Annotated in this window: 54 protein-coding genes and 1 pseudogene (1 of these 55 running past the window's edge); 28 read left to right on the forward strand and 27 right to left on the reverse strand. The window is 69.0% G+C overall.

Annotated features, from left to right (window positions below):
• The coding region (locus OD750_RS07650; RefSeq protein ID WP_272841853.1) for a hypothetical protein at positions 1-298 on the reverse strand (298 nt) is incomplete at its 3' end.
• A gap of 157 nt (positions 299-455) precedes the next feature.
• Between OD750_RS07650 and OD750_RS07655 the strand changes: the two genes are divergently transcribed.
• Positions 456-2,003, forward strand: a complete 1,548-nt coding sequence (locus OD750_RS07655; RefSeq protein ID WP_263542099.1) for an ankyrin repeat domain-containing protein — start codon at positions 456-458, stop codon at positions 2,001-2,003.
• A gap of 54 nt (positions 2,004-2,057) precedes the next feature.
• Positions 2,058-2,450: a VOC family protein gene (locus OD750_RS07660; protein ID WP_263542098.1), complete on the forward strand. Its 393-nt coding sequence runs from the start codon at positions 2,058-2,060 to the stop codon at positions 2,448-2,450.
• 9 nt (positions 2,451-2,459) lie between these two features.
• Here the strand turns inward: OD750_RS07660 and OD750_RS07665 are convergent, their stop codons facing one another.
• The 7 genes from OD750_RS07665 to OD750_RS07695 all read right to left on the reverse strand — a co-directional run bounded on the left by OD750_RS07665 (position 2,460) and on the right by OD750_RS07695 (position 14,856).
• On the reverse strand, positions 2,460-3,038 hold the full coding sequence (locus OD750_RS07665; RefSeq protein WP_263542097.1) for a DUF1579 domain-containing protein: 579 nt from the start codon (positions 3,036-3,038) through the stop codon (positions 2,460-2,462).
• A 143-nt stretch (positions 3,039-3,181) separates the two neighbouring features.
• Positions 3,182-4,264: a DUF4132 domain-containing protein gene (locus OD750_RS07670; protein ID WP_263542096.1), complete on the reverse strand. Its 1,083-nt coding sequence runs from the start codon at positions 4,262-4,264 to the stop codon at positions 3,182-3,184.
• Positions 4,255-5,307, reverse strand: coding sequence for a hypothetical protein (locus tag OD750_RS07675; RefSeq protein WP_272841854.1), 1,053 nt, complete (start codon positions 5,305-5,307; stop codon positions 4,255-4,257). The genes OD750_RS07670 and OD750_RS07675 overlap by 10 nt, the downstream gene beginning before the upstream one ends.
• A gap of 122 nt (positions 5,308-5,429) precedes the next feature.
• Entirely contained in the window at positions 5,430-8,240 is a 2,811-nt protein-coding gene (locus OD750_RS07680; RefSeq protein WP_263542093.1) for a winged helix-turn-helix domain-containing protein, read from the reverse strand.
• 371 nt (positions 8,241-8,611) lie between these two features.
• Positions 8,612-10,768, reverse strand: coding sequence for a M20/M25/M40 family metallo-hydrolase (locus OD750_RS07685; protein ID WP_263542092.1), 2,157 nt, complete (start codon positions 10,766-10,768; stop codon positions 8,612-8,614).
• A 166-nt stretch (positions 10,769-10,934) separates the two neighbouring features.
• On the reverse strand, positions 10,935-14,243 hold the full coding sequence (locus tag OD750_RS07690; protein WP_263542091.1) for a PKD domain-containing protein: 3,309 nt from the start codon (positions 14,241-14,243) through the stop codon (positions 10,935-10,937).
• Between the two features lie 400 nt (positions 14,244-14,643).
• Complete coding sequence (locus OD750_RS07695; RefSeq protein ID WP_263542090.1) at positions 14,644-14,856, reverse strand: SymE family type I addiction module toxin; 213 nt, start codon at positions 14,854-14,856, stop codon at positions 14,644-14,646.
• A 711-nt stretch (positions 14,857-15,567) separates the two neighbouring features.
• On the opposite strand from OD750_RS07695, the gene OD750_RS07700 reads away from it, so the two are divergent.
• Positions 15,568-16,398, forward strand: coding sequence for a DODA-type extradiol aromatic ring-opening family dioxygenase (locus OD750_RS07700; protein WP_263542089.1), 831 nt, complete (start codon positions 15,568-15,570; stop codon positions 16,396-16,398).
• 94 nt (positions 16,399-16,492) lie between these two features.
• Entirely contained in the window at positions 16,493-17,983 is a 1,491-nt protein-coding gene (locus tag OD750_RS07705) for a ComEA family DNA-binding protein (RefSeq protein WP_263542088.1), read from the forward strand.
• 8 nt (positions 17,984-17,991) lie between these two features.
• Here OD750_RS07705 and OD750_RS07710 read toward each other — a convergent pair whose 3' ends face one another.
• On the reverse strand, positions 17,992-18,324 hold the full coding sequence (locus OD750_RS07710) for a low molecular weight protein tyrosine phosphatase family protein (RefSeq protein WP_263542118.1): 333 nt from the start codon (positions 18,322-18,324) through the stop codon (positions 17,992-17,994).
• Positions 18,325-18,375: 51 nt separating this feature from the next.
• Here OD750_RS07710 and OD750_RS07715 point away from each other — a divergent pair, with 51 nt between their 5' ends.
• The 7 genes from OD750_RS07715 to OD750_RS07745 all read left to right on the forward strand — a co-directional run bounded on the left by OD750_RS07715 (position 18,376) and on the right by OD750_RS07745 (position 22,963).
• Positions 18,376-19,161 (forward strand): hypothetical protein, encoded by a 786-nt coding sequence (locus OD750_RS07715; RefSeq protein WP_263542087.1) that lies wholly within the window; start codon positions 18,376-18,378, stop codon positions 19,159-19,161.
• Positions 19,162-19,330: 169 nt separating this feature from the next.
• On the forward strand, positions 19,331-19,753 hold the full coding sequence (locus OD750_RS07720; RefSeq protein WP_263542086.1) for a YciI family protein: 423 nt from the start codon (positions 19,331-19,333) through the stop codon (positions 19,751-19,753).
• A 23-nt stretch (positions 19,754-19,776) separates the two neighbouring features.
• Entirely contained in the window at positions 19,777-20,157 is a 381-nt protein-coding gene (locus tag OD750_RS07725; protein ID WP_263542085.1) for a YciI family protein, read from the forward strand.
• Positions 20,154-20,681, forward strand: a complete 528-nt coding sequence (locus OD750_RS07730) for an SRPBCC family protein (protein ID WP_263542084.1) — start codon at positions 20,154-20,156, stop codon at positions 20,679-20,681. The genes OD750_RS07725 and OD750_RS07730 overlap by 4 nt, the downstream gene beginning before the upstream one ends.
• A 62-nt stretch (positions 20,682-20,743) precedes the next feature.
• Entirely contained in the window at positions 20,744-21,178 is a 435-nt protein-coding gene (locus OD750_RS07735) for a VOC family protein (RefSeq protein ID WP_263542083.1), read from the forward strand.
• An 18-nt stretch (positions 21,179-21,196) separates the two neighbouring features.
• Positions 21,197-21,619, forward strand: a complete 423-nt coding sequence (locus tag OD750_RS07740) for a YciI family protein (protein ID WP_263542082.1) — start codon at positions 21,197-21,199, stop codon at positions 21,617-21,619.
• Between the two features lie 75 nt (positions 21,620-21,694).
• Positions 21,695-22,963, forward strand: a complete 1,269-nt coding sequence (locus OD750_RS07745) for an RNA polymerase sigma factor (protein WP_263542117.1) — start codon at positions 21,695-21,697, stop codon at positions 22,961-22,963.
• A gap of 176 nt (positions 22,964-23,139) precedes the next feature.
• Here OD750_RS07745 and OD750_RS07750 read toward each other — a convergent pair whose 3' ends face one another.
• Positions 23,140-24,585 (reverse strand): DHA2 family efflux MFS transporter permease subunit, encoded by a 1,446-nt coding sequence (locus OD750_RS07750; RefSeq protein WP_263542081.1) that lies wholly within the window; start codon positions 24,583-24,585, stop codon positions 23,140-23,142.
• A gap of 22 nt (positions 24,586-24,607) precedes the next feature.
• Positions 24,608-25,207: a YceI family protein gene (locus OD750_RS07755; RefSeq protein WP_263542080.1), complete on the reverse strand. Its 600-nt coding sequence runs from the start codon at positions 25,205-25,207 to the stop codon at positions 24,608-24,610.
• Between the two features lie 103 nt (positions 25,208-25,310).
• On the opposite strand from OD750_RS07755, the gene OD750_RS07760 reads away from it, so the two are divergent.
• From OD750_RS07760 to OD750_RS07775, 4 genes are all read left to right on the forward strand, one after another.
• Complete coding sequence (locus OD750_RS07760; protein ID WP_263542079.1) at positions 25,311-25,988, forward strand: winged helix-turn-helix transcriptional regulator; 678 nt, start codon at positions 25,311-25,313, stop codon at positions 25,986-25,988.
• A gap of 264 nt (positions 25,989-26,252) precedes the next feature.
• Complete coding sequence (locus tag OD750_RS07765; protein ID WP_263542078.1) at positions 26,253-26,717, forward strand: hypothetical protein; 465 nt, start codon at positions 26,253-26,255, stop codon at positions 26,715-26,717.
• A gap of 2 nt (positions 26,718-26,719) precedes the next feature.
• Complete coding sequence (locus OD750_RS07770; RefSeq protein ID WP_263542077.1) at positions 26,720-27,715, forward strand: hypothetical protein; 996 nt, start codon at positions 26,720-26,722, stop codon at positions 27,713-27,715.
• Between the two features lie 41 nt (positions 27,716-27,756).
• Entirely contained in the window at positions 27,757-28,122 is a 366-nt protein-coding gene (locus tag OD750_RS07775; RefSeq protein WP_263542076.1) for a hypothetical protein, read from the forward strand.
• A 21-nt stretch (positions 28,123-28,143) separates the two neighbouring features.
• Here OD750_RS07775 and OD750_RS07780 read toward each other — a convergent pair whose 3' ends face one another.
• Positions 28,144-28,494 carry a DUF6717 family protein gene (locus tag OD750_RS07780; protein ID WP_263542075.1) on the reverse strand — a complete coding sequence of 117 codons (351 nt, stop codon included), beginning with the start codon at positions 28,492-28,494 and terminating at the stop codon, positions 28,144-28,146.
• Between the two features lie 50 nt (positions 28,495-28,544).
• A pseudogene (locus OD750_RS07785) lies at positions 28,545-30,110 on the reverse strand (ABC-F family ATP-binding cassette domain-containing protein); the annotation flags it as partial.
• A 161-nt stretch (positions 30,111-30,271) separates the two neighbouring features.
• On the opposite strand from OD750_RS07785, the gene OD750_RS07790 reads away from it, so the two are divergent.
• From OD750_RS07790 to OD750_RS07810, 5 genes are all read left to right on the forward strand, one after another.
• On the forward strand, positions 30,272-30,565 hold the full coding sequence (locus tag OD750_RS07790) for a type II toxin-antitoxin system TacA family antitoxin (protein ID WP_263542074.1): 294 nt from the start codon (positions 30,272-30,274) through the stop codon (positions 30,563-30,565).
• A complete protein-coding gene (locus tag OD750_RS07795; protein ID WP_263542073.1) occupies positions 30,562-31,029 on the forward strand; it encodes a GNAT family N-acetyltransferase in 468 nt (155 codons plus the stop codon). Before OD750_RS07790 ends, OD750_RS07795 begins: the two co-directional genes overlap by 4 nt.
• Before the next feature lie 36 nt (positions 31,030-31,065).
• Entirely contained in the window at positions 31,066-33,378 is a 2,313-nt protein-coding gene (locus OD750_RS07800) for a winged helix-turn-helix domain-containing protein (protein ID WP_263542072.1), read from the forward strand.
• 93 nt (positions 33,379-33,471) lie between these two features.
• The gene (locus OD750_RS07805; RefSeq protein WP_263542071.1) at positions 33,472-34,602 is read left to right on the forward strand and encodes a DUF3466 family protein; all 1,131 of its coding nucleotides are present in this window, start codon (positions 33,472-33,474) and stop codon (positions 34,600-34,602) included.
• A gap of 319 nt (positions 34,603-34,921) precedes the next feature.
• A complete protein-coding gene (locus OD750_RS07810; protein WP_263542070.1) occupies positions 34,922-38,437 on the forward strand; it encodes a DUF7507 domain-containing protein in 3,516 nt (1,171 codons plus the stop codon).
• A gap of 155 nt (positions 38,438-38,592) precedes the next feature.
• On the opposite strand, the gene OD750_RS07815 is transcribed toward OD750_RS07810, so the two are convergent.
• The gene (locus tag OD750_RS07815; protein ID WP_263542069.1) at positions 38,593-39,495 is read right to left on the reverse strand and encodes a LysR family transcriptional regulator; all 903 of its coding nucleotides are present in this window, start codon (positions 39,493-39,495) and stop codon (positions 38,593-38,595) included.
• Positions 39,496-39,608: 113 nt separating this feature from the next.
• On the opposite strand from OD750_RS07815, the gene OD750_RS07820 reads away from it, so the two are divergent.
• Together OD750_RS07820 and OD750_RS07825 are read left to right on the forward strand one after the other, a co-directional pair.
• Positions 39,609-40,793, forward strand: coding sequence for an MFS transporter (locus tag OD750_RS07820; protein WP_263542068.1), 1,185 nt, complete (start codon positions 39,609-39,611; stop codon positions 40,791-40,793).
• Positions 40,794-40,820: 27 nt separating this feature from the next.
• Entirely contained in the window at positions 40,821-41,888 is a 1,068-nt protein-coding gene (locus OD750_RS07825; RefSeq protein WP_263542067.1) for an SDR family oxidoreductase, read from the forward strand.
• Between the two features lie 3 nt (positions 41,889-41,891).
• Here OD750_RS07825 and OD750_RS07830 read toward each other — a convergent pair whose 3' ends face one another.
• The 4 genes from OD750_RS07830 to OD750_RS07845 form a co-directional block, all read right to left on the reverse strand.
• On the reverse strand, positions 41,892-42,308 hold the full coding sequence (locus OD750_RS07830) for a hypothetical protein (RefSeq protein WP_263542066.1): 417 nt from the start codon (positions 42,306-42,308) through the stop codon (positions 41,892-41,894).
• A 71-nt stretch (positions 42,309-42,379) separates the two neighbouring features.
• Entirely contained in the window at positions 42,380-43,219 is an 840-nt protein-coding gene (locus OD750_RS07835) for an NAD(P)H-binding protein (protein ID WP_263542065.1), read from the reverse strand.
• A 122-nt stretch (positions 43,220-43,341) separates the two neighbouring features.
• Entirely contained in the window at positions 43,342-43,671 is a 330-nt protein-coding gene (locus OD750_RS07840; protein WP_263542064.1) for a DMT family transporter, read from the reverse strand.
• Between the two features lie 11 nt (positions 43,672-43,682).
• Positions 43,683-44,312 carry an FMN-dependent NADH-azoreductase gene (locus OD750_RS07845; RefSeq protein ID WP_263542063.1) on the reverse strand — a complete coding sequence of 210 codons (630 nt, stop codon included), beginning with the start codon at positions 44,310-44,312 and terminating at the stop codon, positions 43,683-43,685.
• Between the two features lie 86 nt (positions 44,313-44,398).
• Here OD750_RS07845 and OD750_RS07850 point away from each other — a divergent pair, with 86 nt between their 5' ends.
• The 3 genes from OD750_RS07850 to OD750_RS07860 are packed head-to-tail and all read left to right on the forward strand — an operon-like array spanning position 44,399 to position 46,259.
• Complete coding sequence (locus tag OD750_RS07850) at positions 44,399-45,328, forward strand: LysR family transcriptional regulator (RefSeq protein WP_263542062.1); 930 nt, start codon at positions 44,399-44,401, stop codon at positions 45,326-45,328.
• Positions 45,325-45,849: a GNAT family N-acetyltransferase gene (locus OD750_RS07855; RefSeq protein WP_263542061.1), complete on the forward strand. Its 525-nt coding sequence runs from the start codon at positions 45,325-45,327 to the stop codon at positions 45,847-45,849. The genes OD750_RS07850 and OD750_RS07855 overlap by 4 nt, the downstream gene beginning before the upstream one ends.
• Before the next feature lie 20 nt (positions 45,850-45,869).
• Positions 45,870-46,259 carry a nuclear transport factor 2 family protein gene (locus tag OD750_RS07860; protein ID WP_263542060.1) on the forward strand — a complete coding sequence of 130 codons (390 nt, stop codon included), beginning with the start codon at positions 45,870-45,872 and terminating at the stop codon, positions 46,257-46,259.
• Here OD750_RS07860 and OD750_RS07865 read toward each other — a convergent pair.
• The 5 genes from OD750_RS07865 to glnA all read right to left on the reverse strand — a co-directional run bounded on the left by OD750_RS07865 (position 46,243) and on the right by glnA (position 51,385).
• Positions 46,243-47,061, reverse strand: a complete 819-nt coding sequence (locus OD750_RS07865) for a DUF817 domain-containing protein (protein ID WP_263542059.1) — start codon at positions 47,059-47,061, stop codon at positions 46,243-46,245. The genes OD750_RS07860 and OD750_RS07865 overlap by 17 nt on opposite strands.
• A 54-nt stretch (positions 47,062-47,115) precedes the next feature.
• The gene (gene amt / locus OD750_RS07870; RefSeq protein WP_263542058.1) at positions 47,116-48,525 is read right to left on the reverse strand and encodes an ammonium transporter; all 1,410 of its coding nucleotides are present in this window, start codon (positions 48,523-48,525) and stop codon (positions 47,116-47,118) included.
• 12 nt (positions 48,526-48,537) lie between these two features.
• Complete coding sequence (locus tag OD750_RS07875; RefSeq protein WP_263542057.1) at positions 48,538-48,876, reverse strand: P-II family nitrogen regulator; 339 nt, start codon at positions 48,874-48,876, stop codon at positions 48,538-48,540.
• A 15-nt stretch (positions 48,877-48,891) separates the two neighbouring features.
• Complete coding sequence (locus OD750_RS07880) at positions 48,892-49,653, reverse strand: TorF family putative porin (RefSeq protein WP_263542056.1); 762 nt, start codon at positions 49,651-49,653, stop codon at positions 48,892-48,894.
• Between the two features lie 322 nt (positions 49,654-49,975).
• The gene (gene glnA, locus OD750_RS07885) at positions 49,976-51,385 is read right to left on the reverse strand and encodes a type I glutamate--ammonia ligase (RefSeq protein ID WP_263542055.1); all 1,410 of its coding nucleotides are present in this window, start codon (positions 51,383-51,385) and stop codon (positions 49,976-49,978) included.
• A 278-nt stretch (positions 51,386-51,663) separates the two neighbouring features.
• Between glnA and OD750_RS07890 the strand changes: the two genes are divergently transcribed.
• The gene (locus tag OD750_RS07890) at positions 51,664-53,088 is read left to right on the forward strand and encodes a DUF11 domain-containing protein (RefSeq protein ID WP_263542054.1); all 1,425 of its coding nucleotides are present in this window, start codon (positions 51,664-51,666) and stop codon (positions 53,086-53,088) included.
• Positions 53,089-53,133: 45 nt separating this feature from the next.
• On the opposite strand, the gene OD750_RS07895 is transcribed toward OD750_RS07890, so the two are convergent.
• From OD750_RS07895 to OD750_RS07910, 4 genes are all read right to left on the reverse strand, one after another.
• Entirely contained in the window at positions 53,134-53,571 is a 438-nt protein-coding gene (locus OD750_RS07895; RefSeq protein WP_272841862.1) for a TA system VapC family ribonuclease toxin, read from the reverse strand.
• Positions 53,555-53,830, reverse strand: coding sequence for a hypothetical protein (locus tag OD750_RS07900; protein WP_263542052.1), 276 nt, complete (start codon positions 53,828-53,830; stop codon positions 53,555-53,557). Before OD750_RS07900 ends, OD750_RS07895 begins: the two co-directional genes overlap by 17 nt.
• Positions 53,831-54,041: 211 nt before the next feature.
• Positions 54,042-54,725 carry a phytanoyl-CoA dioxygenase family protein gene (locus OD750_RS07905; RefSeq protein WP_263542051.1) on the reverse strand — a complete coding sequence of 228 codons (684 nt, stop codon included), beginning with the start codon at positions 54,723-54,725 and terminating at the stop codon, positions 54,042-54,044.
• Complete coding sequence (locus OD750_RS07910) at positions 54,722-55,060, reverse strand: hypothetical protein (RefSeq protein ID WP_263542050.1); 339 nt, start codon at positions 55,058-55,060, stop codon at positions 54,722-54,724. The genes OD750_RS07905 and OD750_RS07910 overlap by 4 nt, the downstream gene beginning before the upstream one ends.
• Before the next feature lie 126 nt (positions 55,061-55,186).
• Here OD750_RS07910 and OD750_RS07915 point away from each other — a divergent pair, with 126 nt between their 5' ends.
• Together OD750_RS07915 and OD750_RS07920 are read left to right on the forward strand one after the other, a co-directional pair.
• Positions 55,187-55,540, forward strand: coding sequence for a helix-turn-helix transcriptional regulator (locus tag OD750_RS07915; protein ID WP_272841864.1), 354 nt, complete (start codon positions 55,187-55,189; stop codon positions 55,538-55,540).
• Positions 55,537-56,213 carry the 5' portion of a type II toxin-antitoxin system HipA family toxin gene (locus tag OD750_RS07920; RefSeq protein ID WP_263542048.1) on the forward strand. 610 nt of this gene lie beyond the right edge of the window, so the window shows 677 of its 1,287 coding nt (coding positions 1-677); it begins with the start codon at positions 55,537-55,539; its stop codon lies off the right edge, out of view. Before OD750_RS07915 ends, OD750_RS07920 begins: the two co-directional genes overlap by 4 nt.

A 56,213-nucleotide genomic window follows, 5' to 3' on the forward strand; every position in this document is an offset into this window, starting at 1 on the left:
GTTTGGCACCGCCGCCGGTGTCGCGTTTCATGCCAGGCTTGCGTTCGTGGCCGGTGCCGACATCGTCCTGCCTCGCGACGGTCGTGCCCGCATCGCGCAGGGCCTGCGCGACGAGCGATTGAGAAACGTTGGAGGAGACCGCGAAACCCGACCAGAGCGCGGCGGCCAGTGCGACCGCGAGCGGCGACAACGAAGACTTCATGCGACTTTCCCTTGCGACGAACGACGACAATCGACGCGCCCGTTCGCGCCGACAGGTTGCGTAGCGGAAGTTCGACCGCGAATCGATCAGTGCCACGTGTTCCCGGTGCGGGCGTTCCTGCTACGCTAGCCGTGGCGTCGCAAGCCGCCTCCGGGTCCGCGGAAAGGGTTCAACCCACTTGTCTGTCATACAAAACACCGACCTTTGTGCAGCCGGGCTTGCGGACCTTCGGCACTCATGCATGGAGGTTGTCGTGAAAGACCTGCCGCAGCGCCCGCATCTGGGCCATCTGAAGAAACAGGCGAAAGAACTGCTGGCCGCGTATCGCGAACGCGATGCCGCCGCGCTCGCGCGGCTGCGCGCCGCGCTGCCCGCAGCCGGCGGACGCGATGACGACGCGATCGTCGCGATGGACCTGCGCCTCGCCGACGCGCAGTCGTGTCTCGCGCGCGAGTACGGGTTCGCGTCGTGGACGCAGCTCAAGGACTACGTCGAGGCGCAATCGGCGCAGGACGACGCGCAGCGCCTCGAGCAGTGGCGCACGTGGACGTTCGGCGCCGGCTATCACGGCGCGAAGCCGCAGCTCGCCGCGCGGCTGCTGCGCGAGCATCCGCGGCTCGTCGCCGGCGACGCGGCGCTCGCCTGCGCGGTCGGCGACGTCGCGACCGTGCGCGCGCATATCGCCAAAGATCCACAATGGACCAAAGCGCGCGGCGGCGCGTCGATGTCCCCGCTCGTGAGCGCCTGCTTTTCCGGATTGATCCGCCTGCCGGAATTCGCGCGGGGCATCCGCGACTGTGCCGCGCTGCTGCTCGACGCCGGCGCCGATCCGAACGACCGGACGGTGGACCCCGCGTTTCCCGACGATCCGCTGTCCGCGCTCTACGGCGCCGCGGGCCGCAATCACGACGCGGCGCTGACGCGCCTGTTGCTCGACGCCGGCGCCGATCCGAACGACAACGAATCGCTGTATCACGCGGTCGAAGCCGACGACGACACGTGCGCACGCCTGCTGCTCGAAGCCGGCGCGCGCGTGAGCGGTTGCAACGCGCTGTATCGCGCGCTCGACTTCGAACGCCCGTCGACGCTGCGCCTGCTGCTGGCGCACGGCGGCGACGCGAACGAAGGCGGCCCGATCGGCAGTCCGCTGCTGCATGCGATCCGCCGCCGGCGTTCGGTCGATGTCGTGCGCATCCTGCTCGACGCCGGTGCCGATCCGAACGCGCGCAACGCGCACGGCGTCGACGCGTATCGTTTCGCGCGATGCATGGGCCTGCCGGAAGTCGCCGCGCTGCTGCGCGAGGCCGGCGCCGAGAGTGCGGAGGACGACGACGATCGCTTCCTCGCTGCCTGCGCGAACGCCGACCGCGCGGCCGTGCGCGCGATGCTCGACGCCGATCCGAAGCGCATCGCAACACTCTCGCAAGCGCAGCTTCGCCTGTTGCCGGAACTCGCCGCGAACGGCTGCGCAGACGCGGTGCGCACGATGGTCGAGGCCGGCTGGCCGGTCGCGACGCCGGGCGGCGACTGGCGCGCGAGCGCGCTCAACCACGCGGTGTTTCGCGGCGACGCGTCGCTCGCGGCGTTTCTCCTCGCGCACGGCGCGCGCTACGACGAACGCCACGGCTACGGCGACAACGTGTACGGTACGCTGAGCTTCGCGTCGAACGCGCAGCCGGTCGACGGCGGCGACTGGCTCGGCTGCGCGCGCGCGCTGATCGAAGGCGGCGCGCCGCTGCCGGACGCGGACTACACTTTTTCGGAAGATGTCGCAGAGTACTTTTCGGAACTTCGCCACTGACCCGCGGCGGCGGCGAGGCTCGCGCCTCGCCGCCGCACCTGACTGGATCCCGCCATGATCGATGCTGCACTCAACGGCGCCGTCGTCTTCGCCAAGAACGTCGACCGCCTGACCGCGTTCTACCGCGACGCGATGTCGCTCGCCGTCACGCACGAAGAGCCCGGCCTCGCCGTGCTCGAAGGCAACGGCGTGCAACTGGTGCTGCACGCGATACCGCCGCATATCGCCGACACGTTCGAGATCGCCGACCCGCCGGTCGCACGCGAGGACACGGCCATCAAGCTGTTCTTCCGCGTCGCCGATTTCGATGCCGCACGCACGGCGGCGGCGGCGCACGGCGGACGCTTCGACCCGCCCGAAAGGGAATGGGGCGCGCGCGGGTTTCGCGCGTGCGAGGGCGTCGATCCCGAGGGCAACGTCGTGCAGATCCGCACGCCTGCGGATTGACGCTACGCTTTAGCGTTCGGCGCGTTGAAAATCCGACGTCCAGTTCACTTCCCACGTCTTGCCGCCGTCGCCGGAGTACGCCTGCTCCCAGCGCGCCGATGCAGGCGTGATGCGCGACCAGGTCGTCCTGACGCGCACCGGTTTGCCGCGCAGCGTGTCGTCGGCCCAGAACGTGCCGACGCCGCCGGCGAACGCGCCCCTGATCGGCGGATCGAGGTTGCCGGCCGGGTTGCGGCCGTCGAGCCACCAGCTCGACCATTGCCCGGTCTGCGGGTCGTACGCGCGCAGGCTGGCGCCGCGGTAGGCGCCGTCGGGCAGATTGAACACGTTGTCGCCGACGTTGCCCCAGCCGTCCATCAGCTTGCGGACCGAGATCGTGCCGTCGAACTCGACCCAGTCGTCGCTGTTCGCGAGGCGTTCCCTGAGCTTGCGATGACTGACGCGCCAGTCGCCGACGAGGAAGTCGAAATCGTGCAGCCCCGCGAGGTTCGCGGGTTTCGCCGGCGGCGGCGCATCCTGCGTGGCGGCGGCGTTCGATGCGGCGAGTGCGAACAGCAGCGCGGTCGTCGTTGCGGTCAGGGCGTGCATGTGTGCTCCGGCATCGTCGTGTCGCGGCGATTGTCGGCGGCGTGCGACAGCGGACCTACGACCGCTTCATGCGGCGCGCGCGAGACCACTGTGCCAAGTTCCGCGATGCCGCGAGCCGCGCCGCGCACGCCGGTGTCGAAAAATTACCGACGCGCGAGCAGCGCGCCGACCGCGTCGGCAATCCGCTGCAGCAGCACTTCGTCGTACGGCAGCCAAGGCACGGCGGCGAGCTTGCCGCGCTTCGCCGGCAGTTCGAGTTCGACCGGCGCGCCGTCGTCGGTGACGCGCGCGGTCGAAAGGTGCACGGCATGGCTGCCGACGCGCACATGCCGCTCGTCGACCGCGACGCGTCCCGCGTCGATCTCGTGCGCCAGCGCGAGCGTCAGCGCGCGCCGACGCATCTGCGCCATTTCGCCGAGCGGCAGCGTGCCGAGCCGGTCGACGCGTGCGCGACGCTCGGTTCTCGGGTGCGACGGCCGCGCCGACGACGACGGCGATTCGTCGTCGATCGCGAACGCGCTGACGCTCACGAGCAGGTCGACCGCGCGGCAGGCTTCGGAAAACACGACCGCGTCGAGGTCGGCCAGCGTCGTGCGCTGCGCGCGACCGTCGCGATAGCGCGTGAAATGCAGGTCGATCGTGTCGCAATGCGCGTCGATGCCGGGATACAGCCCGTATTCCATTTCGAGATCGACGCGCACGTCACCGAACCAGCGCTCGATCAGCCGATCGTTGCCGGCGATCGTCCAGCTCTCGCGGCGCGCGACGCCCAGCAGCGGCCGCGTCGCCACGGTGTGGCCGGCGAACGTCGCGGTGCGGTTCGCCGCGCGCTCGTCGTCGGCCGGCCGATAGTGTTCGCGAAACGCCTGCCGGAACGGCTGCCGCAGCCGCGCCGCGACGATGTGCGCCTGCCACGCCGCGCGTTCGTCGTCGCTCGCCGTCACGGGATGCCACAGCCGGATGCGATCGCCGGCCGCCAGTTCGAGAGCGCCGCCCGCGGCATCGTGCAGCGCTTCGCCGTCGAGCATGAAGCTGCGCGGCACCGCTTCGCCCGACTGCGCCTGCCACACGAGCGTGCGCGCGAGCGCGGCGCCGCCGGGCGCGTGCGCCAGACGCGTGCGCCATTCGTCCGGCGTCAGGGCGAGGCCCTGCCAGTACGTGCTTTCGAGAAACTTCGCGAGTAGCGCCTGCTGCGCCTTGTCGGGCTCGGCCACGGTCAGCCGCAAGGCCACTTCCGGACGCGCGCCGAGTTTTTTTCGGCCGGCCGCAGATGGCGTTCGAGTTTCTTTTCGACGCCGGCGTGGCGGATCTCTTTGAGCGTATCGCGCAGCGCGCGCACGCTTTCGGGCGTCGGCGTACCGGCGATCGTTTCGCCGAGGCGGATCGCGAGCGACTGCGACGGCACGGTTTTCGCGGCGGTCGGCGCGAGGCAGGCCAGCCGCAGCAGGCGCGGACACACCTGCGCGTACCACGCCTCGTCGCGTAGCGCCGCGACCTCGGCCGCGCGCGCGAGCACCGGCGTGTCGTCGGTCGTGAACGCCTTGTCGGACTGGTACGGCACGCGGCCGGCGTGGATGTCTTCGAGCTGCGCCAGCGCCTTGGCGAGCGCCCTGCGCGAGAATTCGACGTAGGCCGGCTCGTGCGCGAGCGGCCGGCCGAAGTATTCGCTCGCGCTTTCGATCCAGTAGTGCACTTCTATCGCCGTGCGCAGTCGCGCGAGCGTGCACGGCGCGACGTGTTCGAGCGCGTCGAATTCGTCGAGCACGTACGGCGCATGCGCGTAGCGTTCGCGCACGGTGCGGCGCAGGCCGTCGACGCAGGCCGGACCGGCGATGCGCGCGAGCAGCAGCAGGTTGTAGCGCGCGTCGGCGTCGAAGACGTCGCCGAGCCGCGGAAGGCGCTGCCCGACGATGTCGTTGAGCGTCGCGCGCAGTTGCGCCGACGGTTCTTCGGCGAGCTGGCACACGTACGCCTCGATCGGCGCGCCGGGCAGCGCGACGAGTTCGCGCAGCACCGCATCGGAGAATTTCGGCAGCATCCGCCGCTGCGCCAGCTGCCGTCGGATCGCGACCGCCGCCTCCCGCGCCGCGCCGCTCGCGCCGCCGTCGAACCGGTGCGCGCGGTGCACGGCCGGCCACAGATCGCCGATCTGCCGCGGATCGAGGCCGTCGATGTCGATCGGCGGACCGACGAAGCGCGCGTGGTCGGTCGCGTCGGTCAGACGCGCAAGGATCTGCGCGCAGCGCGCATTCGGGTCGTTCGTGCTCATGCGGCCGTGCCGTCGTCGATGCAATCTTCCCATCCTAGCGCGACGGCGCGCCCCGACGCGCAAGCGCGTCGACGACTGTCCGGTGCTACCGCTACCCGGCGTGCGCTTCGGCCGACGCCGCGCTAAGGGTCCTTTGCGTGCGCATTGGCCAGCGCCGCGCCCGACGCATGCGCCGCCGGGTTCATCCAGATGTCCGATGCGCCGCGCATGCCGCTTTCGGCGAGCAGCTGCGCATGGCGACGGTCGGAGCAGCCGCCGGCGAGCGTGCCCGGGTCCATGACGCTGTGCACGAGCAGTTCGGCGAGCACGTCGCCGCGGTCGAGCGCGTCGGCGTGCAGCGATTCGAGTTCGCGCGCGGCGCCTTGCGCGTCGCCGCGCGCCCGCGCGATCAGCGCGTCGATCGTGCGGATGCGCCGGCGCTCGTACCAGTCGTCGTCCGGCACGAGCGCGGCGGCCGTCGCGGCGTCGCGCTTCGCCTCGTCGGTGCGGCCGAGCGCGAGCGCGATCTCGGCGCGCGTGACGCGCGCGTTCGCGACGAGCAGGCGGTACTGCGCGCGCGTGACTTCGGGCAATACGTCGTCGACGAGTTCGCGTGCGGCGTCGAGTTCGCCGACGCGCGCGAGCAGCGGCGCGATTTCGATCGCGAGGTTCCAGCGGTGCTGGCGGTTGGCGAGGTCGCGCACTTGCTTGCGCATCGGCATGAGCAGGCGCCGCGCTTCGCCGAGATCGCCGGCGTGGATCGCGAGTTCCGCGCTCGCGATGTCGGCCAGCTGGTCGAGCACCGGCTGGCCCGACGCACGGCATTCGCGAATGTCGTTGCGCGACGCCGACGTGCGGCCCTGCATCAGATGGATCGATCCGCGCAGGCAGCCGTTCGCGAGCGCGATCTGCGGCAGGTTGTCGCCGGCGCGCAGCGCGCGTTCGGCATCCGCGAGCGTCGCGAGCGCGGCGTCGTAGTGTCCGCGCAGGTAGTCCAGGCGCGCCGCGTTCAACCCCACCGAGTACGCGGCGCGGCCCTGCAGCGGTTCGGCTCGCAGCCTCGCGAGGCGACGGTCGACGGCGGCGAAGTCGAGCCGCAGCGTGTCTTCGTGCAGCAGATGCAGATCGATCACGCGCCGCTCGTACGCACGGCCCGACGATTCGGCCACCGCCGCGGCCTGCGCGAACCGTTCGCGCGCGCGGTCGGTGTCGCCGGTCTCGTCGAGGTACAGCGCGGTGCGGCGCAGCGCTTCGATTTCCACGCCGGGGTTGCCGGCGAGCCGCGCCTCGGCGAGCAGTTCGTCGAGCCGGCGCGGCGCGTCGTTGCCGCGCGGCCCGTACAGGTCGGCGTAGACCCGCGTGCGCAGCGCGCCGAGCTTGTCGCCGGCGGCGTCGAACGCGCGCACGGCGGCGTCGAACAGCGCGGCGTCGAGCGGCCGGCCGTTGTCGGCCTGCGCCTCGACGTACAGCAGCGTCGCCTGCGCGCGCTCGCGTTCCCAGCCGAGTTTTGCCGCGACGTCGATGGCCGCCTGCGCGGATTTCGCCGCGCGCGCCATGTCGCGGTTTGCGATTTCCACGTCGGCGCGCTGCATCAGCCAGCGCAGCGCCGGCGCAGGCTGCGCGGGCGGTTCGCCGGCGAGGAGCTGCGCCGCGTCGCGCGTGCGACCCAGTCGCTTGAGCGCGGACGCCTGGCCCAGCCGGTACGCCACGTCGCCGCCGGCGTGTGCCAGCGCCGCGAACGCGCGCGCGGCGGCCGCGTCGTCGTGCAGGATCAGCGAACGCTGCGCGTCGACCGGCGCGCGCAGCGGTCGAGGCAGCGCGTCGATCCACGCCGCGGCGCGCGTGAGTTCCGCTTGCGCAGCGCCCTGCTGGCCGAGTTCGTCGAGCGTCTGCGCGAGCCGCACCCGCGCGTAGCCGAACGCCGGCGCCTTGTCGACGACGGTCGTGTAGGCGCGTGCCGCATCGCTCCAGCGATGGCGCTGCTCGGCCACCCAGCCCTGCGCGAATTCGGCCGCGGTCGCAGCGTCCAGCGCGAGCGCCGGATACGATGCCGCGTCCTGCGACGGCACGACCGCCGCGAGCACGTCGCGGCCGACGGCGTCGAGCGTTGCGACCAGCGCATCGGCGGAGCTGGCCCGCATCACGTCGGGCGGCGGGCTCGATCCGCGAAAGCGCGCCGACACGCGCCACGGCACGTCGCCGCCGGGCGCCATTTCGACGCCGAGCACGATCGCAAGCTCGCCGCAGTCGCGGCAGGCGTCGGTCGCCGCGGCGACCGTGAGTTCGGGAAAACTGCGCAGCTGCCATTCGAGCCACGCCTGCAGGAGCGGCGTCGCCCAGCGCGCGTCGTCCGGCAACTCGGCCCCGGTCGCGGCGATCAGCGCCACGCGCCGGTGCGTGCTCGCGACGGAATCCGCGCGCAGCAACGCCGCGCCGCCGAGCGCGACGGTCGCAGCGATCGCCGCGGCGGCCCAGAGCAGCGGACGCCGTCGCGCCGTGTGCGCGGCGATCGCCGGTACCGGCGCCACCTCGCAGGCCGCCGCGACCGCCGCGGGATCGGGCAGGATGGCAGCGACGGATTCGGATTCCGCGGGTGCTTCGGGCGGACAGACGACCGCATGCGCCGACGCGGGCGGATCGAACACGTAGCCCTGCTTCGGCACGGTGCGTATCCACTGTTTCGCGGTGCGGCCGAATGCGCGGCGCATCAGCCAGATACAGTTCGTCAGACTCGCGTCTTCGACGACCGCGCCGCACCACACCTTGCGAAAGATCGTCTCGCGCGTCTGCAGCACGCCGGGCTCGCGCAGGAACAGCAGCAGCAGGCCGAAGCAGCGCGGATTGAGTTCGTACGACGAATCGCCGCGCCGCACGGTGCGATAGCGCAAATCGATTTCGATATCGCCCAGGCGCAGACGCTGGACGTCCGACGGCCAGTGAGGCTGCTCAGCCATACATCCCTCCGCAGTGAGGCTCGCGCGGCCATCATGGCCCCACACCCTCCCCCGCCCCCCGGCAGGCGAACGCTACGCTTCCTGTCGTTCAAGCAAGCAAAAGCGTACAGAACGCCGTCGTATAGCGCAGTCGCCTCGCGGACACAAGTAGCAGCGTACGGAGTTGTGTCGGCCGTCGCGAACGCGGTGCGCCGGCCATTACTTTTCTCTATGTGTAAATCGATCCAACTATAGGTTTTCCTTGTCGTACCGATCGATCGGTACGCATGCGTACGGAAGGTCGGGAGCACAAAACGAGACGGCGGCCGGTTCGACCGGCCGCCGTCCATACACCGCGGGTAACGGAAGGCCATCTTCCCCGCCGACGACCTTTATGGCGTAAAGCTGCCGGTGAGACTCACGCCGGAAAACGACGAGTAGGCCCGCAGCAGCACGTGGTACGTGCCCGCCTGCACCGGCGAGATCGTGCAGGTTTCCGCGTTCGTCGAACCGTTCGAACGGCAGGTGTACGTCGACGTGGTCGGCGCGGCGCCGAACCGCACGTACAGGTCGGCGTCGCCCGTGCCGCCCGACGTGACGAACCTGAGATTCGTCGCGCCGGCCGGAACGACGAGCGTGTAGCTCGCGAACGCACCGGTGGCCGCGGCGAGCCCCGTCGCCGGCACGCCGTTCTGCAGCACGTTGCCGCCGCCCGACGTCGAATAGCTGCCGGTCAGGCTCATGCCCGAGAACGCGGCGTACGCCTTGATCAGCACGTGATAGGTGCCGGCTTGCGCGGCGGCGATCGCGCAGGTCTCGGCGTTGGTGCCGCCGTCGGACTTGCAGTCGTACGACGTCGTCGTCGGCGCCGAACCGAATTTGACGTAGAGATCGGCGTCGCCGGTACCGCCGGCGGTGGCGAACCTGAGGTTCGCCGCGCCGGCCGGCACGGTCATCGTGTAAGCGAGCGTCGCGCCGGCGGCGGCCGACAGCCCCGCGACGGGCACGCCGTTCTGCAGCACGTTCGACGACGGCGGCGCCGTCACGGTCACCGTGCTCGTCTTCGCGTTCGTCGCGCCCGCGTTGTCGGTCACGGTCAGCGTGACGTTATAGGTGCCGACGGATGCGTACGTGCGCGTCGGATTCGTCGCCGCCGACGTGCCGCCGTCGCCGAAGGTCCATGCCCGCGACGCGATGGTGCCGTCGCTGTCGGTCGAACTGTCGGTGAACGTTGCCGCGAGGCCGTTCGTCGCGACGCCGAAGTTCGCGACCGGCGGCACGTTGACCGGCGGCGTGCCGCCTTGCGTCTTGCCGAGTTCGCCGAGAAACGCGAGGCCCAGCTGCGCGAACTTCACGCTGTTCTGCGCCGAGTCGCCCATGTTCGCGAGCGTGTCGTTGGCCGAATGGATGTACGGGTTGTAGCCGGTCGCGGTGCCGGCTTCGAACATCATCGCCGACGGAAAACCCGCGCTCGTCCACGACGCGTGATCGGAGCAGCCGTAGCCGCAGGTGTACGTGCCGCGCGTGATGCCGAGCGGCGCGAGGTACGTGTCGAACAGGTTCGTCAGGAACGTCTTCATCGCCTCGTTCGAGTAGTCGGTGACGAGCTGCATGTCCTCGACGTTGCCGGCCTTGTAGTTCGTCATGTCCATCTGCAGCACGCCGGCGACGTTGGTGCCGGCGGTCTTGAACGACTGCGCGATCGCGTTCGAACCGCGCAGTCCGACTTCCTCGGCCGCGTACGCCATGAACTTCACCGTGCGCTTGGGCTTCCAGTTGCCGGCGAGCGCGATGCGGATGACTTCTGTCAGCGTCGCCACACCGGAGGCGTCGTCGTCCGCGCCCGGCGCGGTCTGCGTCGTGCTGCCGCCGCCGGAGCCGTTGATCGAATCCAGGTGCGCGCCGAGCACGACGACCTCGTTCGCAAGCTCGGTGCCCTGCACCGTCAGGATCACCGACGGCTGCGTCGAGCAGTTCGCGCAGCCGGTGTACAGCTCGGCCGTCACGTCGGTGCGCGCACCCGCGAGACCGGCCCACGTCGACCGGATCCACTCCGCCGCCGTCCTGCCGTCGGCGCTCGTGTAGTAGCGGTTGCGATAGCTCGACAGGTGCGCGATCGTCGCTCGGATGTTCGCGCCGCTCGCCGTCGGCAGCCACGGGTTGACGGTCGCGCCGTTGTCGATCGTGTACGTCGCCGTCGGCAGCACCGCGGTGATCGCCGCCGCGCGGTCGGCCGCGACGAACGCGTCGGCCTCGCCGCGCGTGGCGAACGCGAAGTAGCCGCCGCAGCGGTTCTCCTTCGCGTGGATGCTTTCGGCGATTTGTGCCAATTGGTATTCCTTGACTTCGGCGACGACGAGCGCCGTGCCGACGCTGTCGCGCCGCGCGACGCCGTTGCGCGCGAACGCGCCGAGCGTGCGGAAGGTGTCCTGCGAGGTGACGATGTATACCGACTCGCCGGGATCGCGCGCGTTCGACGCGACCGCCGGTGCGGCGAGCGTGCACGCCGCGATCGTCGCGGCAAGAATGCCGCCGTTCAGCAGTTTCATGGGATGGCTCCGGTCAGCGGGCCGGCGCGCGCACGGGCGCGCAGCGGCGCCACGATGCGGACGTCGACCGGTGAAACAGGCGGTGGCGCAAGTTTTCCTGCGCCGGGAATGACGACCCCGGCCTGAGCCGGGGTCGTCGTGTCGCTTTGGTCCGATCGTCAGGCGATCAGAACGTGATGCTCCAGCTGTTGATGTAGCCCGTGTCCTGCGACGCGTTGTCGTTGACGCGCAGATTCCACGTGCCGTTCAGCGCTTCGCTCGACAGGTTCAACGTGACCGTCTTGTTGATGTTGTCGGTGCCCGAGCCGGTGCGGTTGTGGATGTTGTACAGCGTGCCGTCCGGCGCCACGAGATCGACCTTCAGATCGCCGATGTACGTATGGACGATCGCGACCGTGACCGACGCGTTGGTCGGCGCGTTGCCGGTGCGGCCCGACACCGTGATCGGGCTGTCGACCGTCGCGTTGTCGTTGATCGGATAGTCGGTCGTGTTCGTGTACGTCTGCGTGCCGCTGCCCGGCGGCGTGAAGCTGCCGGTGAGGGAGAGGCCCGAGTACGCCGCATAGGCGTGCACCATCACGTAGTACGTGCCGGCCTGGGCCGTCGCGATGTTGCACGTTTCGGCATTCGTGCTGCCTTCGGACTTGCAGTCGTTGACCGTGGTCGTCGGCGCCGAGCCGAACTTCACGTACAGGTCGGCGTCGCCCGAGCCGCCGGTCGTGACGAACTTGAGGTTCGTCGCGCCGGCCGGAACGACGAGCGTGTACACCTTGTCGACGTTGATCGCGGCCGACAGGCCCGTCACCGCCACGCCGTTCGTGAGCACGTTGCCCGACGGCGCGGTGACCGTTACCGAACTCGTCTTGGTGTTCGTCGCGCCGCCGTTGTCGGTGACGGTCAGCGTCACGGTGTACGTGCCGGCCGCGGCGTACGTGCGGCTCGGGTTCGTCGCGGTCGACGTGCCGCCGTCGCCGAAGTTCCAGCTGCGCGACGCGATCGTGCCGTCGGTGTCGGTGGAGCTGTCGGTGAAGTTCGCGGTGAGGTCGCTCGTCGTGAACGTGAAGTTCGCCGTCGGCGGAACGTTGGTGCCGCTCGACACGGTGACCTGCGACGACTTCGTGTTCGTGCCGCCGGCGTTGTCGGTAACCGTGAGCGTGACGGTGTACGAACCGGCCGTCGCGTACGTGCGGCTCGGATTCGCCGCGGTCGAGGTGCCGCCGTCGCCGAAGTTCCACGCGCGCGAGGCGATCGTGCCGTCGCTGTCGGTCGACGTGTCGGTGAAGTTCGCGGTGAGGCCGCTCGTGGTGAACGTGAAGTTCGCGACCGGCGGAACGTTGGTGCCGCCGCCGCTGCACGCCGGACGCGTGCCGCAGGCGATGCCGTGCGCGTTGAACGCGTCCCAGATGCGGCAGGCGTTCGGCGTGCCGTCGGCGAGGTTGCCGTTGTCGTCGTCGGCCGCGAGATACACGGTGTACCAGTTGTTCGAACCGCAGCCGTCGACCGACGCGGCCGTGTTGCACTTGCCGCCGGAAGCGACGCGATAGGCGCTCTTGGACGGCGTCAGGCTGCCGTACCAGATTTTGTCCATCTGTGCATAACCGGCGGTCGCGCCGTACTGCGCGACCAGCGCCTGCGCGAGATCCCAGTTGGCCGAGCTGGCGATATAACTTTCGCAATGGCCTTCATAGCCCATCGGACCCTGATACGGCTGGATGCCGTTGGCGAGGTACGGGCAGGCGAAGCGGTCGCAGTTCGCGCCGGCGTTGTCGGTGATCGTCGACGGCTTGGCGATCGTCGCCGCGCCGTGCGTGCTGAACGCGTTCAGGTCGCGCACGCCGGTGCAGGTGGACGCGCAGTTCGCGCAGCCGTTCGGGCCGGTGAAGAAGCCGTTGCCGATGCACGCGCTCTTGGTTTCGAGAAACGCGAAGCTGTCGCCGACCGCTTCGCCGGTGCCGTTTTCCGACGCCGATCCGCCCGAGTTCGTGTCCATGCCATGGCCCCACTCGTGCAGGAACACGGCCGGCAGTTCGCCGGTGTTCGAGCACGAAGTGGAACCGGACGAACCGGACTTGAAGAAGTTCAGCGTGCTGCCGTCCCAGTACGCGTTGCAGACGTCGTTGATGTTCATGTTCGCGGTGACCTTGCCCGCGATCCACGAATTGCTCGGCAGGAACGTCGCCGCCTTGCGGTTGATCTTCGTCAGGTAGTAGAAGCCGTTGCGCGACGAGCGCGTGTTGCCGGCGCCGCCCGGCGCGGTGGTCGAACCGCAGTCGGTACCGGTGTCGGTGCCGAGGTGCAGGTTGCCGTCGGTCGAATTCGCCAGCGAAATCGAACCGCACGCGTCGCTCATGCGGAAGTATTTGCCGTCGAGCGTGACCGTGGCCGAGCCGCTCGAATAGTCGTAGATGCCGAGCGCGTCGGTCACCTTGGCGCCGCCGTTCGTCACCGCCGCGAACGGCATCGGCACGATCGTTTCGGGACCGGTGTTGATCGACGTGAACACGCCGCCGTCGACCGTGGCGTTGACGGTGAGCGTCAGGTCGCGCACTTCGATCACGCGATTGGTCTTGGCGTCGACCATCATCTGATACGTCGCCTTGTCGCCGGCGACGCGAAACACGAAGCGCCAGGCCAGGCGATGCGAATAGCCCTGGCCGTCCGCGCCGCGGAAGCCTTCGCCGGCGCCCGAAAGATCGGCCGCGTACGGCAGCAGCAGCAGTTCGCCGCGGTCGACGAGCGTCACGCCGCGCACCGGCGTCGAGATGCCGAGTTCGCCGTAGGCGACTTCGAACGCCTTGTCGCGCGCCGACACCGGGAACGTGTCGACGTCGACCGGCGCGACGAGATTGCTGCCGAACTGCACGATGTTGCCGTTGGACACGCGGAAGAACAGGTTGGCGCCTTGCACGCGCACGCCGTTCTTCGACTGCGCGAACTCGATGAACCAGTGTGTATTGTCCTTGCCGTAGCCGACGCTCGACGTCGTATCGAGCTGAAACTCGAGGCCGTCGGTCTTGAGCAGGTCGCGGTTCGCCGCGACGAAGTCGAGGAGGCGCGCCTCGACGACCGCAAGATCGATCGTCTCGCCGGCCGCGAGGCCCATCTTGCCGAGATCGAGCTTGTTGCCGCGGCCGGGCACGACCGGCACACCGGAACCCTGCACGAGATTCGGGCGGTCGCCGCGGCGGTCCCAGCGCATTTCCCAGGTGCCGGGATTGCGCTTGAGGAAATCGGCGGCTGCCGGGCGCGACATCGTTTCGCGCAGTTGCTCGGTCGCTTCCAGCGCCGGGTGGACGTCGAGTTCCGGCGCGAGAAACGCGCGCCGCAGCACGGGTTTCGAAATGCCGGCATCGGGCTGGATCGCGAACGCCGAAGACGCGGCCGCGGCGAGACCGAGCAGCAGGTATTGCAGGGTGCGAGCAGAGGACCTACGCGCGGGACGCGCGGTTGTCCGGCCGAACAGGGAACGATTCATGAACTTCTCCCTCCAAGAAGGTTTCGTGAGATCGACAGTGCCAAAGCCGCCTTCGGGGGATGAACCGCATTGCCGTCGTCATGCGAGCTGCGGCGACGTGAGACCGACCCGGGGCGCAAGCTGAAGCCGATCGAGCGTCGATGGCGCCACCGTGAAAAACCACGCAGAAAACATCACCGATGTATCTTTCGTTTCAACTTTTTGATTCGTAAGTCTTATTGTTCGCGCCCCGCGTGGCGGCGATGCCGGGCGACCGCTCTGGCGGCTGTTCGTACCGGTGCCGGAGCGCCATTCGTAGACAGCCAGGATTCCGATGGCCGCTCAAACTCGCCGCCGTCGGCCGACACGGCGACGGCGACAGGCGGAAGCCTCGACGGGCGAGGCTTCCGCGATGTGGACGCTAGGCGCGGATGATGACGAGGCGGCCGGCGGTGACGCGGATGGTCACGATGTCGCCGGGCAGGAAACCGGCGTTGATCAGCCAGATGCCACGCAGGCGGATGTTGGGAACCTCGCGTGGCAGGTGTGCGTAGTCGACGGCTGAGTAGTAGGCCGTACCGACGCGGATTTGCTTTGTGGAAGACTCGGCCGGCTTATCATTGCGCTTACCCATGATCCACTCCTTTCCAAGTGGGTTGTGGTCAGCGAACGGCGTGGCGCTAACCGCGCCGTTCGCGCTATGCCCTTGAGCGATTGGTCGCTGTGGGCGACCTCTCAGAGCACCGCGCGCAGGCACGTCAAGGATTCGGTTTCATCGAACTTGCGCAGTCCTTGACGTGCCGAGCACGGTGCTAGGCTGTGACGACCGCAGCGAGTAGTTGTATTGCGCTACACGCTGCGAGCTTCGCTGCTTTGCTCGTCATCCCAGCGCAAGCTGGGATCCAGCCGTCGCTGCTGTTCTCGACGTCTAAATGCTGGATTCCAGCTTGCGCTGGAATGACGAGCGGAGAAGGACCTTCGCTTGTTGGTTGTCGCCAGTATTTCGTCCAATCCACCAGCGCCCGAACGCGCAAGGAAGAACGCAATGGACACTTGGAACGAACGCAACGAACGCCAGCGAAGCGTCTCGGAGAGGATAGGCACCTTGTGGGACGAAGGCATCGCGAGCGGATGGGTCGGCGAATTGACCGCCGACGACATCAAACGGAAGGCTCGCGCGCTGCAACTTGGGGGAACGTCCGGCGGCGTCCGAGAGCCCTAACCTGATTGCAGCGTTTCCGCAGCGGCAACATTCCATTTCCCCCGCGGCGGCTTATGCCGCGGGGAAAACGGCGCAATCTCCGAACCTTCGGCGCCCCGCGCGCCCCGCCGTCGAGATCGCCGCATGTCCACGCTCCCCACCGTTTTCGTTCCGCACGGCGCCGGCCCGTGCTTTTTCATGGACTGGCAGCCCGCCGGCACCTGGGATCGCATGGGCGGCTTTCTGCGCGGCCTCGTCGACGTCGTCAGCACGCGACCGCGCGCGCTCGTCGTCGTGTCGGCGCATTGGGAGGAGTCCGCGTTCACCGTCAACGCGCAGGCCGCGCCGGATCTTTTGTACGACTACGGCGGCTTTCCCGAACACACGTACCGCCTCGCCTGGCCCGCGCCCGGCGCACCCGATCTCGCGGCGCGCATTCGCGCGCTGCTCGCCGACGCGGGCATCGCATCGCGCGAGGAACACCGGCGCGGACTCGACCACGGCGTCTTTATTCCGCTCAAGCTCGCGTTTCCCGACGCCGACGTGCCGGTCGTGCAGCTGTCGCTCAGGACCGGCCTCGACCCGGCCGCGCACCTCGCGCTCGGCCGAGCGCTCGCGCCGCTGCGCGACGAAGGCGTGCTGATCGTCGGCAGCGGCATGACGTTCCACAACATGCGCCGCTTCAAGATGAGCGGTGCCGGCATCGACGCCGATTCGCAGCGCTTCGACGCATGGCTCGCCGAAACGATCGCGCTGCCGCGCGCCGAACGCGAAGCGCGCCTCGTCGACTGGTCGCGCGCGCCCGGCGGCCGCGAGTCGCATCCGCGCGAGGAACACCTGCTGCCGCTGCACGTCGTGGCCGGCGCCGCGGGCGACGATGCAGGCGCGCGTGTGCTCGACGACGTCGTGCTCGGCAGCGCACAGTCGGCTTTTCTTTTCGGTGCTCGCGCTCACTCAAACGTTAAAAAAGCGTAAGCTGCGACTGTCGACCGGCGACGAGCCGGTGCGGCAGACGCGTCGGTTCGGTACGAACGCCGGGACGCGGTCCTTCGGACGCAATGGAATGACCATGTTTTCTTCAAGACTGCTGACGCTGGTCCTGGCGCTGTCGTGCGGTTTTTCGCAGGCCGCCGAACTCGGCGTGCTCGCGCCCGTCGTCGTCGACGGCCAGGCGCAATCGAAACCGTCGCCGGACGGCAAGCCCGCGCCGATCGTCACGCGTCTGCGCGGCGGCGAGCTGTTCGCCAAGCTGCAGCGCGAAGCGAAGGACGGCTTCACCGCGTCGATGCTCGCGCTCGACGAAGCGGCGCAGCTGGCTTCCGGCATCGCCGAACCGCATGCGACGTGGCTGTATCTGTCGCTCGAAGACGGCGGCTACGCCCGCTCGGGCTTCTGGCTCAAGACCGGCGACGACGAACGCTACGTCGCCGAACCGTTCGTCGACCTCGTCGTCGACGACGAAACGATCGCCGACGGCACGTTCGAGGAAATCTTCGCGCACGAACTCGGCCACGTGATGCTGCGCCGGCTCGTGCCGCGCTTTCCGCTCGGTTACTCGCGCACGCCGCATTCGGCGTTCGCGATCACCGACCCGCCGACCGCGTTCGACGAAGGCTTTGCGATCCATTTCCAGGGCCTATCGCGCGCGTACACCCGCAACGAGCGCCTGCGCCGCGAAGACCGCGGGTTCGACGGCCGGCCGTTCGTCGGCACGTGGCTGTCGAATCTCGATCGCGCCGCGCGCATCGACGGCATGCGCCGCAACCTGTTCGTGCACGCGCAGCTGCCGCTCGCCGGCGAGTCCGACGCGATCGCCGCGCGCGAGTACAGCACGCTGTTCGATACCGCAAAGTATAAAAGCGGCGACCAGATGATGGCGTCCGAGGGCGTCGTCGCCACCGTGTTCTACCGCTGGCTCGTACCCGGCGACGCGAGCAATACCGCGCTCGCCGAGCGCTACGGCCGCGTGTTCGAGGCGCTCGGCGTGCTCGGCCGCGGCGAGCTGCCGCCCGACACGCCGATCCTCGTGCGCCTCTTGCGCAGCTACGCGGGCCTGCATCCGGAGAACGGCGGCGACGCGCTGCGCCTGTTCGTCGAAACGACGTTCGCGAGCACGATCGACCCCGCCGTCGCGCGCGAGGCCGAGGCGCTCGCGGCGCGCGGACGCGTCGGCGACCACGAGGCGTTCGTCGCGCAGCTCAGGCCGGCGCGCGAGAACCTGGCTCGCGTCGTCGAGGAAACCGTGCGCATTCCCGCGCGGCTCGATGCCGCGCTGTCGACACCGATCTGGCTGTACGCGGAACTGCCGCCGAAAACGCCGGAAGGCAAGCCGACGCCGCTCGCGGTGAATCTCAACACGACCGAACGCGAACCGTTGGCCGCGCTGCCCGGCGTCGGCGACGCGCTCGCGGCGAAGATCGTCGCCGAACGCCGCGCCAAAGGGCCCTACGCGAACCTGACGAACCTTTCCGAACGCGTGAAGCTCAGCGGCAAGGCGGCCGCGGCCGTCGCCGAACTCAACGAAGCGGCGCAGAAGGCCGGTACGTACGAGCGGCGCTGAGCGACGCTTCAACCGCGCGGCAGATGCCGCGGTACGACGGCCTCGAGGATGCGGACGAGACCCGGGTCCATGTAGTCGAACTCGTCGGGAATCTCCAGGCACACGACGCGCTTGCCGGCTAGGTGCCTGCGAAACTTGCCCGAGAGTTTCGAGCGATGCCGGCGCTCCATCACGAAGATCAGCTGCGCCCATTCGAGAAGCTCCGGCGTCACCGGATTGTCGGCGCCTTTGTTGAGCCCCGCCGACGCGGTTTCGATACCCGGCCAGTTCGCGAACACCTGCTCCGCGGTCGGGCTGCGCAGGCGGTTCTGGCTGCAGATGAAAAGCACGTTCATGACGATGGCAATGTCGTAGCGGCTCGGCGATAGTTGCCGCATTCCGGGGGAATCGCAATGGATCGGATCACGTCGACGACACTCGCGCTGTTCGTGGTGCTGTGCGGGCTCGGCATCCGCCAGTGCGCGATCGGCGTCTACGGCACGCACCTGCCGATGGACGTCAAGGATCTCACCCCGATCGAACCGCAGCTCGCGAAGCTCAAGCCCGGCGAACGCGAACTCGTCGTCGGCTATTTGAAGCGCAGCAACGGCGACGTGCTGCCGGCGAAGTTCACCGATCCCGACAATCCGTTTACCGCGCGCACGTTCGGCGAAGCCATCCGCCTGCAGCGCGCGTGGCTCGTGCGCGACGCCGAACGGCAGGCGAAGGCCGACGCGCTCGCCGCGCAGCGCGACGCGGCGATGCAGCCGCTGCGCGCGGCGGTCGACGTGCGGCTCGTGCGCCGGCAGATCCTGACGCACGACGAGATCTACGGCGTGGCGCAGCCGACGACGAACGCGCGCGGCCAGACCGTCAAGCACGCGTTCAATACCAACGAAGCGCTCGTCGTGACCTGGCGCCTGCGCAATACCTCGCGGCGCACGATCGATTCGGCGTCGGGCTCGGTCTGGCTGCGCGACGCGGCCGGCCAGCGCGCCAACAGCTGCTGGATCGACCACCGCGATCCGCTGCCGCCCGACGAATCCGTCGAGGTTCGCTGCGGCAACACCGCCAAAGGCGTCGGCGACGCCGACCGCGCATTCGTCGCGACCTCGGCCGGCGAGTTCGTCCTCGTCTGGGAACCGCGCAAGGTCACGTTCGCCGGCGGCGAGACGCTCGACGCCGAGCGCCGACCGTAGAAATATTTGCTAGTTCAGCGACTTAGCTCGCCGCAAAAAAACTTCGATTTTTTCGCGTCGCGTGTCGATTCGGCGCGCGCTCGTTCGACGTTGTCTATGAGCGCCGGCGAGAAGGTCCGGAACGGACCGATCCCGCGGCTCCCCACCCCATCACAACGAGGACAAGAACATGCGTTTCATGGTGATCGTAAAAGCCGACCGGAGCACCGAAGCGGGCGTGATGCCGAGCGAAGAGCTGCTGCGCGACATGGGCAACTACAACGAAGAACTCGTCAAGGCCGGCATCATGAAGGCCGGCGAAGGCCTGAAGCCCACGAAGTTCGGCGCCCGCGTCTACTTCTCGGGCGACAAGCGCACCGTCGTCGACGGCCCGTTCGCCGAGACGAAGGAAATCGTCGCCGGCTACTGGCTGTGGGAATGCGCCTCGCTCGCCGAAGCGATCGACTGGGCGAAGCGCTGCCCGAATCCGACCGGCGAAGAATCGCAGCTCGAAATCCGCCCGCTGTTCGAGGCCGACGACTTCGGCGCCGAGTTCACGCCGGAGCTGCGCGAACAGGAAGACCGTCTGCGCGCGCAGCTCGAACAGCAGTAAGCCCGCGAAGAATCGAGGCCGCCATGCGCTATCTCGTGCTGTTCACGCCCGACCCCGCCGCGACCGCCGCACAGGACGACCCGGCGTCGCTCGAACAAATGGACATGTTGACGAAGGACAATCGGGACGCCGGACGCCTGCTCGCGACCGGCGGCCTCGGCAGCAACGCGACGCGCGTGCGGCGCTCGGGCGGCGCCGTCGACGTCGTCGACGGACCGTTCGCCGAAACCAAGGAAGTGGTCGCCGGCTTCGCGCTCGTCGAGGTCGCAACGCCCGAGGAAGCGCTCGCGATGGCGCATGAATTTCTCGCGATCGCCGGCGACGGAACCGCCGTGATGCATCCCGTATTCGACGACGTCTGCGGTACCGCTTCGACCCGGAACAACAAGGAGACTCTTTCGTGATCAAGACCGTCATCATCGTACTCGTCGTCGTCATCGCCGCGATCCTGATCTACGCCGCGACGAAACCCGACGCGTTCGTCATCCAGCGCTCGCTCGGCATCAAGGCGCCGCCGGAACGTATCTTCGCGTTGATCAACGATTTCAAGGCGTGGCCGCAGTGGTCGCCGTACGAGAAGCGCGACCCGGCGATGCAGCGCACGCTCGGCGGCTCGGAACGGGGCAAGGGCGCGACCTACGCCTGGGAAGGCAACAAGGACGTCGGCCAGGGCCGCATGGAAATCACCGAGTCGACCGAGCCTTCGCGCATCGCGATCAAGCTCGATTTCATCAAGCCGTTCGAGGCGCACAACACCGCCGAGTTCACGCTCGTGCCGAGCGGCGACACGACGATCGTCACCTGGGCGATGCGCGGCGAATGGCCCTACATCAGCAAGGTGATGGGCGTGTTCGTGAACATGGATCGCCTCATCGGCACGGACTTCGAGGCCGGCCTCGCGAGCTTGAAGACGCTCGCGGAGAAGTGATCCGCCGGCTTTCGACACACCGCAACACATTCTCCACAACCCCGCAATACAAGGAATCCGCCATGAAATTCGTTCCGTATCTTTCGTTCGACGGCAATACCGAAGAAGCGTTCGCGTTCTACGGCAAGGTGCTCGGCGGCCAGACGACCGCGCTGCTGCGCTTCGGCGATACGCCCGGCTGCGACGGCATGCCTGCCGCCGACAAGAACAAGGTGATGCACGCGCGCTTCGAGGTCGGCGACCAGGTGCTGCTCGCGACCGACGCGACGCCGGACCATCCGTATCAGAGCAACCGCGGCATGCAGCTGACGATCCAGGTCAAGGAGCCGGCCGAAGCCGAGCGCGTGTTCGCCGCGCTCGCCGAAGGCGCGCAGAGCGTGATCATGCCGATCGCCGAAACGTTCTGGTCGGTGCGCTTCGGCATGCTCGTCGACCGCTACGGCACGCCGTGGATGATCAACTGCGAGCAGATGCCGGCCGGCGCGGAAGGCTGCTGAATCACCGGAGGCCGTGCCATGCGCTTCATGCTGCTGATGATTCCCAAGGGCTACGAGACCGCGGCGCCCGGCACGGCGCCCGACGCGCAGGCGGTTGCCGCGATGATGAAATTCAACGAATCGCTGCAAAAGGCCGGCGTGCTGCTCGCGCTGGACGGACTGCACCCGCCGTCGATGGGCGCGCGCGTGACGTTCGAGAACGGTAAGGCCCGGGTCACGGACGGCCCGTTCGCCGAAGCCAAGGAAGTGCTCGGCGGCTACTGGATGCTGCAGGTCAAGTCGCGCGACGAGGCGATCGCCTGGGCGATGCGCTGCCCGGGCTCGCCGCACGAGACGATCGAAGTGCGGCAGGTGCAGGAACTCGCCGATTTTCCGGCCGACGTGCAGGCGGCCGCGAGCGGGTTCGCCGAAATGCAGGCGCGAGCCGGACGCGGCGCGTAGAAGATCAGTGGTACATCGCAAGGAATGCACAATCCGGCTTGCGCTGCGCGGGTGATGATGATGTGATCGGTGGCTGTGACAGCCACCGACACCCATCGCGCGATCGACGCCGTCTGGCGCATCGAATCGCCCCGACTGATCGCCGGCCTCGCGCGCATGGTGCGCGACGTCGGCCTCGCCGAAGAACTGGCGCAGGACGCGCTCGTCGCGGCACTCGAACAATGGCCCGAGTCGGGCGTCCCGGACAATCCGGGCGCCTGGCTCATGACGACCGCGAAGCATCGCGCGATCGACCGGCTACGCCGCAGCAAACTGTCCGAACGCAAGTTCGAGGAACTCGGCTACGAGATCGACATTCAGCAGGCGTCGAGCGACGCCGACCGCGACGAGGCGCTCGACGATCCGATCGGCGACGATCTGCTGCGGCTCGTGTTCACCGCCTGTCATCCGGTGCTGTCGACCGAGGCGCGCGTGGCGCTGACGCTGCGGCTGCTCGGCGGCCTCACCACCGACGAGATCGCCCGCGCGTTCCTCGTGCCCGAACCGACGGTCGCGCAGCGCATCGTGCGCGCCAAGCGCACGCTCGCCGACGCGCAGGTGCCGTTCGAAGTGCCGCGCGGGCAGGAACTGACCGACCGCCTCGCCTCCGTGCTCGCGGTGATCTATCTCGTGTTCAACGAAGGCTATTCGGCGACGGCCGGCGACGACTGGATGCGCCCGGGCCTGTGCGACGACGCGCTGCGCCTGGGCCGCATCCTCGCCGAGCTGATGCCGAAGGAGCCCGAGGTGCACGGACTCGTCGCGCTGATGGAAATCCAGGCGTCGCGGGCGCGTGCGCGCGTCGACGCGAGCGGCAAGCCGATCGTGCTGCTGGAACAGAACCGTGCGCTGTGGGATCAGCTTCTGATCCGCCGCGGCCTCGCCGCGCTCGAGCGCGCCGAAAAGCTCGGCACGGCGCTCGGCCCGTACGCGCTGCAGGCGGAAATTGCCGCGTGCCATGCGCGCGCGACGCGGGCCGCGGAAACGAACTGGGCGCGCATCGCCGCGCTGTACGCGGCGCTCGGGCAGATGACGCCGTCGCCGATCGTCGAGCTGAACCGCGCGGTTGCCGTGGCGATGGCGTTCGGGCCGCAGGCCGGACTCGATCTCGTCGACACGATCGCCGGCGAACGCGCGCTGGAAAATTACCATCTGCTGCCGAGCGTGCGCGGCGATTTTCTGAAGAAGCTCGGCCGCTACGCCGAGGCGCGCGAGGAATTCGAACGCGCGGCGACGATGACGCGCAACGAGCGCGAGAAGGAACTGCTGCTCGAGCGGGCGCGGGAGTGCGCCGAGGCGGCGTAATCTCCCTCTCCCCCAAGCTCGCTTGGGGGAGAGGGCCGGGGTGAGGGGGCGACGCGTCGCACTGCGTCGAGTACGACGAAGACCCCGGCGCTGGCCCCCTCACCCAACCCTCTCCCCCAAACGCTGCGCGTTTAGGGGAGAGGGCTTTATTCAACGCATTCGCGCGCTCGACCGAGTCAATGCATCGCCGCCGCCTCGCCCGTCGCCGCCTTCGGCCGCAGCATCACCGCGCCGATCAGCGCCGCCGTCGCCGCGAACAGCGCGCCGACGAGAAACGCCGCGTGATACCCGGCGTTGAGCGCCGCGAGCTGATCCGTGCCGGCCGCGAGCTGCGCACTCGTGCGCGACGCCGCGAGGCTCGCCAGAATCGCAAGGCCCAGCGCGCCGCCCATCATGAACGCCGTATTGACCACGCCCGATGCGAGGCCCGCCTCGCTCGGCGCCACGTCGTTCATCGCCGCGAGCAGCAGCGGATTGAGCGCCACGCCCGCACCGAAGCCGAGCAGCAGCATGCCGGGCAACACGTCGACGACGAAGGTGCCGTCGACCGGCGCGCGCGCGAACAGCGCAAGCCCGAGCGCGGCGAGCGCAAGGCCGCCCGCGAGCGGGATGCGAATGCCGAAGCGCATGACGATCTTCGCCGACAGGCCCAGCGACAGCGCGGCCATGATCAGGTTCGACGGCAGGAACGCAAGGCCCACCTGCATCGGCGTGTACTTGAGCACGAGTTGCAGATACAGCGCCGACAGGAAGAACCACGCGAACATGCCGGCGGCCCACAGGACGCCGATGACGTTCGCGGTCGACACGTTGCGCAGGCGGAACATCGCGAGCGGCATCAGCGGCGCGTGCACGCGCGCCTCGATGACGAGAAACGCCACGAGCAGCGCGAGCGCGGCGCCGAGCAGGCCCAGCGTCTGCGTCGACGTCCAGCCCGCCTCGTTGCCGTTGACGATCGCGTAGACCGCGAAGATCAGCGACGTCGTGACCGTCACGGCGCCGGCGACATCGAGATGCTTGCCGGTGGCCGGGCCGCGCGCGAGCGGCAAGAGCTTGAGCGACAGCGCGATGACACCGATGCCGATCGGGATGTTGACGAGAAAGATCCAGTGCCAGTCGAGCGTGCTGGTCAGCAGGCCGCCGAGCAGCACGCCGACGCTGCCGCCGCCGGCGCAGACGAAGCTGTACACGCCCATCGCCTTGGCGCGGTCGCCGTCCTCGGTGAAGAGATTCATGATCAGCGACAGCGCGACCGACGTGACGACCGCGCCGCCGAGCCCCTGCACGCCGCGCGCGGCGACGAGAAAGGCCTGCGTGGTCGCGAGGCCGCACGCGAGCGACGCGAGCGTGAACAGCGCGATGCCGATCAGAAACAGGCGGCGATGGCCGTACAGATCGCCGAGCCGGCCTCCGAGCAGCAGGAAGCCGCCGAACGTCAGCAGGTATGCGTTGACGACCCAGGCGAGCGTCGTTTCGGTGAAGCCGAGATCGGTGCGGATCGACGGCAGCGCGACGTTCACGATCGTCGTGTCGAGCACGATCATCAGCACGCCGAGGCAGAGCACGACGAGCGCGGCCCAGCGGCCGTCGCGGTGCGGCGGCGCCGCGGTTGCGGTGGTCATCGGACGGTTTCCGGCGGAAGGGTTACAGCGACGGCTGCGACGGATCGGTCTTTTCGGCGACCGCTTCGATCGAGATGCGCAGCGTGACGGTCATGTCGAAACCGTAGTCCTTGCCGGCGGTGACGCCGAACTCGTCGCGCTTGAAGGTCGCGAACGCGTCGGCGCCGCAGGCCTGGCGCTGGTAGTACGGATGCTTGTCGATGCACTTGAAGCGCTTGATCTCGAGCGCGAGCGGCTTCGTCGTGCCGTGCAGCGTCAGCTCGCCGTCGACGCGCGTTGGCGCGCCGTCCTTGAAGCCGGCGAGCTTGCCCTTGTACACGGCCTCGGGAAACTTGCCGGTGTCGAGATACTTCGGCTCGACCATTTCGGCGTTGAGCTTGTCGTGGCCGAAATCGATGCTCGCGACGTCGACGTGCGCCTCGACCGTGCCGCTGCCGGCCGCCTGGTCGAGCACGATCTTGCCGCTCGTCTTGTTGAACTTGCCGCGCCAGATCGACAGGCCCATGTGGTCGGCCTCGAAGCTCGGGTAAGTGTGGTGCGGTTCGATGTCGAACTTCACCGGCGCGGCGGTCGCGGCACCGGCCGCAAGCGCGAATACCGGGGTCAGCAGGAGGGCTTTCATGGGCGGGCGTCCTGTGCGGAGATAGACGGTTGCACGCTAGCACCGGTTAGTCCTAAATTGCAACGAAAGCGGAAAACCGTTACCTGAAGACTACAAGGGCGCGATGACAGGCAAACGCAGCTACGACGACGGATACGCCGGCGCGCACGCGCTCGACCTCGTCGGCGAGCGCTGGGCGCTGCTCGTCGTGCGCGAGCTGCTGCTCGGCCCGAAACGGTTCACCGACCTGCGTGCGGGCCTGCCCGGCATCAGCGCGAACGTGCTGTCGCAGCGCCTGATCGAACTGGAGCAGGCGTCGGTCGTGCAGCGCCGCCGGCTGCCGCCGCCGTTCAGCGCCTGGGTGTACGAACTGACCGCCTGGGGCAAGGAACTCGACGCCGTCGTGCGCGAACTCGACCGCTGGGGCGCGCGCTCGCCGACGCTGCCGCGCGACGCGCCGCTCGGCACCGATTCGATCGTGCTGAGCCTGGCGGCGACGTTCGACGCCGCCGCGGCGGCCGATTTCGCCGCCACGGTCGAGCTGCGTTTCGGCCTGGAAACGTTTCGCGCGACGATCGCCGGCGGCGCGATCGCGATCGCCCGCGGCGCCGCGGCGGCGCCCGACGTCACGATCGAATCGACACCCGCGCAGCTCGCGGCGATCGTCTACGACGGCGCGAGCGCCGCCCGCGCGCTGCGCGACGGCAGCGTGCGCGTCGCCGGCGACAAGGCCGCGTTCAAGCGCTTCCTGTCGCTGTTTGCGCGGCCTTCGCCCGCCGCGGCGACCTGGCCGGGCGCATAGCCGGCGAATTCCGGATTCTCTCCCGCATCTCGCGCATTCGGCGCGATGTTCGTTTTTGCGCTAGTCCACGTTTGGACTAGTGGCCTGCAACAGACAAATCGGAAGAGGGATCGCGAAGGACGCATCGTGCGGGACGCCGCTGCGGAGCGAGGTCGATAGCACCCGCTATCGGCCGAGCGTGCAGCAAGTCCTGCGCGGCCAGGACGAGCGAGCTGCTTTCGATTTGTCTGTTGCAGGCCGCCAGACACAACCAGGGAGAAGGTCATGCGACGAATGACGCTGGTCGCGGCGTGCCTTGCGCTGTCCGCCGGAGCGGGCGCGCAGTCGGGCGAGTACCGCGGCGCCGAGATCGTGCCGCGCTGGAACGACGACGGCGAACTCATCCTCGAAGTGAACAGCTGGACGAAGCTGCCGGTATCGCTCGACAACATCGAGGTCGAGGTGCGGCTCGCCGGCGGCGAGCCTTGCCGCTACACGCACGCCGGCACGCTGAACCTCAAGCCCACCGACACGATGTACGTCACGCTCGCGACCGCCGACGCGATGCAACGATGCCGCACGGCGCAGCGGCCGACGATCGCGCGCGCGGCCCGGCTGCGCTTCTCGCGGCTCGCCGTCGCGGCCGGCGCCGCGGCGCCGGCCGACGTCGTCGCGATCAAGGCCGATCTCACGGTGGCGCGGGATCGCGCCGTCAGCCGCTCGCAGTGGCGCGTCGACACGGAGGAGTGACGATGAAAATCCGGCTGTTTTTTCTCGGCGTCGCGCTGACGCCGCTGGTCTTCGTCGCGCCGGTTTCGGCCGAACCCTCTTCGCGCCTGGCCTATGCGCAGCAGTGCGCGGCCGAGATGGGCGACATTCCGCAGTTCAACTGCCTGTCGGGCCAGATCATTCCGATCACCAAGAACGGCGTGCCGCAGACGCAGCCGACCGGCGGCGAAAACTGCGACAACCCGGTGCAGCTCGGCCTCGGCGGCAGTGCCGGCCAGTGCGTGCCGTTCGCGCGATTCATGACGATCTCGACCGGCAACGCAAACGTGACGACGGCGATCGTCTGCCGCAAATACGAAGCCAGCGGCCCCCAAGGCGCGAACGATCCGATGTTCCGCGACATCGCGGTGATCCAGCACAACAAGGCGACCGGCAATACGTGCTTCTTCCAGAGCAAGCTCGACGGACCGCTGCACAACGGCACGGCGGTGCCGAGCCCGCAGTCCAATTCGGGCGCCGCGAGCGACGTCTGGCTCGAACCCGAGTCGAGCGGCCCCGGCGGCATCCGCTGCACGCGCTGTCACGACGCCGATCCGTTCATCTGGTCGCCGTACATCGTGCAGGTGGCCGATCTGTCGAAATGGGATCCGCTGGGACCGTGGAACTCGAACTTCCTCGACGCGTTCGGCACGACGGTGAAAACGTTCAAGCCGAACGGCAACGCCTGCACGGCGTGCCATCGCATCGGCAGCGAAGTGTGCGACGACGCGGGCGGCGGCAACGTGTCGGTGCCGGAAGTCGCCGCCAAGCGCTGGATGCCGCCCGGCTTTTCCGGTACGGCGAACCAGTGGAACTCGGACTTCGGCCCGGCGGTCGCGCAGATCGAATCGTGCTGCGCGAACCCGAATCAGGCCGTCTGCAACACGCAGGACGCGACCGGTTCGAACGCACCGCAGGAACCGCCCGGCGACGCCGCGCTGTTCCTCGAATCCACGCTGCTGCCGCTGCGCGAACCGTGAACGCCGATCACCTCATTCATCGATCAACAGGGAGCCCGATCATGACCCGTACTTCGCTGCACACCCCGAACCGCGCGCTGCGCGCCGCGCTCGCCCTGCTGCTGCTCGCCGCCGCCGGCGCCGCGAGCGCCGCGGACAAGACGTTCACCTGCACGCCGGTCGACGTCGGCGTGTTTCCGGCCAGCCGCGTGCACGTGAAGTGTTCGCCCGGCGACGGCAACATCCACTGGTTCGCGCTGCGCGATTCCGATTCGGGCGACGCGAACCGCGTGCTGAGCCTTGCGTCGACCGCCCTCGTCGCGAAGAAGAAGCTGACGATCTGGTACGACCCGGCCGACACCTCGGGCGGCGCGTGGGGCTGCCAGGTCAGCGACTGCCGCGTGATTCACGGCATGCGCATGTTCTGACGGTTGATCGCCGCAGGGCGGCTATGCCGCCTTTCGGCGAAACTGTGCGTAGATTTTCAACGGCGGCGCGTCGAAGTATTTGAGCAGCGCCGGGCACAGCCAACCTTCCATCGCAAGCGCGTCGCATCGGTACCAGTTGCCGGACAGGTCGGCACGCTGCCAGTCGAATTCGTACTGGAAACCGGGAAACGCGCCGGCCGAGAACAGCAAGCTGAAGCCGTTCTGCGCGTCGGGCAGGTCGCGCACGACGTGTTCGATGATGTCGTCGGCGCCCGACACGAACGGCTCTTCGACGAGGCCGACGCGCGGATCGTCGAACACCCAGATGCCCTGCGTCTTGTACGGATGGATCGCGACGATCGCGTTGCTCATGACGGTTTCCTTCAGGCGGCCTGCGCCACCGCTCGCGCCTTGCCCGTGCCGCGCGAACGCAGCCACAGGGCGTATTCGTCGAGGTCGCCGTCGAACTCCTCGACCTTGCCGTCGGCGACGCGCCAGAACGTGTCGCAGACGAGGCCGGTGAGATGGCGGTCGTGCGAGACGAGCACGATCGCGCCGTCGAAATCGCTGAGCGCCTCGGCGAGCGCTTCGCGCATTTCGAGGTCGAGATGGTTCGTCGGTTCGTCGAGCAGCAGCACGTTCGGCCGGCGCCACGCGATCAGCGCGAGCGCCAGGCGCGCGCGTTCGCCGCCCGAGAAATTGTCGATTACTTCGAACGCTCGGTTGCCCGGGAAGAACCAGCGCGCGAGAAAGTCGCGGAACTCCTGCGTCGACGATCCCGGCGCGATTTCCTTCAGGTGGTCGATCGGGCTCAGGCCTTCATGCAGCGATTCGACGGTGTGCTGCGCGAAGTAGCCGAGCTGCATGTCGCGATGCGCCATGCGGTCGCCGGCGATCAGCGGCAGTTCGCCGACCAGCGTCTTGACGAGCGTCGACTTGCCCGCGCCGTTCGGGCCGAGCAGGCCGATGCGGTCGCCGGCCTCCAGACCGAATCCGACATTGTGGAGAATCTTCGTTTCTCCATAACCGGCGTCGGTATCGTTCAGGCGCAGCAGCGAGTGCGGCAGCTTCACCGGCGCGTCGAACGTGATGCTGATCTGGCGCTCGGCGCGCACGGCCTCGGTGCCGCTGAGCTTGGCCAGGCGCTTGACGCGCGACTGCGCCTGGCGCGCCTTGCTCGCCTTCGCCTTGAAGCGGTCGATGAACGACTGCAGGTGCGCGCGCTCGGCCTGTTCCTTCTCGAACGCGATCTGCTGCTGGCGCAGGTGCTCGGCGCGCTGGCGCTCGAAGCTCGTGTAGTCGCCGGTGTACAGCTTCGCGCGGCCGTCGTTGAGGTGCAGCGTATGCGTGCTGACGCCGTCGAGAAATTCGCGGTCGTGCGAAATCATCAGCAGCGTGCCCGGATATTTGAGCAGCCACTGTTCGAGCCACAGCACGGCGTCGAGATCGAGATGGTTCGTCGGCTCGTCGAGCAGCAGCGCGTCGCTCGGCATCATCAGCGCGCGGGCGAGGTTCAGGCGCACGCGCCAGCCGCCCGAGAAGTCGGACACCGGCATCTCGTGCGTTTCGGGCGCGAAGCCCAGGCCGTGCAGCAGGCGACCGGCGCGCGCGGTGGCGTCGTAGCCGTTGATCGCGGCGAGTTCCTGGTGCGCGAGCGCGACGGCGTCCCAGTCTTCGCGCGCGGTCGCCTCGGCTTCGGCGCGGATGATCGCGTGCACCTGGGTGTCGCCGGAGAGCACGAAATCGATCGCGGGATCGGGCAGCGACGGCGTTTCCTGCGACACGCTCGCGATGCGCAGCCGCACCGGCAGGTCGAGATCGCCGCGGTCGGGTTCGACCTCGCGCTGGATCGCCGCGAACAGGCTCGACTTGCCGCAACCGTTGCGGCCGACGACGCCGACGCGCGCGCCGGCATGCAGCGTCAGGTCGACGTCGGACAGGAGCAGGCGGTCGCCGCGACGCAGGGCGAAGTTTCGAAAGGCGATCATGGGGTTGCTACCGGAGACAAGCCGGCGATTGTAGCAGGCGTAGTTACGGCACATTGTGTCGCGACGGCGGACTTCGGGCCGCCGAGGCCTGGAATCCGGTGGCCCGCGCCCTTGAGATGTACGGTAGTTAGACGTACATTTCCATCCAGGAGGTCGTCCCCATGCCCCATTCCAACTCGACTACACGCGCTTGTCGACTCGAGGCGCGCATTGCTCCGGATGTACTGGCGGCGGTCAAGCGTGCTGCGGAAATCGAAGGCCGCAGCGTCAGCGACTTTGTCGTCGCCGCCGCGCGAGCCGCTGCCGAGCGCACGATCGAGGAAGCGCAGATCATTCGACTGTCGCTCGCCGATCAGGAGTGCATCGCCGCCGTTCTTGCCTCGCCGCCTGAGCCGAGCGAAGCGCTGGATCGCGCATTCGCCGCGCATCGTGAGCTGATTCGCAGCAGCAAATGAGCTATCGCATCGAGCTGCTGGCCGACCACGATCGTCGGAATTTCAGCTGCGGTTCGATCGCGCTGGATCGCTATTTTCGCGAGCAGGCCACACAGGATGTCAGGCGTCGACTGGCGACGTGTTTCGTGGCGGTGAGCGACGAAGACGAGGTCGCCGGCTTCTACACACTTGCCGCAACATCGCTGGCATTCGACCGCCTCGCCCCAGAGGATGCGAAGAAACTGCCGCGCTATCCCGTCGTTCCGGCAATTCTGCTCGGGCGTCTCGCAACGGCCCTCGCGCACCAGGGAAAGCGTCTCGGCGCGAGTCTGGTTGCAGATGCAATCTCTCGATCGATACGTTCGGATATCGTCGGCTACGCGATGCTCGTCGATGCCAAGGACGCAAAGGCGGCCGCTTTCTATCAAAAACTGGGATTCAGGTCGCTGCCGGACAGTCCGCTGCGTCTGGTTCGACGCCTGTAACCGCCCGCACCTGCACCGATCGATTACGCTGTCGCCATGGCTACACCGATTTACCGGTTCGGCGCGTTCCGGCTCGACCCGCAGGCGCGCGAACTGATCGAGAACGGCGCGCGCGTCAACCTGCGCATCAGCACGATCGACTGCCTCATCTATCTCGTCCGGCACCGCGACCGCCCTGTCGGCCGCGACGAACTCGCGTCGGCCGTGTGGGGCCGCGTCGACGTCAGCGAAGTGTCGCTGACGCACGCGATCATGGGCCTGCGCCGCACGCTCGGCGACACCGGCAACGACCAGCGCATCATCCGCACCGTGCCGCGCCTGGGCTATCGCTGGGTGCACGAGGGCACGATCGAGGAGTCGCCGGATGACGCGGCCACCGATCCGGCGCCGGTCGCACCGCCGGCGACCGAGCCGGTTCCGCCGCCGCGGCAGCGCTCGCGCGTCCCGCCGCTCGCCGTAGCCGCGTTGATCGTGGTTGCGGCGCTGGCATTCGCCTGGCGCTACTTCGCCGCCGCGGAACCGCCGCCGCCGGCCCGCGCCGCGATGGTGCTGCCGGCCGCGGTCGAAGCGCCGGCCGACGCCGCGTGGCTGCGCCTGGGCCTGATGGACCTCGTCGCCGACCGCCTGCGCCGCGGCGACATCGCGACCGCGCCGAGCGAAACCGTCGTCGCGCTCGTCAACGCGCGCAACGGCGCCGCGCCCGACGCCGCGCAGGCGGGCCTGCTCGTACGACCGAGCGCGAGCCTCGCGCAGACGACCTGGACCGTGCGGCTCGACGCCGCATCGCCGCAGCGCCGCCTGGTCGTCGAAGCGCGCGACGGCGACCCGATCGCCGCCGCGCGCCGCGCCGCGGACGAACTCCTGATCAAGCTCGGCCGCAAGCCGCCGGACGTCGCCGGCGGCGACGCGCCGCTCGCGCTCGATACGCTGCGCCGCCGCGCGAGCGCGGCATTGCTCGCGGGCCAGGTCGATCTCGCCCGCCGGCTGCTCGACGAGGCGCCGCCCGCGCTCCTCGACGAACCGACGATCGCCGTCTCGCGCGCGCAGGTGGAGTTCTACGCCGGCCGCTACGACGACAGCCGGCGCCTGTTCGAAGCGGTACTCGAACGCCTGCCGGCGGATGCGCCGGTCGATCTGCGCGCCCGTGCGTTGAGTTCGCTCGGCGCGGCGTACTTCCGGCTCGGGCGCGTCGACGACGCGGCGACGGTATATGCGCAGGCCGCGCGGCTGACCGACGCCGGCGGCGACGCGCAGACGCGCGCCAAGGCCTACTCCGGCCTCGGCGCGGTCGCGAGCCAGCGGCTGGAACTCGACGCGGCCGCGACGATGTTCGGCCGCGCGCGCACGCTGTTCGAACTCGCCAACGACATGAACGGCATCGCGTCGATCGATCTGAACCTCGGCCTGAACGCGATGCAGCGCGGCCAGCCCGCCGCGGCGCTGACGATGCTGCGCGGTGTCGGCGCGCGCTTCGCCGAACTCGGCTTTCACGACGCGCTGATCGCGGCGAAGGTGGCCACGGTCGACGCCGAACTCGCAACGCTCGACGCCCCCGCCGCGCTGGCGACGAGCGACGATTTCGCCCGCCTCGGCGCGCAGGCCAACGCGCGCCAGCGCGGCGAACTCGAGCTCGCGCGCGCCGCCGCGCTCGCCGCGAACGGCCGGCTGCGCGATGCCGACGCCGCGCTCGCGCACGTGCTCGACGCGGCCGATCCGCACGAGGAGGCGATGCTGCGCGCCCGCGCGCAGGCGCTCGCGGCGAGGCTCGCGCTCGCTCGCGGCGAGTTCGCCCTCGCCGCGACGCTCGCCGAAGCGGCCCTGATCGCCCCGCTCGAGAAGAACCTGCGGCCGGACTATCTCGCGGCATGGTCGACGCGCATCGCCGCGCTGCGCGGCGCCGGCCTCGACGCCGACGCCGCGGCCGAGCTCGCGCGGCTCGTCGCGTGGAGCCAGGTCGACGCGAAGGAATCGGACCGCGTCGCGGTCGCGCTGGCCCAGGCCGAACAGGCCGCCGCCGAGCGGCGCACCGACGCGGCGCTCGCGCGCTACGCCGATGCGATGGCCGCGGCGGCCGGGCGCGGCGTTCCCGAGGACGTGGTCGCGGTCGGGTACGCGTACGCGCCGGCACTGATCGCGGCCGGACGCCTCGACGAGGCCGCGGCGATCAGCGGCCGCCTCGCGCCGTGGGCCGAGCGCGACGCGCGCGCCGCCTGGGTCGCCGCCGGCGTGTACGCGGCGCTCGGCCAGGACGAAGCCGCGCAGACGGCGCTCGCACGGGCCCGGCGCCTCGCCGCCGAACGCACGCTGCCGGCCCTTGCGACACGCGCAACCGCGAAACCGGCGCAATAACGCCGTGCACATGGCGCGTACATCGCTCGTACACGCGTTTACGCGCGGCGAATGCGACGGTCGGCGGCACCTGGCACCCGTCTCGAGGCTTTCATGACCGCACCCGTTCGCCGGCCGCATCGCGCGGCCCTTCCCGCACTCGCCGCCGCCATCGCCTTCGCCTGCTCCGCCGCGCACGCCGGCGGCGGCCCGCGCTATCACTTCGAACGCATCGACGTACCGGGCGCGGCGCACGTCGTCGTCAAGGACATCAACGACGCGGGGCAAGTCGTCGGCACCTATTTCGATCAGGATTTCGTCAAGCACGCGGTGCTGTGGGACGCGAAAGGGTCGCACCGCCTCGCGGTGCCGGACGGCCTGGAAGTGCACGGCGTCGCCTACGCGATCAACAACCACGGCCAGATCGCCGGCTACGCCGACTCGTTCGAGGATTCGTCGCCGGGCCTGACCTGGAACGCCGCGACGCCCGACACCTACATGAAGCTGTCGGACGACCCGATCGTCGTGGCGATTCCGAACGACATCAACGACGACGGCGTGATCGTGGGCCTCAAGGGCGGCTACCAGACCGGCGAGAAGTTCCACGCGTTCGTCTGGACCGCGCAGGGCGGCCTCGTCGACTACGGCACGGCGAACCCGGACGACGCCTCGCAGAACGCGATCTGGAGCGGCATCAACGCGTCGGGCCAGCTCGTCGGCGGCTGGAACTACACGCGCCAGATCTACCACGCGACGCGCGGCACGCTCGGCACGCCGGCCGTCGTGCCGTTCAACAACGACACCGAGGTGATCGAGAGCTTCGCGGATGCGATCAACGCGTCGGGCGTGGCGGTCGGCTACGCGGATCTCGGCGCGCCGCGCGGACCGGTCGCCGCACGCTTCGAAACCGACGGAACGATTGCCGAGATTCCCGGCGCGAGCTTCGACTCCGACGCCGGCTTCGCGAGCGCGATCAACGACGCGGGCGTCATCGTCGGTCGCGCGACGAACCTGTCGACGCGCACGGGCCTCAAGGCGTGGGTGTACGTCGACGGACAGGCCTGGGACCTCTTCGAACAGGTCGACGACACCGGCGGCCTCGCGCTATTCACCGACGCGGTCGCGATCAACGCGTCGGGCGTGATCGTCGGCACCGGCGAATTCGAAGACGGCACGATGGCGAGCTTTCGCCTCACGCCGATCGCGAGCGACGCGATTTTCGCGGACGGATTCGAGGCGCCGTAGGAACGCGCATCGGAGCCGTCGACGTCGCGGGCGCCGTGCGTCATGGCGACGGCGTGCACCGATGCGGTGCGCTCGGGCCGTACGTGACGCCCTGTCCGCGGTGCGCCTCGCTGGCGGCGCTTTCCTGAAAAGCGAAGTTCGCGGAAGCCCGACCGTCGGGCATGGTTAATTTTCGGTCATTTTTTCATCAATTCTCGTCAACGGCGCCAAGTACGGCGCCGTTTGTCGTTGTGCCTCTCGCCGCCCATTCGCGACACTCGCCGCCCTGCCGCCACGGTTCGGGGTCCGCGTCGGGTTTCGCACGACACGAGGGGAAACCATGAATAGGGTAAATCTATACCGGGTCGCCCGGCTGCTGTGCGCCGCGGGCATCGCCGGCACGTGGCCTGTCGCCGCCGTGCAGCGCAACGACGATACGGCGACTGGCACGACCGGCCTGAATGCGGCGTCGACGAAGACGTATCCGTCCGGCCTGACGGTGACGTATGCGGTGACCGGCAACAATGTGGACCTCACCGACAACCTCGCGACGATGGCCTCCGCGCCGGGCACCGCATCGACGATGTTCGCGCCGAACCTGCCGCTTGGAACGCGGGGCATACGCCTGACAGCCGGCGACGTGGCGTGCCGGTTCGCGAACGACGCGCTCGAGGCAAGATGCCCCGCGGGAACGCTGACCGTCACCTTCAGCCGGCCGGTGACCGATCCCGTGCTGCATTTCGGCGCGAACGGCTCGCAGTCGGTCGTCGGCACCCGGATCATCTCGGGACGCGCCGTGCACGTGCTGTCGGGCGCGAACGCCGCGGGCGTCTCGCTCGCGATGCCGGGCGGCGCCGTCAACCTCGATACGCCCGACGGCGTCACGCTCGATGTGGCGAACCCGCGCTACAACGGCAGCGACTGCGCCACGTTCCAGCAGCCGATCACGCAGCCCGCCGGATGCGGCAGCGTCCGCGTGCGCGGGACGCTCACGAGCGTCGCGTTCGACGTTGCGTTGGCCGGCGTGCGCAACGTCGCGGGCCTGCGTGCCGACGTCGCCGCCGACGCCTATGTCGTGACCGCCACCGTCGATGAGGATTTCGGCGACGCGCCGGCGAGCTACGACGAAGGCGCCGCGGCGAGTCACGTCGTCGGCGGCCTGCGCCTCGGCGCGGCCATCGATGCCGAGAACGCGACGGTATTCAACGATCCCGCGGCCCCGGTCGCACCGGGCCCGAACGCCGTCGCCGCGGGTGCGAACAACAACGGCGCGGCCGGCGACGGCCTCGACGACGACGGTCTTGCGACCGTTCCGCCGCTGCATGCGGGCCTCATCGGCCGCACGTACACGCTGACGAGCGCGATCGCCGGTGCGGCGGCGCCCGGCACGCTCTGCGGCTGGATCGACTTCGATCGCGACGGCAGGTTCGGGACCGGCGAGCGCGCCTGTGCGACGTTCGCCGCCGGCGCCGCGACGGCGGCGCTCGACTGGACGGTGCCGGCCGCTTTCGCGAGCGGCCGCACCTATGCGCGCCTGCGCGTGAGCCACGACGGCAACGGCGTACGCAACCCGACGGGCCGCGTCGACAGCGGCGAGGTCGAGGATTACATGATCGAGACCAGGCCCGCCGTGCGCGCGATCAAGGCGCTGCACCCCGCCGACGACGCGGGGCGCTTCTCGCTCTCGATCGGCGGCACCGCTTTCGCGACCGGCGTGGGCGATGCCGGCGACACGGGCTTTCGCACGGTCTATCACCGGGCCGACACGGGCGCGCCCGACATCCTCGTTCCGGGCGACATCGCGACGACGCCGGTGGCGGTCCCGGTTGCCGAGACGCAGGACACGCCCGGCGGGGTCTACGTCAGCGGGCACGCCTGCGTCGACGGTACCGGCGCGACGGTCGCGTCGGGCGCAGGCACCTCGGCCCGCGTCACGCTGCCCGCGTCGGTCACGGGCGCCGCGGCCAACGGCCGCGCGCAAAGCGTCACCTGCACGTTCGTCAACCGGCTGGCGTCGATGGCGGTCACGAAGCAGACGCCGACGCGCGTCGTCGACGCGCCCGGCGCCATCACGTACACGATCGGCGTGACCAACACCGGCGCCGCCGCGCTGACGGGCGTGAACCTCGTCGATACGCTGCCCGACGGCAGGCGCGGCGCGACCACCTTCCTCTCCGGCGACGTGAACGGCGACGGCGTGCTCGACACTGGCGAAACGTGGATCTACCGCGCCGACTACGTGGCGACGCAAGCCGACATCGACGCCGGCGCGAACCTCGTCAACCGCGTGGCGGTGACGACGGCACAGATCGCGACGCCGCAGGTCGCGACTGCGACGACGGCCGTCGCGCGCCGCCCGTCGCTGGCGGTGACGAAGACCACGCCGGTTGGCACCGTCGGGGCGCCCGGCGTGATTCCGTACACGATCACGGTCACGAACACCGGCAACGTCGCCCTGACGAACGTGGTTCCCCTCGATACGCTGCCCGACGGCAGCGTCGGCGCCGTCACGTTCGAGTCAGGCGACACGGACGGGGACCGCGAGCTCGACCTCGGCGAAACCTGGACCTGGCGCGCGAGCTACGCCGCGACACAGCGCGACATCGATGCCGGCGCGACGCTCGTCAACACCGTCAGCGCGACGGCGGCCCAGGTGCCGACGCCGGTGACCGCGACCGCGGCCACCACCGTCGCGCGCAGGCCGTCCCTGGCCGTCGCCAAGACCACCCCCGTCGACGCCGTCGACGCGCCACGACAGATTCCGTACACGATCGCGGTAACGAACACCGGCAACGTCGCGCTGACGAACGTGGTTCCTCTCGACACGCTGCCCGGCGGCGGCGTCGGCACCGTCACGTTCGTGTCGGGCGACACGGACGGCGACCGCGAGCTCGACCTCGGAGAAACGTGGACCTACGCCGCGAACTACACCGCGACGCAGCGCGACATCGACAACGGCGAGGCGCTCGTGAACACCGTCAGCGTGACGGCGACCCAGGTACCGGTGCCGGTGAGCGCCACCGCGACCACCGGCATCGTGCGCCGGCCGTCGCTGGCCGTGACGAAGACCACGCCCGTCGATGTCGTCGGCGCGCCGCGCGTCATTCCTTACACGATCACGGTGCAGAACACCGGCAACGTCGCGCTGACGGACGTAAGACTCGTCGACACGCTGCCGGACGGCAGCGCCGGCACGGTAACGCGGCTCTCCGGCGATACGAATGCCGACGAGCGCCTCGACGTCGGCGAAACCTGGATCTACGGCGCGAGCTACCGGGCGACGCAGCGCGACATCAAGACCGGCTCGACGCTGATCAACCGCGTGGCCGTCACCTCGGCGCAGACGCCGCTGCCGGTCGCGGCCGAGGCGGCGACCGCGGCGCGTGCCGGCCCCGCGCTCGCGGTCGACAAGACCACGCCGACCACGCGCATCGGCGCGCCCGGCACGATCGAGTACGCGATCGTGCTGATCAACGCCGGCAACGTCGCGTTGAGCGGCATCGCGCTCGTCGACACGATGCCCGACGGCAGCCTCGGGGACGTGGCCTTCGTCTCGGGCGACACGGACGGCGACCGCGAGCTCGACGTGGACGAGACCTGGATCTGGCGCGCGAGCTACGAGGCGACGCAACGCGACATCCTCGCCGGCGAAGCGCTCGTCAATACCGTCAGCGCGACGGCGACGCAGGTGCCCAAGCCCGCGACGGCGCGTGCGACGACGCTCATCGATCCGCCGCCGCCGCCGCGGCAGATCGCTGCCGTGCCGGCGCTCGCGGGCCTCGCGCTGCCGGCGCTGCTGGCAGGCCTGTGCGGCATCGCGTTTGCGACACAGCGACGTCGCGGGCTGCGGCGCTAGTGTAGTGATTCACAAGTACCATTAAATAATTCCGGTGTCTTTCGCCGCGATACGTCGTTGCAACTCGTCGCCGTACTGCCAGTACGGCTCCTCGTCGCGCCTAGTCTCGCGACGTTGCCATCCGGACTACTTCAACATACTTATGAATCACCACACTAGAAACGGACGCGCTCGACGAGGAAGTCGAGCAGCGCGCGTACGCGCGACGGCAGCTGTCCGCCGTGGCCGAGGAACACCGCGCTGAACGTTTCGGTGTCGCCCGGATTGTATTTTTCCAGAACGGGAACGAGGCGCCCGGCCGCGATCTCGGCCGCGGCGTGAAACAGCGACACGCGCGCGAGGCCTACGCCGAGCACCGCGAGCTGGCGCAGCGCGAGGCCGTCGCCGGCCTGCACGTTGCCGCGCGGCATGAACGAATGCGCGGCGCCGCCCTCCGCGAACGGCCAGCCTTCGATCGCGCGCGCGTAGCCGAACGTCAGGCAGTTGTGCCCGGCGAGATCGCGCGGCGTTCGCGGCGTGCCGCGGCGCGCCAGGTACTCCGGCGCGCCGACCACCGCCATGCGCGTTTCGCCGAGCTTGCGCGCGACGAGGTTCGACGACTTGAGCGGGCCGGCGCGAATGGCGACGTCGGTGCGGTCGGCAACGAGGTCGACGACGGTGTCGGTCAGCACGAGATCGAGCGTCACCTGCGGATAGCGTTCGAGAAACGCCGGCACGAGCGGCAGCAGAAAGTGATGGCCGAACGGCAGGTTCGTATTGACGCGCAGCTTGCCCGACGGCACCGCGCCGAGCGCGGCGCCGCGCTCGGCCTCGTCGAGTTCGGCCAGCACGCGCCGGGCGCGCTCGTAGAACGCCGCGCCTTCGGGCGTCAGCTGCAGTTGTCGCGTCGAACGGTTGAAGAGGCGCGTGCCGAGCCGCGCCTCGAGGCGCGCGACGAGCTTGCTCACGGCCGACGGCGTCAGCCGGAACGCGCGCGCGGCGGCCGAGAACCCGCCGAGTTCGACGACGCGCGCGAACACTTCCATCTCGCCGGAGCGATTGACGTCGAGCCGTGCCATTCGTGAGTTCGATGCACAGGTGCTAGTCCGGCGGTGAGTCTAGTTCATAGACGTTCGCGACTCTATCGTTCGCGCCGTCCCGGCGCCGATGCGCGCCCCTTGAGCGTCTTTCCATGCCTCTGGCCTTGTATGCATTGACCGCCGGCGCGTTCGGCATCGGCGTCACCGAGTTCGTCATCATGGGCCTACTCCTCGAAGTCGGCGCCGATTTCGGCGTGTCGATCTCGGCCGCGGGCCTGCTCATTTCCGGCTATGCGCTCGGCGTGACCGTGGGCGCGCCGGTCGTCACGGCGGCGACCGCGCGCTGGTCCCGCAAGACCGTGCTGCTCGCGCTGATGGCCGTGTTCACGCTCGGCAACGCGGCGTGTGCGCTCGCGCCGACGTACGAGGCGCTGATGGTCGCGCGTCTCGTCACGGCGCTCGCGCACGGCACGTTCTTCGGCGTCGGCTCGGTCGTCGCGACGAATCTCGTCGCGCCGGACAGGCGCGCGTCGGCGATCGCGATCATGTTCACCGGCCTCACCGTCGCGACGATCCTCGGCGTGCCGTTCGGCACATGGCTCGGCCAGGCGCACGGCTGGCGTTCGACGTTCTGGGCGGTCGCCGCGATCGGCGTCGCCGCGTTCGCGATCATCGCGCTCGCGGTGCCGAAGGACCGCGCCGCGGCCGAGCCGCCGCGTCTCGCCGACGAGTGGCGCGCCGTGCTGCGCGCGCCGGTGCTGCTCGGTCTTGCGACCACCGTGCTCGGCTTCGCCGGCGTGTTCGCGGTGTTCACGTACATCGCGCCGCTGCTCACGCGCGTCAGCGGCTTCGCCGACAGCGCCGTGTCGCCGATCCTGCTCGTGTTCGGCGGTGGCCTGATGCTCGGCAATCTCGTCGGCGGCCGTCTCGCCGACCGCCGGCTCGTGCCGGCGATGGTCGGCAGCCTCGTCGTGCTCGCGCTCGTGCTGGTCGCGCTGACGTTCGCGCTGCCGCATCGCGTGGCCGCCGTGTTCTTCGTCGGCCTGTTCGGCGCCGCCGCGTTCGCGACGGTGCCGCCGCTGCAGATGTGGGTGCTGGAGAAAGCCTCGGGCGCGGGGCAGAACCTCGCGTCGAGCCTCAACATCGCCGCGTTCAATCTCGGCAACGCGATCGGCGCGTGGCTCGGCGGCGTCGTGATCGACGACGGCCCGGGCCTCACGGCGCTCGGCTGGATCGCCGCCGTGCTGCCGCTGTCGGCGCTGGCGCCGATCGCATGGAGCGTCGTGCGCGAACGCCACCCCGTGCCGCGCGCGACGGCCGCGGCCTGTACCGAATAGTCCACACATCAACAAGGATGCTTCGTCATGAACGACAAGACCGCACCCGGCAAGACCGCCCTCGTGGTCGGCGCGCAAGGCGTGATCGGCCGCAACCTCATCGAACACCTGGCGGCGCTGCCCGACTGGAACGTCGTCGGCCTGTCGCGCCGCGGCGCCGCCGATGCCGGCCGCGTGCGGCATATCTCGGTCGACCTGCTCGACGCGGCCGACACGCGCGCGAAGCTCGCCGCGCTCGCCGGCGTCACGCACGTGTTCTACGCGGCGTACCAGGATCGCCCGACGTGGGCCGAACTCGTCGCGCCGAACGTCGCGATGCTCGTGAACGTGCTCGACGCGATCGAACCGGTCGCGACACGGCTCGAACACGTGAGCCTGATGCAGGGCTACAAGGTCTACGGCGCGCATCTCGGCCCGTTCAAGACGCCGGCGCGCGAGGACGATCCGCCGCACCTGCCGCCGGAGTTCAACGTCGACCAGCAGCAGCACCTCGAAGCGCGGCAGCGCGGCAAGCGCTGGACATGGTCGGCGCTGCGCCCGTCCGTGGTTGGCGGGTTCGCGCTCGGCAATCCGATGAACCTCGCCGTGTCGATCGCGGTGTACGCGTCGATGTCGAAGGAGCTCGCCGTGCCTTTGCGCTTTCCCGGCAAGCCCGGCGCGTACGACAAGCTGCTGGAGATGACCGACGCGGGCCTGCTCGCGCGCGCGACCGTGTGGGCCGCGACCGATCCGCGCTGCGCGAACCAGGCGTTCAACATCAACAACGGCGACCTGTTCCGCTGGAACGATCTGTGGCCGAAGATCGCGCGCTGGTTCGACATCGACGCCGCGCCGCCGCTGCCGATGCCGCTCGCGACCGTGATGGCCGACAAGGAGCCGTTGTGGAACGCGATGGTCGACAAGTACGCGCTCGCGACCACGCCGTATCGCGACGTGTCGTCGTGGGGTTTCGCGGACTTCGTGTTCTCGTGGGATTACGACCTGTTCGCCGACGGCAGCAAGGCGCGGCGCTTCGGGTTTCACGAGTTCGTCGATACCGAGGCGATGTTCTTCGGCATTTTCGACACGCTGCGGAAACGGCGCGTCATTCCGTGACGCTCATCCGGACATGACCGACGGCGCGGGCGGCGTGTAGATCGCATAGATGAGCACGACGCCGATCGCCGTTGCGACGACGACCGCGATGACCGCCGACGCGGCGGCGGTCCGCAGCGATATGCGCCGGTTGTCGACGGTGCGCCCGAGCGTTGCGAACAGGCCCGTCAGCAGCGCGAGGTTCGCCAGCGGCAGCACGAACACCCCTGGCGCCTGGCGAATGAACTGCGCGGCGTCGGGTCCGGCCGTGCGCACCGCGTAGGTCGCCACGCTCGTGACGATCCACGCGGTGAGGGTCGCCGTGAACGCCGACGAGTAACGCAGCGACGTGCCGGCGACGACGCGCGCCGCCAGCACGACGAGAAACGCGAGGATCGCGCTGGCGAGCGTGGCAACGAGCGCTGGGACGACGAACGGCATCGGCGGGCTTCCGCGTGAAGGCGAGCGTCGATTCTAGCGGCGCGACGACGCGATCGTAGCGCCGCCGGCGCTCAGCCCCAGACGCCGCTCGCCGCCGCGTCGCGCGCATAGTCGGCGAAGTCGCGCGGCGCTCGGCCCAGCGCGCGGCGCACGCCGTCCGCGACGTGCTCGTTGCGGCCGTCGAGCACTTCGGTGAAGAGGTACTGCAGAAATCCCACGAGTTCGGCCGGCACGCCCTGCGCCGCCGCGCCTGCCGTGAAGTCGTCCATCGCGATGCGCGTCCAGGCGATGTCGCGGCCGGTCGCGCGCGCGATGGCGTCGACGGCATCGGCGAACGTCAGCAGGCGCGGGCCGGTCAACTCGTACAGCTGCCCGATGTGGCGATCGTCGGTCAGCGCCGCGACCGCGACGTCCGCGATGTCGTCGGCGTCGACGAACGGCTCGGGCACGTCGCCTATCGGCAGCGCGAGTTCGCCGGCGCGCACGGGGTCGAGGAACACGCTCTCGCTGAAGTTCTGCATGAACCAGCCGCAGCGCACGATCGTCCAGTCGGCGCCCGACGCGCGCAGCACGTCTTCGGCACGCTGCGCCTCGTGTTCGCCGCGGCCCGACAGCAGCACGAGCCGGCGCACGCCGTGCGCGAGCGCCGCGTCGACGAACGCGGCGACCGCTTCGGGCGCGCCCGGCGCCGCGAGGTCCGGGTAGTACGAAATGTATACCGCCGACACGCCGTCGAGCGCGGCCGGCCACGTCGCCGCGTCTTCCCAGTCGAACGCGGGATCGGCCGAACGCGAGCCCGGGCGCAGCGGTCGGCCCAGCGCGCGCAGGCGGTCGGCGACGCGGCGGCCGGTCTTGCCGGAACCGCCGAGGATCAGGATCGGACGGTCGTTGCTGGCGGTATGCGAGGTCATGGCGGTTCTCCGTGGGGGACGCGGGATTGCGTTGGCGGACATTCTCGGCACCCCGAACTGGCCGATCCATGCCAGTACGTCGACCATTTATTGCAGATCGTCCAATCCCGTCCCGGTCCGGATCAACCCGACGACATTTTCAGCAGCACGATGCCGACGAGCACCAGCGCGATCGCGAAGAGCCGCAACGGCGTCAGCGCCTCGCCGAACAGCACGGCGCCGGCGAGCACCGTGCCGACCGCACCGATGCCGGTCCACACGGCGTACGCGGTGCCGACGTCGAGCACCTGCAGCGCCTTGCCGAGGAGGTAGACGAACGCCGCGAGCAGCGCGAGCGACACCGTAGTCCACAGCGGCTTCGTATAGCCCTGCGCGTATTTCATGCTGAGCGCCCAGGCGACGTCGATCAGCCCCGACGTCGCCAGCAGCGCCCACGCGAACGAACGAGTCATCGTGCACTCCTTCAGAAAGTTTTCGCGAGTTCCGCCGCGCGTGCGTGCGCGGCCGTCGTCGACGCCTCGAGCAGCGCCGGATGGCCGATCGTCGGCTGCACCGCGATCGTCGCGATGTCGTCGATGCCGACGAAGCGCAGCCACGCTTCGACGAACGGTTTCTGGTAGTCCGGCCGCGGATTCGTCGTGCCCGGCAGGTAGTCGCCGGAGCTGGCGTAGACGACGAGCGCGCGCTTGTCGCGCAACAGGCCGCGATAGCCCGTCTCGGGCGAGAAGCTGAAGGTCAGCGTCGGCTGCGTGACGACGTCGATATAGTGCTTGAGCACGTACGGCACGTTGAAATTCCACATCGGCACGCTGAGCACGATGCGATCGGCCGCGGCGAAGCGGGCGACGACGCGCTCGACCGCGCGCCACGCGTCGCGTTGTTCGTCGGTGTGCGGCAGCTTGGCGAGAATCGCGTATTTCGCGTCGATCACGTCGCCGTCGAAACGCGGCAGGTCTTCGCGCCACAGGTCGAGGATGTCGATGTCGGCATCCGGATGCGCCGCGCGGTAAGCGTCGAGAAACGACTGCGCGACGGCGATCGAATGCGAACGGCGCTTGCGCGGCGAGGCTTCGACGTAGAGGAGACGGGTCATGGCGGTCCTGCTTGCGGTGGCGTTGACGCCACGATAGGGTTGTTCATCGGCGAACACATTCCGCCGAAACGGCAAGGTTGGCTTGCATGAATGAACAAGCTCTCGGCTGGGACGACTACCGCGTCGTGCTCGCGATCGGCCGCGCCGGATCGCTCAACGGCGCGGCGAAGACGCTCTCGATCAGTCACCCGACGGTGTTCCGCCGCATCAACGCGATCGAGCGCGCGCTCGGCGTGCGGCTGTTCGACCGCGCGCGCGACGGCTACGCGCCGACGCCGGCCGGCGAAGACGTCGTCGCCGTCGCCATCGATCTCGAAGCGCGCATCGACGCGCTCGAACGGCAGATCGCCGGCCGCGACGAGCGGCCCGCCGGCACCGTGCGCATCGCCACGACCGACACGCTGCTGGCAGGTCCGCTGCCGCCGCTCGTCGCGGCGTTCCGCGCGCGCAACCCGCAGATCGTGCTGGAATTCGCCGCCGGCAACTCGCTCGCGAACCTGTCGCGGCGCGAGGCCGACGTCGCGCTGCGGCCGAGCGGCGATCCGCCCGAGAACCTCGTCGGCCGCAAGCTCGCCCGCATCGCGTTCGCCGTGTATCGCGCGCGGTCGCAACGCCGCGCCGACCCCGAAACCGACGCCTGGGTCGTGCCCGACGACAGCCTCTCGCATCTGCGCATGGCGCGCTGGCTCGCCGAGCGCGGCCACGACCGCCGCGCGTCGCTGCGCGCGAACGGCCTCGTCGCGCTGCGCGACGCGGCGGCGCAGGGCATGGGCCTGTGCCTGCTGCCGTGCTATCTCGGCGACCTGTCGCCCGCGCTCGCGCGCGTCGGCGAGCCGATCGCCGAACTCGAGAACGAACTGTGGCTGCTGACGCACCCCGACCTGCGCCGCGTCGCACGTGTGCGCGCCGTGCTCGACGAGCTGCGCGACGCGCTCGTCGCGCGCCGGGACCTGTTCGAAGGGCGCGCCGGCGCGGCAGAATCGCGCGGTCGTTCCCGCACCGGAAAACCGCGATGACCGTTTTGTCGACCGCCCGCCTCGACCTCGCCGAACTCACCCACGACGACGCCGAATTCATTTTTGGATTGGTGAACGAACCGTCGTGGCTCGCCAACATCGGCGATCGCGGCGTGCGCACGCTCGACGACGCGCGCGCCTATCTCACGAACGGGCCGATGGCGATGTACGCGCGGCACGGCTACGGCCTGTGGCGCGTCGCGCGCCGCGACGACGGCGCCGTGGTCGGCATCTGCGGACTGCTCAAGCGCGACACGCTGCCCGACGCCGACATCGGCTTTGCGTTTCTGCCGGCCTACTGGGGCGAGGGCTACGCGCGCGAAGCGGCCGAGGCGACGCTGCGCTACGGCTTCGACACGCAGCGCATGCCGCGCATCGTCGCGATCGTCTCGCCCGGCAACGCCGCGTCGATCCGCCTGCTCGAACGCCTCGGCTTCGCGTTCGAACGCGCGCTGACCGACCCGCCCTACGACGGCAAGACGCTGTTGTACGCGAAGCAATCCGGATCGGCTTCGCCCTGATTGCGCGAGATACTGCGCGCATGACGACGCTGACGACCGACGATTTCCGCGCGCTGCTCGCACGCCTGGCGACGCTGTGGGCCGCGCGCGACTACGCGACGCTCGTGCGGCTTTTTTCGCCGGACGTGCGCTATGCCGATCCGCTGCGCTATCGCCTCGACGGCCGCGATGCGCTGCTTGCGTTCTTCCAGAACGACGACGGCCTGCCGCAGCGCACGCAGTGGCACGCCGCGGTGTTCGACGCGGCGACGCAGACCGGCGCGGCCGAGTACACGTACGACGGTACGCATCGCTATCACGGCGTCGCACTCGTTCGTTTGCGCGACGGTCTGATCACGCATTGGCGCGAATACCAGCACGTCGACGCACGCGAATGGCGCGACTACGTCGGCGCTACGTTTTTCGACTGAGCCGCTGCGCGCGGTAGTGCTTGAGATCGGCCACGACGACGAACGTGATGCTCGCGAGCAGTATCCACGACGTGATCTTGCCGGCGTGCACGATGCGCCAGCCGCCGTGCTGGTTCGGGTACAGCCACGCGCCGAAATACGTCGCGATGTTTTCGGCGAGCCACACGAAGAAGCCGATCAGCACGAACGACAGCACGAGCGGCATCGAACAGCGCACGCGCCACGGCGTGAAGCGCACCCGCGTGCGCGCGAACAGCGCGACGAGGACGCATGCGAGCGGCCAGCGCAGATCCGGCAGCCAGTGGTGCGTGAAGAAGTTCGCGTAGATCGCGCCGGCGACGAGCGCCGACGCGCGCGCGTTCGGCGCGTGCACGAGTTCGAGATCGAGGTGCCGCCACGACTGAATCATGTAGCTCGCCACTGCGGCGTACATGAAACCCGAGTACAGCGGCACGCCGAACAGCTTCGTCCAGCCGGGCTCGGGGTAGCTCCACGAGCCGATCGCCGGATGCGTCTTGAACACTTCGAGCGCGAAGCCGAGCGCGTGGAACAAGCAGATGGTCTTGAGCTCGTCGCGCGTTTCGAGCCGTGCCGCGACGAGCACCGCCTGCAGCGCGAGCGCGGCGGCGAGAATCAGGTCGTAGCGCGGCAGCGGTCCCGGCGGCAGCCACGTCGATACGACGAGTATCGCGAAGAAGCCGCCGGCGAACAGGCAGCTCGCGGCCTGCTTGAGACCGAAGGCGAGAAACTCGGCCGCGAACGTGTGTAGCGCGCCGCCGGCGCGTGCAGTGATCGATTCCATCGGCGCAGCGTGGGAGCCGTTGCCGCTCCCACGCTGCGCGATTTCTGACCGGTTCTAGCGTTCGTAGGCGCTTTCGCCGTGCGAGGTGATGTCGAGGCCTTCGCGCTCTTCGTCCGACGGCACGCGCAGGCCGACGGTGAGATCGGCGATCTTGAACGCGATCGCCGCGACGACGCCGGACCAAAGCAGCGTGACGCCGACGCCGGTCGCCTGCACGAGCAACTGGCTGCCGATCGAATACGCCGGTGCCACGGCGTTCGCGACGTAGTCGTAGATGCCGACGCCGCCGAGCGCGGGCGCCGCGAACACGCCGGTCAGGAGCGCGCCGACGATGCCGCCGACGCCGTGCACGCCGAACACGTCGAGCGCGTCGTCGGCGCGCAGCAGGCGCTTCAGGCCCGTCACGCCCCACAGGCACGCGAGGCCGCCGACGAAGCCGATCGCGAGCGCGCCGCCGAGGCCGACGAAACCCGCGGCCGGCGTGATCGCCACGAGGCCCGCCACCGCGCCGGACGCGGCGCCGAGCATCGACGGCTTGCCCTTGCCGATCCACTCGCCGAGCGTCCACGCGATGACCGCCGCGGCCGGCGCGATCACGGTGTTGACGAACGCGAGCGCCGCCGAGCCGTTCGCTTCGAGCGCCGAGCCCGCGTTGAAGCCGAACCAGCCGATCCAGAGGATCGACGCGCCGGCCATCGTCAGCGGCAGGTTGTGCGGGCGGATCGCCTCGTGGCCGTGGCCGATGCGCTTGCCGACGAGCCACGCGCCGACGAGGCCCGCGACCGCCGCGTTGATGTGCACGACGGTGCCGCCGGCGAAATCGAGCGCGCCGCGCTGGAACAGAAAGCCCGACGCCGCGGTGGCCGCGGTACCGGCCGCCGCGTCGGTGTACGCGTCGGGGCCCGGCCAGAACCACACCATGTGCGCCATCGGCACGTAGCTGAAGGTGAACCAGATCACCGTGAACACGAGCACCGCCGAGAAGCGGATGCGCTCGGCGAACGCGCCGACGACGAGCGCGCAGGTGATCGCCGCGAACGCGGCCTGGAACGCGAAATAGCCCAGCTCCGGCACGACCACGCCCTTGGAGAACGTGGCCGCGTTCGCCTCGGGCGTGAGGCCCTTCATCAGCAAACGATCCCACCCGCCGAAGAACGCGTTGCCGCTCGTGAACGCGAGGCTGTAGCCGTACAGCGTCCACAGCACGACGACCACCGCGAACACGACGAAGCACTGCATCAGCACCGACAGCATGTTCTTCGAGCGCACCAGGCCGCCGTAGAAGAGGCCCAGGCCCGGCAGCGTCATGAAGATCACGATCGCCGTCGATACGAGCAGCCAGGCGGTGTCGCCCTTGTTCGGCACCGGCGCGGGCGCGGCCTGCGCGAGCACGTCGGGTGCGAAAGCGGCGAGTGCGGCGAGGCCTGCGAGCGACGCGCGATGTGCATACGTGGAAAGTTTCATTGGCGTTCCCCCTCAGAGCGCGTCGTCGTCGATTTCGCCGGTGCGGATGCGCACGGCGTGCTGCAGGTCGAGCACGAAGATCTTGCCGTCGCCGATCTTGTCGGTGCGCGCGGCCGAGACGATCGCCTCGATCGCGGTTTCGGCGATCGCGTCGGGCACGGCGGCCTCGACGCGGATCTTCGGCACGAAGTCGACGACGTATTCGGCGCCGCGGTACAGCTCGGTGTGGCCTTTCTGTCGGCCGTAGCCTTTGACTTCGGTCACGGTGATGCCGGTCACGCCCGCCTCGGACAGCGCTTCGCGCACGTCGTCGAGCTTGAACGGCCGGATGATCGCGATGATGAGCTTCATGGTTTTCCCCGGGGATCAGAACGCTTTCGTGACGGTCGCGACGCCGGTCGAGCGGCCGAGATACGCGCCGTGCGGATTCGTGTACGCGACGCGGTCGGCGTTGGTGTCCTGATAGGCGATCGCGAGCGACCAGCCGCCGTCGAACGCCTTGGTCACGCCGAGCTTCCAGTCGGTATACGACGCGATAGAATTGTTTTTGACGCGTTGCCGCCCGGCGTGCGCGTTGAGCGTCCACGTCGGCACGAATTCATAGTTGAGGCTCGCGTCGATGTAGCCGCTGTTCTTGGAATCGGTGAAACCGAACAGGTTGGTCACGCTGTGCCAGTACTTGAGCGCGAACGGGCCGGCGCTCGCGCCGAGAAAGACTTCGGTCGTGTACGGGCGCGTGAAGCCGGTCGGATAGTCGCCGGGGTAGTAGTAGGTGTAGACGCCGCCGTCGAGCTTGAGCGACTCGGTGACGTTGCCGCGCCAGCCGGCGTAGACGTCGAGTTCGACGCTGCTGGAGATCGGCGTACCGGCGCTGGACAGATCCGAGAGCCAGCTGACGTTGCTGCCCCAGAGGCCCGCGTAGAAGCCGCTCGCATGCGCGTACTCGACGCCGGCCTGCAGTGCGGGGTCCTGGTCGGTTTGCGAGATGCCGCGGAAGAGATAGTCGCTCGTCAGCGCGAGCGAACCGGTGACGGTGGAGGTCGGCGCGTCGTCGGCGCGGGCCGAAGAGCCGGCGAGCGCCGTGAGTAGGGCGCAGGACAAGCGTAGAGCGTGCGTTGTGCGATGCATGTGCGTGATCCCGTTCGGTGAGGTGGGTAGCCGCGCCGCATCGACCGATGCGTACACGGTGGCACTCCGTGCCGTTCCACTCCGGGTACCACGGAGATCTGTCGTCTCCTTGGGTTTCGCCGACGTTCGCCCGACCCGCCGTCGAACCCTGATCGCCGCATCCGTGCGGCCGGCGTCTCGCGACGCCGCCCTTCCCGAACCCGTGCGCGTCCGCGCCGGGATCACTGCTTGTGATGTTGCTTTTTTGTGTTCTGCAAACTTCCCGATCGTGTATTGCCGGCGCGGTGCCGCCGAACGGCGGCACCGCGATGTCGCATGTCGCTCAGAGGGCGTAGTACATGGCGTATTCGAGCGGATGCGTCGACGCGCGGAACTTCGTCACTTCGCCGAGCTTCAATTCGATGTACGCGTCGATGAAGTCGTCGGAGAACACGCCGCCGGCCTTCAGGAAGTCGCGATCCTTGTCGAGGGCGTCGAGCGCCTGGTCGAGGCTGTGGCAGACGGTCGGGATGTTCTTTTCTTCTTCCGGCGGCAGGTCGTACAGGTCCTTGTCCATCGGCGCGCCCGGGTCGATCTTGTTCAGGATGCCGTCGAGGCCGGCCATCATCAGCGCGGTGAACGTGAGGTAGCCCGAGTTCATCGGATCCGGGAAGCGGATTTCGATGCGGCGGCCCTTCGGATTCGTCACGAACGGAATGCGGCAGCTCGCCGAACGGTTGCGCGCCGAATACGCGAGCATGACCGGCGCTTCGAAGCCCGGCACGAGGCGCTTGTAGCTGTTCGTCGTTGAGTTGGCGAACGCGTTGATCGCGCGGGCGTGCTTGAAGATGCCGCCGATGTAGTACAGCGCCGTCTGCGACAGGCCGCCGTACAGGTCGCCGGAGAACAGGTTCGCGCCGCCCTTGGCGAGCGACTGGTGCACGTGCATGCCCGAACCGTTGTCGCCGACGATCGGCTTGGGCATGAAGGTGAGCGTCTTGCCGTGCTGGTGCGCGACGTTCTTGAGCACGTACTTGAGCGTCATCAGCTCGTCGGCCTTCTTGACGAGCGTGTTGAAACGCGTGCCGATTTCGCACTGGCCGGCGTTGGCGACTTCATGGTGGTGCACTTCCACGACCTGGCCGAGCTCTTCGAGCACCTTGCACATTTCGCCGCGCAGGTCCTGGAACGAATCGACCGGCGGCAGCGGGAAGTAGCCGCCCTTCACGCCCGGGCGGTAGCCCGAGTTGCCTTCTTCATACTTGTACTTCGACGACCACGCGGCTTCCTGCGATTCGATTTCGTAGAACACCTTGCCCATGTCGTTCTGCCAGCGCACCGAGTCGAAAATGAAGAACTCGGGCTCCGGACCGAAGAACGCCGTGTCGGCGAGGCCGGTCGACTTCAGGAACGCCTCGGCGCGCTTGGCGATCGAGCGCGGGCAGCGCGAGTACGCCTGCATCGTCGACGGCTCGAGCACGTCGCAGGTGATCGCGAGCGTCTTGTGCGAGAAGAACGGATCGATCACGGCCGAATCGGCGTCCGGCAGCAGCACCATGTCGGACTCGTTGATGCCCTTCCAGCCGGAGATCGACGAGCCGTCGAACATCTTGCCGTCTTCGAACGTGCCGGCGTCGATCGCGTGCGCCGGGAACGTGACGTGATGCTGCGTGCCGCGCATGTCGGCGAAACGCAGGTCGACGAATTCGATGCCTTCGTCCTGGATGAGCTTGAGTACTTTGTCGGCGGACATGCGGGAAGCCTCGGTAAGGGGTTGGGAACGGAACTGCTATGGCACAAGATGTGCCAACGCAGCAATTCGAACGTTATCAGTGACTTGTTGCAGCACGCACTTGCTGCCGAGTCGGCTTTTAGCACCATTATGGTGCGTTTCGGTGACGCTTGCATCGATATGGTGCGAACAACGGCGAGTGTCGCCGACGGCGTTTCGCGCTTACGCTTCGACGGCGCGCCCGCAGGACCGCGGCCGAGCCGACCATCTACAGACGACAGGTTCCTCAGGGGGGATCCATGCTGCGTCGCTTGCTCACCGCCTCGGCGTTCGCCGCGGCCTTGCTTTGCTTCGTCCCGTCCCCGGCGATGGCCGGCGGCACGGTCGTCATGACCGCCACCAAGACGGTCTCGGGCGTGTTCCGGCCCGGCGGCGCGATCACGTACACGATCGTGCTGACGAATAGCGGCACTTCTCCACAAGGCGACAACGTCGGTCCCGAGCTGCTCGACGGGCTGCCGGGCGGATTCACGGTCACGTCGATGACCGCGACGAACGGCACGCTCGAGATCGACGGCCCGCTGATGTGGAACGGCACGGTACCGGCCGGCGGCTCGACCACCATCACGATCAACGGCACGATCCACCCGGCGTACGTCGGCCTCATGCGCAACCAGGCGATCGTCTACGTCGACACGAACGCCAACGGCTCGAACGACGCGACGATGTTCACCGACGATCCGTCGACGCCGGCGCCGGGCGACATGACCGATCTCACGGTCGTTTCTTTTCCGCGACTGACGGCGTCGATGCAGGGCGGCGGCAGCCTGCTGCCGAATTCGTCGCTCTACTACACCGTGCGCATCGACAATCTCGGCGGACCGCACGGCGACAATCCGGGCGACGAATTCGTCGACGTGATTCCGGCGGGCCTCGCGCTCGTCGGCGCGACCGCGACGCGCGGCACCGTCGTCGCCGACGTCGCGACGAACACCGTGCGCTGGAACGGCGCGCTCGGCACGGGCGAGTTCTCGGTGATCTCGATCACGACGATGGTGCCGGCGACCGCGGCAGGTTCGTACGTCAACCAGGGCACGCTGACCTACGATGCCGACGGCGACGGCATCAACGAGACGAGCGTGCCGAGCGACGATCCGACGCTGCCCGGCACCGCCGATCCGACGGTCGTGTCGATCGCGTCGCTGCCCGCGAACTTCGACTTTGGCATGTACGCGTACAGCATCGACGAGCGGTACGAGCCTGGCGGCATCGTCTATTTCGACATCGTCGCGTCGAACATCGGCGGCACCGACCAGGGCGACAATCCCGGCGACGAGATCGCCGCCGTGCTGCCCGACGCGCTGACGTACGAGTCGTCGTACGCGCTCTACGGCAAGACGGCGTTCGATCCGGTCACGCGGCGCTTCACCTGGAACGGCCCGATCGCGCGCGGTCAGTTCGTCGGCATGACGGTGGCGACGCGCCTGTCGATGTCGGCGCAGGGCAGCTATCGCAGCCAGGCGACGCTGTCCTACGACTCGGACCGCGACGGCACGAACGACGCGACGATGCTGAGCGACGAGCCGCGCACGCCGCTGCCGGACGATCCGGCCGGATTTCAAGTGGCGACGCCGATACCGGTGCTCGGGTGGCCGGGGCTATTGATCGCCATGGCGGGACTCGCGTTGGCGGCTCGCGGCCGGATGCGTCGGGCGATGGGATAACCGTATCGCCCGGGACGCCCAGATAGGGTGTCCCGGGCGACGACCTCACGTTGTCGGCGTCAAAAGCTGCAGCCTGAGCGCATCGAACGAAAGAAAGCCGCGATCGAATGTGACCATTTTGGTGTCGAGCGAATGCGCCAGAGCGGCAAGCCAGGCGTCGGTCCACAGGTCCGGCGACGGTTCGCGCCCCCCGACATACGTGCGCCAGCGCTCATGATGCGATTGAGGCGCCTGGTCGATGAGGACCATTCGCGGGTCGCTTGCTATCGTTTCGACTGCGCTCCAGGCCTGTTCGGGCCGGAGCACGCCCGAACCCATGATTTTGCGATTCGTCAACAGACGCAGCAAAGCCATTCGCACAGGCCAGCAAAGCCCGACATCGTCGTCCGCGCAGGCGTCCCACCAGGCGACCGCGGGTCGATGATGCGCGTGTCCGGCTGCGATCACCGGAAAAATGACGTTTGCATCAACGATGTAGCGCATCGCTCTTCGCTTGTTCGGCGTCGGCCTGAGCGGCCTCGTCGAGCTGCTTGATCGCGTCAGGTGCGAGCGTTCGCGCGGGAGCATCCGGTGCAAGCGCAATCAGCGGCGCGGTGATGCGGACTCGCCGGGCCAGGGGCTCGGGCTGTAATTCGTGACGCAATGCATCGATGACGAGTTGCCGCAGCGACGAGCCTCGCTCGATGGCGGCGATTTTGGCCAGACGCAACACGTCATCCGGCAAATCGAGAGTGGTACGCATGAATATGCTTTCCTGCATTGATGCATCCATGGTCGTGCAGCGTCGCGAATCCGTCAAGGCACGGCTGCCGACAAAACTTAAGCATCGTCGGAACGTGCAGCATCGAGCCCACCGGCCTTGCGGCAGCCAAGCAACGGATGCGCGACCGGCGCGCCGCGTTGGAAAAGCGCCTCGACCGCCTCGACGACCTGCTCGCTTACGGCGTCGCCGGTCAGACGATGTCGTGCCAGCGCAAGCCCCACGGCAGTTCGCGCGGCCCGAACACGTAGTGCAGAACGCGGCGGCGGCTCGGGCCCGACGCCTTCGACGACGCGTGCAAGAGGAGCGGTCGCATCACGAGCGCGTCGCCGCGCCGCGCGGTGCAGGTCGCAAGGCCGTGCGCGTCGCGCAGCCGGTTCTCGTCGTCGGGCGCGAGCCGGCCGTGGCGGTGCGACCCCGGCACGACGCGCAGCGGGCCGTCGGCGTCGCCGCAGTCGTCCAGATGCACGCGCACGGCGACGAGAGCCTCGAGCACGTCGGCCGGCGGCTGCACGTGCACGACGCCGTCCTTGCGCGACCAGCCGGACAGGCGCGCGTCGTCGACGCGTGCCGCGACCGGAATGCCCAGATCCTGATGCAGCGCGACGAGCCAGTTGCGCGAAGTGGATTTCGAAAAATACGTACATTGCGTCGCGACATGGCCGTCCGGCAACAACGGCCGCAGCGCCGGGTGCGCCGCGAGCCGCGGCGCCAAATCGCGACACCAGGCGTGCGCGAGCGGGTTGCGCGCACCGACGCTGCCGGCGAACGCGGCATCGACTTCGTGCGAGAGGCGCGCGCAATCGCCGGCTGCGACGACGTTCCGCAGCAGCGCGAAACCGTCGGCCTGCCAGCGTGCCAGGTCCGCCGTCGTCATCGTTCCCCCCGTGCGCGCAAACGGCGACGGCGGATGCGCTCGTACAGCGGCGGCACGGCGAGGAGAGCGACCACGACGCCGATCGTGATCGCGTCGGCCGGTCCGAAACCGTCCGAAAACCCCTTGCGCACGGGCTGCCACAGAACGCCGACCACCCAGCCGAGGAGCAGACCGACGACGATCAGCGGCTGCACGCGCGAACCGACGAACGGGAACGCCGCGAACAGCGCGCAGACGCCGGCGAACAGGTACCAATGCCAGCGCTCGTCGTAGGGCGCGATGACGATCGCGCCGGCGCCGACCAGGGCGAACACCGCCGCCAGGACATATCGCATCGTTGTGCTCCGCCGCGTTCGTGCGGTTCTCGACCGCCGCCCGCGCGACGAGGTTCCGGTTGCGTTGAATGTACACGAACGCCGACATACGGCAGAATGTCGCCGTTCGCCGACACAGGTCCGTCGATGGCCGCTCTCGTCACCACGCGCGATATCGGGCTCGCGATCCGCCGCCGCCGCAAGGAACTGGGCTGGGATCAGGCGCGGCTCGCGCAGGCGGCCGGTACGAGCCGGCAATGGATCGTCGACATCGAGCAAGGCAAACCGCGCGCGGAACTCGAACGGGTGCTGCGCACGCTGGCGGCGCTCGACTTGTCGCTGACCGTCGAGGCGCACGAAACGCCGGCGCGTCCGGCGCCATCGTCGCGGACCATCACACCACGCCCGCCGATCGACATCGACGCGATCGTCGAGCGCGCGAGCAGGCCGCCGGCATTGCCCGACACCGTCCACACGGCATCGGCGGCGAAACGTCGATGAGCGAACTCGCCGTCCTGCTCGACGATCGCCCGATCGGCCGTCTGCGCGCCGACCGGCATGGCCATCCGCAATTCGCATACGACGACGACTATCGCGCGGATCCCGCGGCGACGCCGCTGTCGCTTGCATTGCCGCTCGCGGCCGAGCGGCACGACGGCGATACCGTGGCGGCGGTGTTGTGGGGCATCCTGCCCGACAGCGATCGCGTGCTGCGGCGCTGGGCCGAGACGTTTCACGTGTCCGCCCGCAATCCGCTCGCGCTGCTTGCGCATGTCGGCGAGGACTGCGCGGGCGCCGTGCAATTCATTCGCGCCGAGCGTCTGGACGACTGGCGCGACGAGCCAGTCGGCATGATTCGATGGCTGACGGAAAGCGAGGTCGCGGCGCGCCTGTCGCACCTGCGCGAGGACGGCAGTGCCGGTCGCGAAGCCGGTGACGCCGGGCAATTCAGCCTGGCAGGCGCGCAGCCGAAAACGGCGCTGTACTTCGCGCACGACACACACCGCTGGGGCGTGCCGAGCGGACGCATTCCCACGTCGCATATCCTGAAGCCGCCCAGCGGCGAATACGCAGGCTATGCGCACAACGAGCATTTCTGCCTGCAACTGGCTCGCCTCGCCGGACTGCCGGCCGCGACTTCCAGCGTCGCGCGGTTCGGCGACGAGATTGCGAT

Origin of the sequence: Tahibacter soli (assembly GCF_025717065.2) — a bacterium.
GTDB classification, from domain to species: Bacteria; Pseudomonadota; Gammaproteobacteria; order Xanthomonadales; family Rhodanobacteraceae; genus Tahibacter; species Tahibacter soli.

Bases quoted from the DNA above. Each gene is read 5' to 3' on its own strand.
- OD750_RS07685 (WP_263542092.1), bottom strand. From the start codon at position 10,768: ATGAAACTGCTGAACGGCGGCATTCTTGCCGCGACGATCGCGGCGTGC.
- OD750_RS07880 (WP_263542056.1), bottom strand. From the start codon at position 49,653: ATGCATCGCACAACGCACGCTCTACGCTTGTCCTGCGCCCTACTCACG.
- OD750_RS07875 (WP_263542057.1), bottom strand. From the start codon at position 48,876: ATGAAGCTCATCATCGCGATCATCCGGCCGTTCAAGCTCGACGACGTG.
- OD750_RS07835 (WP_263542065.1), bottom strand. From the start codon at position 43,219: ATGACCTCGCATACCGCCAGCAACGACCGTCCGATCCTGATCCTCGGC.
- OD750_RS07755 (WP_263542080.1), bottom strand. From the start codon at position 25,207: ATGAAAGCCCTCCTGCTGACCCCGGTATTCGCGCTTGCGGCCGGTGCC.
- OD750_RS07830 (WP_263542066.1), bottom strand. From the start codon at position 42,308: ATGCCGTTCGTCGTCCCAGCGCTCGTTGCCACGCTCGCCAGCGCGATC.
- OD750_RS07775 (WP_263542076.1), top strand. From the start codon at position 27,757: ATGACCCGTACTTCGCTGCACACCCCGAACCGCGCGCTGCGCGCCGCG.
- OD750_RS07850 (WP_263542062.1), top strand. From the start codon at position 44,399: ATGAATGAACAAGCTCTCGGCTGGGACGACTACCGCGTCGTGCTCGCG.
- OD750_RS07765 (WP_263542078.1), top strand. From the start codon at position 26,253: ATGCGACGAATGACGCTGGTCGCGGCGTGCCTTGCGCTGTCCGCCGGA.
- OD750_RS07680 (WP_263542093.1), bottom strand. From the start codon at position 8,240: ATGGCTGAGCAGCCTCACTGGCCGTCGGACGTCCAGCGTCTGCGCCTG.
- OD750_RS07760 (WP_263542079.1), top strand. From the start codon at position 25,311: ATGACAGGCAAACGCAGCTACGACGACGGATACGCCGGCGCGCACGCG.
- OD750_RS07905 (WP_263542051.1), bottom strand. From the start codon at position 54,725: ATGACGACGGCGGACCTGGCACGCTGGCAGGCCGACGGTTTCGCGCTG.
- OD750_RS07690 (WP_263542091.1), bottom strand. From the start codon at position 14,243: ATGAATCGTTCCCTGTTCGGCCGGACAACCGCGCGTCCCGCGCGTAGG.
- OD750_RS07660 (WP_263542098.1), top strand. From the start codon at position 2,058: ATGATCGATGCTGCACTCAACGGCGCCGTCGTCTTCGCCAAGAACGTC.
- OD750_RS07715 (WP_263542087.1), top strand. From the start codon at position 18,376: ATGGATCGGATCACGTCGACGACACTCGCGCTGTTCGTGGTGCTGTGC.
- OD750_RS07825 (WP_263542067.1), top strand. From the start codon at position 40,821: ATGAACGACAAGACCGCACCCGGCAAGACCGCCCTCGTGGTCGGCGCG.
- OD750_RS07795 (WP_263542073.1), top strand. From the start codon at position 30,562: ATGAGCTATCGCATCGAGCTGCTGGCCGACCACGATCGTCGGAATTTC.
- OD750_RS07675 (WP_272841854.1), bottom strand. From the start codon at position 5,307: ATGAGCACGAACGACCCGAATGCGCGCTGCGCGCAGATCCTTGCGCGT.
- OD750_RS07805 (WP_263542071.1), top strand. From the start codon at position 33,472: ATGACCGCACCCGTTCGCCGGCCGCATCGCGCGGCCCTTCCCGCACTC.
- OD750_RS07665 (WP_263542097.1), bottom strand. From the start codon at position 3,038: ATGCACGCCCTGACCGCAACGACGACCGCGCTGCTGTTCGCACTCGCC.
- OD750_RS07815 (WP_263542069.1), bottom strand. From the start codon at position 39,495: ATGGCACGGCTCGACGTCAATCGCTCCGGCGAGATGGAAGTGTTCGCG.
- OD750_RS07740 (WP_263542082.1), top strand. From the start codon at position 21,197: ATGCGCTTCATGCTGCTGATGATTCCCAAGGGCTACGAGACCGCGGCG.
- OD750_RS07865 (WP_263542059.1), bottom strand. From the start codon at position 47,061: ATGGAATCGATCACTGCACGCGCCGGCGGCGCGCTACACACGTTCGCG.
- OD750_RS07855 (WP_263542061.1), top strand. From the start codon at position 45,325: ATGACCGTTTTGTCGACCGCCCGCCTCGACCTCGCCGAACTCACCCAC.
- OD750_RS07720 (WP_263542086.1), top strand. From the start codon at position 19,331: ATGCGTTTCATGGTGATCGTAAAAGCCGACCGGAGCACCGAAGCGGGC.
- OD750_RS07890 (WP_263542054.1), top strand. From the start codon at position 51,664: ATGCTGCGTCGCTTGCTCACCGCCTCGGCGTTCGCCGCGGCCTTGCTT.
- OD750_RS07820 (WP_263542068.1), top strand. From the start codon at position 39,609: ATGCCTCTGGCCTTGTATGCATTGACCGCCGGCGCGTTCGGCATCGGC.
- OD750_RS07695 (WP_263542090.1), bottom strand. From the start codon at position 14,856: ATGGGTAAGCGCAATGATAAGCCGGCCGAGTCTTCCACAAAGCAAATC.
- glnA (WP_263542055.1), bottom strand. From the start codon at position 51,385: ATGTCCGCCGACAAAGTACTCAAGCTCATCCAGGACGAAGGCATCGAA.
- OD750_RS07810 (WP_263542070.1), top strand. From the start codon at position 34,922: ATGAATAGGGTAAATCTATACCGGGTCGCCCGGCTGCTGTGCGCCGCG.
- OD750_RS07900 (WP_263542052.1), bottom strand. From the start codon at position 53,830: ATGCGTACCACTCTCGATTTGCCGGATGACGTGTTGCGTCTGGCCAAA.
- OD750_RS07910 (WP_263542050.1), bottom strand. From the start codon at position 55,060: ATGCGATATGTCCTGGCGGCGGTGTTCGCCCTGGTCGGCGCCGGCGCG.
- amt (WP_263542058.1), bottom strand. From the start codon at position 48,525: ATGAAACTTTCCACGTATGCACATCGCGCGTCGCTCGCAGGCCTCGCC.
- OD750_RS07700 (WP_263542089.1), top strand. From the start codon at position 15,568: ATGTCCACGCTCCCCACCGTTTTCGTTCCGCACGGCGCCGGCCCGTGC.
- OD750_RS07895 (WP_272841862.1), bottom strand. From the start codon at position 53,571: ATGCGCTACATCGTTGATGCAAACGTCATTTTTCCGGTGATCGCAGCC.
- OD750_RS07705 (WP_263542088.1), top strand. From the start codon at position 16,493: ATGTTTTCTTCAAGACTGCTGACGCTGGTCCTGGCGCTGTCGTGCGGT.
- OD750_RS07725 (WP_263542085.1), top strand. From the start codon at position 19,777: ATGCGCTATCTCGTGCTGTTCACGCCCGACCCCGCCGCGACCGCCGCA.
- OD750_RS07780 (WP_263542075.1), bottom strand. From the start codon at position 28,494: ATGAGCAACGCGATCGTCGCGATCCATCCGTACAAGACGCAGGGCATC.
- OD750_RS07790 (WP_263542074.1), top strand. From the start codon at position 30,272: ATGCCCCATTCCAACTCGACTACACGCGCTTGTCGACTCGAGGCGCGC.
- OD750_RS07735 (WP_263542083.1), top strand. From the start codon at position 20,744: ATGAAATTCGTTCCGTATCTTTCGTTCGACGGCAATACCGAAGAAGCG.
- OD750_RS07750 (WP_263542081.1), bottom strand. From the start codon at position 24,585: ATGACCACCGCAACCGCGGCGCCGCCGCACCGCGACGGCCGCTGGGCC.
- OD750_RS07845 (WP_263542063.1), bottom strand. From the start codon at position 44,312: ATGACCCGTCTCCTCTACGTCGAAGCCTCGCCGCGCAAGCGCCGTTCG.
- OD750_RS07915 (WP_272841864.1), top strand. From the start codon at position 55,187: ATGGCCGCTCTCGTCACCACGCGCGATATCGGGCTCGCGATCCGCCGC.
- OD750_RS07800 (WP_263542072.1), top strand. From the start codon at position 31,066: ATGGCTACACCGATTTACCGGTTCGGCGCGTTCCGGCTCGACCCGCAG.
- OD750_RS07840 (WP_263542064.1), bottom strand. From the start codon at position 43,671: ATGACTCGTTCGTTCGCGTGGGCGCTGCTGGCGACGTCGGGGCTGATC.
- OD750_RS07860 (WP_263542060.1), top strand. From the start codon at position 45,870: ATGACGACGCTGACGACCGACGATTTCCGCGCGCTGCTCGCACGCCTG.
- OD750_RS07770 (WP_263542077.1), top strand. From the start codon at position 26,720: ATGAAAATCCGGCTGTTTTTTCTCGGCGTCGCGCTGACGCCGCTGGTC.